The sequence below is a fragment of the Actinoplanes rectilineatus genome (assembly GCF_000962825.1).
In the GTDB taxonomy this organism is placed as follows: Bacteria; Actinomycetota; Actinomycetes; order Mycobacteriales; family Micromonosporaceae; genus Actinoplanes; species Actinoplanes rectilineatus.
This window is the reverse complement of the sequence record NZ_JZKF01000004.1, coordinates 171921-226992: the sequence shown is the minus strand read 5'-3', so window position 1 is coordinate 226992 and position 55072 is coordinate 171921. Positions and strand designations below refer to the sequence as shown.

The 55072-nt window shown below is 68.3% G+C and carries 60 protein-coding genes and 3 pseudogenes (2 of these 63 only partly in view); 27 read left to right on the top strand and 36 right to left on the bottom strand.

The annotated features are described in order from the left end of the window. The 6 genes from WH85_RS04680 to WH85_RS04655 form a co-directional block, all read left to right on the top strand. Window positions 1–990: the final stretch of an ATP-binding protein gene (locus WH85_RS04680; RefSeq protein ID WP_045740379.1), read on the top strand. Its footprint begins 1983 nt before the window's first position; 990 of the gene's 2973 nt are visible here — the last part of the coding sequence; its start codon lies beyond the left edge, outside the window; its stop codon occupies window positions 988–990. A gap of 113 nt (window positions 991–1103) precedes the next feature. Then, window positions 1104–1670, top strand: coding sequence for a hypothetical protein (locus tag WH85_RS46690; protein WP_052720154.1), 567 nt, complete (start codon window positions 1104–1106; stop codon window positions 1668–1670). Continuing rightward, complete coding sequence (locus tag WH85_RS52765; protein WP_245673815.1) at window positions 1667–2212, top strand: hypothetical protein; 546 nt, start codon at window positions 1667–1669, stop codon at window positions 2210–2212. Before WH85_RS46690 ends, WH85_RS52765 begins: the two co-directional genes overlap by 4 nt. Before the next feature lie 348 nt (window positions 2213–2560). After that, complete coding sequence (locus WH85_RS04665) at window positions 2561–2890, top strand: ArsR/SmtB family transcription factor (RefSeq protein ID WP_045740378.1); 330 nt, start codon at window positions 2561–2563, stop codon at window positions 2888–2890. Further along, window positions 2890–3597, top strand: coding sequence for a cation efflux transmembrane domain-containing protein (locus tag WH85_RS04660; RefSeq protein WP_083448792.1), 708 nt, complete (start codon window positions 2890–2892; stop codon window positions 3595–3597). The genes WH85_RS04665 and WH85_RS04660 overlap by 1 nt, the downstream gene beginning before the upstream one ends. Before the next feature lie 40 nt (window positions 3598–3637). Beyond that, window positions 3638–4492 carry a sulfite exporter TauE/SafE family protein gene (locus WH85_RS04655; RefSeq protein WP_245673814.1) on the top strand — a complete coding sequence of 285 codons (855 nt, stop codon included), beginning with the start codon at window positions 3638–3640 and terminating at the stop codon, window positions 4490–4492. Window positions 4493–4627: 135 nt separating this feature from the next. On the opposite strand, the gene WH85_RS04650 is transcribed toward WH85_RS04655, so the two are convergent. The 3 genes from WH85_RS04650 to WH85_RS04640 are packed head-to-tail and all read right to left on the bottom strand — an operon-like array spanning window position 4628 to window position 9029. Continuing rightward, window positions 4628–6154, bottom strand: coding sequence for an NAD(P)-binding domain-containing protein (locus WH85_RS04650; protein WP_211275278.1), 1527 nt, complete (start codon window positions 6152–6154; stop codon window positions 4628–4630). Then, window positions 6151–7446: an MFS transporter gene (locus WH85_RS04645; RefSeq protein ID WP_045740377.1), complete on the bottom strand. Its 1296-nt coding sequence runs from the start codon at window positions 7444–7446 to the stop codon at window positions 6151–6153. Before WH85_RS04645 ends, WH85_RS04650 begins: the two co-directional genes overlap by 4 nt. A 5-nt stretch (window positions 7447–7451) precedes the next feature. Further along, on the bottom strand, window positions 7452–9029 hold the full coding sequence (locus WH85_RS04640; RefSeq protein WP_083448791.1) for an NAD(P)-binding domain-containing protein: 1578 nt from the start codon (window positions 9027–9029) through the stop codon (window positions 7452–7454). Between the two features lie 222 nt (window positions 9030–9251). Between WH85_RS04640 and WH85_RS53965 the strand changes: the two genes are divergently transcribed. From WH85_RS53965 to WH85_RS04580, 12 genes are all read left to right on the top strand, one after another. Continuing rightward, on the top strand, window positions 9252–9977 hold the full coding sequence (locus tag WH85_RS53965; RefSeq protein ID WP_045740376.1) for a metalloregulator ArsR/SmtB family transcription factor: 726 nt from the start codon (window positions 9252–9254) through the stop codon (window positions 9975–9977). A gap of 3 nt (window positions 9978–9980) precedes the next feature. Next, window positions 9981–11087 carry an ACR3 family arsenite efflux transporter gene (gene arsB, locus WH85_RS04630; RefSeq protein ID WP_045740375.1) on the top strand — a complete coding sequence of 369 codons (1107 nt, stop codon included), beginning with the start codon at window positions 9981–9983 and terminating at the stop codon, window positions 11085–11087. Then, the gene (locus WH85_RS04625; protein WP_045740374.1) at window positions 11084–11698 is read left to right on the top strand and encodes an arsenate reductase/protein-tyrosine-phosphatase family protein; all 615 of its coding nucleotides are present in this window, start codon (window positions 11084–11086) and stop codon (window positions 11696–11698) included. Before arsB ends, WH85_RS04625 begins: the two co-directional genes overlap by 4 nt. A 14-nt stretch (window positions 11699–11712) precedes the next feature. Continuing rightward, on the top strand, window positions 11713–12198 hold the full coding sequence (locus WH85_RS04620; RefSeq protein ID WP_157410778.1) for a GNAT family N-acetyltransferase: 486 nt from the start codon (window positions 11713–11715) through the stop codon (window positions 12196–12198). A gap of 14 nt (window positions 12199–12212) precedes the next feature. Continuing rightward, on the top strand, window positions 12213–12620 hold the full coding sequence (locus WH85_RS04615; protein ID WP_045740372.1) for an arsenate reductase ArsC: 408 nt from the start codon (window positions 12213–12215) through the stop codon (window positions 12618–12620). 58 nt (window positions 12621–12678) lie between these two features. Then, window positions 12679–13638 (top strand): thioredoxin-disulfide reductase, encoded by a 960-nt coding sequence (trxB, locus tag WH85_RS04610; RefSeq protein ID WP_045740371.1) that lies wholly within the window; start codon window positions 12679–12681, stop codon window positions 13636–13638. 137 nt (window positions 13639–13775) lie between these two features. Next, window positions 13776–15257 (top strand): hypothetical protein, encoded by a 1482-nt coding sequence (locus WH85_RS04605; RefSeq protein ID WP_045740370.1) that lies wholly within the window; start codon window positions 13776–13778, stop codon window positions 15255–15257. 100 nt (window positions 15258–15357) lie between these two features. After that, the gene (locus WH85_RS04600; RefSeq protein ID WP_045740369.1) at window positions 15358–16041 is read left to right on the top strand and encodes an arsenate reductase/protein-tyrosine-phosphatase family protein; all 684 of its coding nucleotides are present in this window, start codon (window positions 15358–15360) and stop codon (window positions 16039–16041) included. Beyond that, the gene (locus WH85_RS52750) at window positions 16034–16705 is read left to right on the top strand and encodes an arsenate reductase/protein-tyrosine-phosphatase family protein (protein WP_045740368.1); all 672 of its coding nucleotides are present in this window, start codon (window positions 16034–16036) and stop codon (window positions 16703–16705) included. The genes WH85_RS04600 and WH85_RS52750 overlap by 8 nt, the downstream gene beginning before the upstream one ends. After that, window positions 16705–18087 carry an FAD-dependent oxidoreductase gene (locus WH85_RS04590; protein ID WP_045740367.1) on the top strand — a complete coding sequence of 461 codons (1383 nt, stop codon included), beginning with the start codon at window positions 16705–16707 and terminating at the stop codon, window positions 18085–18087. Before WH85_RS52750 ends, WH85_RS04590 begins: the two co-directional genes overlap by 1 nt. A 301-nt stretch (window positions 18088–18388) precedes the next feature. Further along, window positions 18389–19018, top strand: coding sequence for a hypothetical protein (locus WH85_RS50005; protein ID WP_157410768.1), 630 nt, complete (start codon window positions 18389–18391; stop codon window positions 19016–19018). A 158-nt stretch (window positions 19019–19176) separates the two neighbouring features. Continuing rightward, a complete protein-coding gene (locus tag WH85_RS04580; protein WP_045740365.1) occupies window positions 19177–19524 on the top strand; it encodes a histone-like nucleoid-structuring protein Lsr2 in 348 nt (115 codons plus the stop codon). 125 nt (window positions 19525–19649) lie between these two features. On the opposite strand, the gene WH85_RS48465 is transcribed toward WH85_RS04580, so the two are convergent. Then, window positions 19650–20069: a type II toxin-antitoxin system Phd/YefM family antitoxin gene (locus tag WH85_RS48465; protein WP_083448790.1), complete on the bottom strand. Its 420-nt coding sequence runs from the start codon at window positions 20067–20069 to the stop codon at window positions 19650–19652. A 179-nt stretch (window positions 20070–20248) separates the two neighbouring features. On the opposite strand from WH85_RS48465, the gene WH85_RS50000 reads away from it, so the two are divergent. Next, window positions 20249–20641 carry a hypothetical protein gene (locus WH85_RS50000; RefSeq protein ID WP_157410767.1) on the top strand — a complete coding sequence of 131 codons (393 nt, stop codon included), beginning with the start codon at window positions 20249–20251 and terminating at the stop codon, window positions 20639–20641. 147 nt (window positions 20642–20788) lie between these two features. Here the strand turns inward: WH85_RS50000 and WH85_RS04575 are convergent, their stop codons facing one another. From WH85_RS04575 to WH85_RS04550, 7 genes are all read right to left on the bottom strand, one after another. After that, window positions 20789–21532, bottom strand: a complete 744-nt coding sequence (locus tag WH85_RS04575) for a hypothetical protein (RefSeq protein ID WP_045740364.1) — start codon at window positions 21530–21532, stop codon at window positions 20789–20791. 249 nt (window positions 21533–21781) lie between these two features. Beyond that, complete coding sequence (locus tag WH85_RS46685; RefSeq protein WP_052720153.1) at window positions 21782–22420, bottom strand: hypothetical protein; 639 nt, start codon at window positions 22418–22420, stop codon at window positions 21782–21784. Then, a complete protein-coding gene (locus WH85_RS04565) occupies window positions 22417–23778 on the bottom strand; it encodes an MFS transporter (protein WP_052720152.1) in 1362 nt (453 codons plus the stop codon). Before WH85_RS04565 ends, WH85_RS46685 begins: the two co-directional genes overlap by 4 nt. Window positions 23779–23903: 125 nt before the next feature. Next, window positions 23904–24347 carry a hypothetical protein gene (locus tag WH85_RS04560; RefSeq protein WP_045740363.1) on the bottom strand — a complete coding sequence of 148 codons (444 nt, stop codon included), beginning with the start codon at window positions 24345–24347 and terminating at the stop codon, window positions 23904–23906. A gap of 759 nt (window positions 24348–25106) precedes the next feature. Continuing rightward, window positions 25107–25319, bottom strand: a complete 213-nt coding sequence (locus tag WH85_RS48460) for a DNA-binding protein (RefSeq protein WP_083448789.1) — start codon at window positions 25317–25319, stop codon at window positions 25107–25109. Window positions 25320–25564: 245 nt separating this feature from the next. Further along, window positions 25565–26719 carry an NsdA family TPR-like regulatory protein gene (locus WH85_RS04555; protein ID WP_169792413.1) on the bottom strand — a complete coding sequence of 385 codons (1155 nt, stop codon included), beginning with the start codon at window positions 26717–26719 and terminating at the stop codon, window positions 25565–25567. Window positions 26720–26761: 42 nt separating this feature from the next. After that, the gene (locus WH85_RS04550; protein ID WP_045740362.1) at window positions 26762–27253 is read right to left on the bottom strand and encodes a hypothetical protein; all 492 of its coding nucleotides are present in this window, start codon (window positions 27251–27253) and stop codon (window positions 26762–26764) included. 277 nt (window positions 27254–27530) lie between these two features. Here WH85_RS04550 and WH85_RS04545 point away from each other — a divergent pair, with 277 nt between their 5' ends. Beyond that, a complete protein-coding gene (locus tag WH85_RS04545) occupies window positions 27531–28172 on the top strand; it encodes a phosphotransferase family protein (protein ID WP_342669771.1) in 642 nt (213 codons plus the stop codon). A gap of 137 nt (window positions 28173–28309) precedes the next feature. On the opposite strand, the gene WH85_RS04540 is transcribed toward WH85_RS04545, so the two are convergent. The 11 genes from WH85_RS04540 to WH85_RS04485 all read right to left on the bottom strand — a co-directional run bounded on the left by WH85_RS04540 (window position 28310) and on the right by WH85_RS04485 (window position 38378). After that, the gene (locus tag WH85_RS04540; RefSeq protein WP_045740361.1) at window positions 28310–29020 is read right to left on the bottom strand and encodes a creatininase family protein; all 711 of its coding nucleotides are present in this window, start codon (window positions 29018–29020) and stop codon (window positions 28310–28312) included. Between the two features lie 136 nt (window positions 29021–29156). After that, window positions 29157–29411, bottom strand: coding sequence for a nitrilase-related carbon-nitrogen hydrolase (locus WH85_RS04535; protein WP_045740360.1), 255 nt, complete (start codon window positions 29409–29411; stop codon window positions 29157–29159). Window positions 29412–29696: 285 nt separating this feature from the next. Continuing rightward, window positions 29697–30296, bottom strand: coding sequence for a cadmium resistance transporter (locus WH85_RS04530; RefSeq protein ID WP_045740359.1), 600 nt, complete (start codon window positions 30294–30296; stop codon window positions 29697–29699). A 45-nt stretch (window positions 30297–30341) separates the two neighbouring features. Continuing rightward, window positions 30342–30986 (bottom strand): cation diffusion facilitator family transporter, encoded by a 645-nt coding sequence (locus WH85_RS04525; RefSeq protein ID WP_045740358.1) that lies wholly within the window; start codon window positions 30984–30986, stop codon window positions 30342–30344. Next, on the bottom strand, window positions 30983–31360 hold the full coding sequence (locus tag WH85_RS04520; protein WP_045740357.1) for an ArsR/SmtB family transcription factor: 378 nt from the start codon (window positions 31358–31360) through the stop codon (window positions 30983–30985). The genes WH85_RS04525 and WH85_RS04520 overlap by 4 nt, the downstream gene beginning before the upstream one ends. 210 nt (window positions 31361–31570) lie before the next feature. After that, a complete protein-coding gene (locus WH85_RS04510; RefSeq protein WP_045740355.1) occupies window positions 31571–32017 on the bottom strand; it encodes a hypothetical protein in 447 nt (148 codons plus the stop codon). Continuing rightward, window positions 32014–34161, bottom strand: coding sequence for a hypothetical protein (locus WH85_RS04505; RefSeq protein ID WP_045740354.1), 2148 nt, complete (start codon window positions 34159–34161; stop codon window positions 32014–32016). The genes WH85_RS04510 and WH85_RS04505 overlap by 4 nt, the downstream gene beginning before the upstream one ends. Then, window positions 34158–35888 carry a hypothetical protein gene (locus WH85_RS04500; protein WP_045740353.1) on the bottom strand — a complete coding sequence of 577 codons (1731 nt, stop codon included), beginning with the start codon at window positions 35886–35888 and terminating at the stop codon, window positions 34158–34160. Before WH85_RS04500 ends, WH85_RS04505 begins: the two co-directional genes overlap by 4 nt. Next, the gene (locus tag WH85_RS04495) at window positions 35885–37438 is read right to left on the bottom strand and encodes a site-specific integrase (protein WP_045740352.1); all 1554 of its coding nucleotides are present in this window, start codon (window positions 37436–37438) and stop codon (window positions 35885–35887) included. Before WH85_RS04495 ends, WH85_RS04500 begins: the two co-directional genes overlap by 4 nt. Then, the gene (locus WH85_RS04490) at window positions 37333–38007 is read right to left on the bottom strand and encodes a carbon-nitrogen hydrolase family protein (protein WP_052720150.1); all 675 of its coding nucleotides are present in this window, start codon (window positions 38005–38007) and stop codon (window positions 37333–37335) included. The genes WH85_RS04495 and WH85_RS04490 overlap by 106 nt, the downstream gene beginning before the upstream one ends. 32 nt (window positions 38008–38039) lie before the next feature. Further along, window positions 38040–38378: a hypothetical protein gene (locus WH85_RS04485; RefSeq protein WP_052720149.1), complete on the bottom strand. Its 339-nt coding sequence runs from the start codon at window positions 38376–38378 to the stop codon at window positions 38040–38042. Between the two features lie 155 nt (window positions 38379–38533). On the opposite strand from WH85_RS04485, the gene WH85_RS04480 reads away from it, so the two are divergent. The 4 genes from WH85_RS04480 to WH85_RS04465 all read left to right on the top strand — a co-directional run bounded on the left by WH85_RS04480 (window position 38534) and on the right by WH85_RS04465 (window position 44442). Beyond that, window positions 38534–39985, top strand: coding sequence for a hypothetical protein (locus tag WH85_RS04480; RefSeq protein ID WP_157410766.1), 1452 nt, complete (start codon window positions 38534–38536; stop codon window positions 39983–39985). 100 nt (window positions 39986–40085) lie between these two features. Continuing rightward, window positions 40086–41873, top strand: coding sequence for a hypothetical protein (locus WH85_RS04475; protein WP_157410765.1), 1788 nt, complete (start codon window positions 40086–40088; stop codon window positions 41871–41873). Beyond that, window positions 41870–44005 (top strand): site-specific integrase, encoded by a 2136-nt coding sequence (locus tag WH85_RS49995; RefSeq protein WP_045740349.1) that lies wholly within the window; start codon window positions 41870–41872, stop codon window positions 44003–44005. Before WH85_RS04475 ends, WH85_RS49995 begins: the two co-directional genes overlap by 4 nt. Next, window positions 44002–44442, top strand: a complete 441-nt coding sequence (locus tag WH85_RS04465) for a hypothetical protein (protein ID WP_045740348.1) — start codon at window positions 44002–44004, stop codon at window positions 44440–44442. The genes WH85_RS49995 and WH85_RS04465 overlap by 4 nt, the downstream gene beginning before the upstream one ends. A gap of 261 nt (window positions 44443–44703) precedes the next feature. On the opposite strand, the gene WH85_RS54075 is transcribed toward WH85_RS04465, so the two are convergent. The 5 genes from WH85_RS54075 to WH85_RS04445 all read right to left on the bottom strand — a co-directional run bounded on the left by WH85_RS54075 (window position 44704) and on the right by WH85_RS04445 (window position 47565). Then, complete coding sequence (locus WH85_RS54075) at window positions 44704–44925, bottom strand: hypothetical protein (RefSeq protein ID WP_052720147.1); 222 nt, start codon at window positions 44923–44925, stop codon at window positions 44704–44706. Between the two features lie 19 nt (window positions 44926–44944). Beyond that, the gene (locus tag WH85_RS54070; protein WP_425394613.1) at window positions 44945–45085 is read right to left on the bottom strand and encodes a hypothetical protein; all 141 of its coding nucleotides are present in this window, start codon (window positions 45083–45085) and stop codon (window positions 44945–44947) included. A gap of 236 nt (window positions 45086–45321) precedes the next feature. Further along, window positions 45322–46038 (bottom strand): alpha/beta fold hydrolase, encoded by a 717-nt coding sequence (locus WH85_RS46670; RefSeq protein WP_052720146.1) that lies wholly within the window; start codon window positions 46036–46038, stop codon window positions 45322–45324. A gap of 49 nt (window positions 46039–46087) precedes the next feature. After that, complete coding sequence (locus WH85_RS04450; protein ID WP_045740347.1) at window positions 46088–47032, bottom strand: sulfite exporter TauE/SafE family protein; 945 nt, start codon at window positions 47030–47032, stop codon at window positions 46088–46090. Between the two features lie 125 nt (window positions 47033–47157). Next, window positions 47158–47565: a hypothetical protein gene (locus WH85_RS04445; protein ID WP_045740346.1), complete on the bottom strand. Its 408-nt coding sequence runs from the start codon at window positions 47563–47565 to the stop codon at window positions 47158–47160. 59 nt (window positions 47566–47624) lie between these two features. On the opposite strand from WH85_RS04445, the pseudogene WH85_RS54065 reads away from it, so the two are divergent. Next, window positions 47625–47786: pseudogene (locus WH85_RS54065) on the top strand (hypothetical protein); the annotation flags it as partial. Continuing rightward, entirely contained in the window at window positions 47786–47977 is a 192-nt protein-coding gene (locus tag WH85_RS54060) for a metal-sensitive transcriptional regulator (protein WP_425394614.1), read from the top strand. The pseudogene WH85_RS54065 and the gene WH85_RS54060, both read left to right, overlap by 1 nt. Before the next feature lie 85 nt (window positions 47978–48062). On the opposite strand, the pseudogene WH85_RS04435 reads toward WH85_RS54060, so the two are convergent. The 9 genes and pseudogenes from WH85_RS04435 to WH85_RS04400 form a co-directional block, all read right to left on the bottom strand. Next, window positions 48063–49214 (bottom strand): annotated as a pseudogene (locus tag WH85_RS04435) (heavy metal translocating P-type ATPase); the annotation flags it as partial. Window positions 49215–49287: 73 nt separating this feature from the next. Continuing rightward, a pseudogene (locus tag WH85_RS54055) lies at window positions 49288–49344 on the bottom strand (cation transporter); the annotation flags it as partial. 70 nt (window positions 49345–49414) lie between these two features. Beyond that, window positions 49415–50395: a hypothetical protein gene (locus WH85_RS04425; RefSeq protein ID WP_045740344.1), complete on the bottom strand. Its 981-nt coding sequence runs from the start codon at window positions 50393–50395 to the stop codon at window positions 49415–49417. Window positions 50396–50397: 2 nt separating this feature from the next. Next, window positions 50398–50607 carry a heavy-metal-associated domain-containing protein gene (locus WH85_RS04420; RefSeq protein ID WP_045740428.1) on the bottom strand — a complete coding sequence of 70 codons (210 nt, stop codon included), beginning with the start codon at window positions 50605–50607 and terminating at the stop codon, window positions 50398–50400. A 145-nt stretch (window positions 50608–50752) separates the two neighbouring features. After that, on the bottom strand, window positions 50753–52060 hold the full coding sequence (locus WH85_RS04415; RefSeq protein ID WP_045740343.1) for an MDR family MFS transporter: 1308 nt from the start codon (window positions 52058–52060) through the stop codon (window positions 50753–50755). Beyond that, window positions 52057–53184, bottom strand: a complete 1128-nt coding sequence (locus tag WH85_RS04410) for a PLP-dependent cysteine synthase family protein (protein WP_045740342.1) — start codon at window positions 53182–53184, stop codon at window positions 52057–52059. The genes WH85_RS04415 and WH85_RS04410 overlap by 4 nt, the downstream gene beginning before the upstream one ends. Window positions 53185–53378: 194 nt before the next feature. Next, a complete protein-coding gene (locus WH85_RS49985; RefSeq protein ID WP_157410763.1) occupies window positions 53379–53768 on the bottom strand; it encodes a hypothetical protein in 390 nt (129 codons plus the stop codon). 305 nt (window positions 53769–54073) lie between these two features. Continuing rightward, window positions 54074–54598 (bottom strand): hypothetical protein, encoded by a 525-nt coding sequence (locus tag WH85_RS04405; protein WP_045740341.1) that lies wholly within the window; start codon window positions 54596–54598, stop codon window positions 54074–54076. After that, a complete protein-coding gene (locus WH85_RS04400) occupies window positions 54595–54813 on the bottom strand; it encodes a hypothetical protein (protein WP_045740340.1) in 219 nt (72 codons plus the stop codon). Before WH85_RS04400 ends, WH85_RS04405 begins: the two co-directional genes overlap by 4 nt. A 102-nt stretch (window positions 54814–54915) precedes the next feature. On the opposite strand from WH85_RS04400, the gene WH85_RS04395 reads away from it, so the two are divergent. Next, window positions 54916–55072, top strand: the beginning of a protein-coding gene (locus WH85_RS04395; protein ID WP_045740339.1) for a TetR/AcrR family transcriptional regulator. It continues 464 nt past the right edge of the window; only the first 157 of its 621 coding nucleotides appear in the window; the start codon lies at window positions 54916–54918; its stop codon lies off the right edge, out of view.

Here is a 55072-nt window from a genome sequence, read left to right as displayed (position 1 = left end):
CTGGTATCCGTCGGTATCGGCAGCGAACGCATCGCTCTGTTATTCGGCAATCTGGCAGGTGCATATCTCGTACGGGGCGAGCCTGCCGCCGCGGAAGGCCTGCTCCGGCTCGAGATCGACGTCCTGCGCCAGGCGAGCCAACCCAACGAGCTACTCATCGTGCAAGCCGAACTCACACTCGTCGAGTTCGCAGCGCACGACATCAGCAAAGCACCGATCGACCTGGCCCTTCTGACCGCATACCTGGAACATGCCGTAACTTTCGCGCAAAAGATTGTCGATCAATCTCGTGACGCCACGGTCAGGCTCCTTTATCAGGCTTCGAAACTGTTGGAAACGCCTCACCTCTCAGCGCTCGCCAACGCCCGCCTGCACCAGCTTAAGAACACCTGCGACGATCGGCTTGCCAACCTCGGATCCAGCACGTACACCGCCGCACTCGAAGCCGTCTACACCGCGAACGAAGCGTTGTCCAGCGCAGAACCCGGCCGCGCCGAACGACTGTGCCGCACCACCTTGGATCAAGGAGTTCTCACCGGCCAACCTGAGCTCTTCGCACGCCGGCTGCTCATCGAGTCCCTCGCCGCCCAGCATCGCTGGAGCAGTGCGGCAACAGAATTCAAACAGCTGAAAGCCGCTTTCGGACCCAGCGCCATGCACCACGACGTCGTCCCTGACCTCGTGCACAACGTCGGCATGCACTGCTCTGTAGCAATATTGCTAACAAAGGATGAGCTAGCCGCCGAACTGCTGACGGACGTCATCGAATGGCCAGCAGTCCGAGTCGCACACGGTTACGTGACCAACGAATACCAAGCTCGAATGCGATTGCTAACGGCAATCAAGGACCTCGCCTACGAGGACTACGCATCGGCCGAGAAATTCCTCCGCTCCTACACGCCTGCCGACCTGCGAAGCGAAGGCACTGAAAACCGCGGATGGCTCACCCTATGGCAGCAACTGCGACTCGCCACTATCCACCTCGAGTAGAGCAGCGAAATTGACGGACGCAGTGCACGCCCCGCGAGCCACCGACAAGCAGGCGGGAGCGGTACCAGCGCACCCCCATTGGAACCTATCGAGCGACAGGAGGCGAAGTTAGCATGGACGCCGATCTTGAAAGTGAGCTGCGGCAGCTGCGCGAGCAGGCGGCGACGCACGTCGCTCGATGGTCCCTGCGGACGCCGATCAAGACGATGCTGTACCACCTGACGCGCGGTCGTATTGACCGCAGGCCCCGGCCCACTCTCGGGGACCTGCCCAGGTTGAACAGCCCGTGGCAGGACACCGACTCCGGCCGATACTTCGGGTGGCGATGCCGGCAGGCGAACCTGCGAGGTGGCGAGGCGTTCGTTGTGGAATACATCGTCTGCTCGCGCTGCGCGATCGGCTGGGTCGACCGGCCATATACCGATGAGCGGTATCAGCGCAGCGGAGTGGCTGCCGCCGGCTTTCGGGCCCTTCGCGCCGAGCATCCCGAGGTGACAGCCTGGTACGCCGCGAGCGGGCTCATGCCCGACTCGAAAGCCTTCTGGGCAGCCGTCGGTACCGGTGTTCCCGGCGGCTACAGCTCGCAGGAAATGTGCGCGCACGTCGCTCATCAGGGTGGCGTGTTGCCGGGTTGGGCGCTGAAACGGCTGAGTCCGGCTGAAGGAGGCCGAGCATCATGAACGTCGATCTTGAGCGCGAACTGCGGCGGCTACGGGAGCAAGCGGCCACCGAGGTCGTTCGCTGGCCCAGCCGTGAACCGATCTGGACCGCGGTGTACAACCTGACCCGAGGGCGTATCGACCGGCGACCGCGATACACCACGGGGCAGTTGCCGGCGTTGGACAGTCCGTGGCAAGACACCGACTCCGGCAGATACTTCGGTTGGCGGTGCCGACGAGCCAACCTCAACCGCGGCCAGGCCTTCGTGATGGAGTACATCGTCTGCCCGCACTGCCGGATCGGCTGGGTCGACAAGCCGTACACCATCGAGCGTTATCAGCGCGGCGGACTCGCAGCAGCCGCTCTGCGCGCGCTGCGCGAAGAGCATTCCGGGATGGCCTGGCATACCGGTAGCGGACACGTGAGTTCGTCGAAGGCGTTCTGGGTGAGAGTCGGCGACGGCGTTGAAGGCGGCTACCTCCCTCGGAAACTGTGCGTACACGTTGCCAGGCACGGCGGGGTCCTGCCTGACTGGCTGCTGAAGCGGCGCGGCGATCTCTAAAGCCGTCCTGCCAGGCTTCAGGCGGGCGCGGGACGCCGCCTGTACCAATCGACTGGACTGGCACGGCCCGGCTGATCGAGCTGCCAGGACAGCCATTCGCGTGAGCGTCTTCGCGGAGGTGTTCAAGAGGCACATTCGTGGGCTGCACACGCTCGGCAAGATCCGAACCACGGCTGGAGGCTTGCGATACGACGTAGGCCACGTTGCCTAAAGCGTCCTAGGAATGTCGTGAGTGAACGCCAAGCCGCCTCACCCGGACCCGCACGCAGGCCGATCGCCGCTCAATCTGAGCACTCGCTAGTTGATCCATCGTTCGCTGAATACATCGATGGCTGTACTGTCGCGGATATGGAGTCGGTGACACACGGCCAGGTTCTGGCCCGCTTCGGGCACGCCCTGTCCGACCCCACCCGCGCCCGCCTGCTGCTCGCCTTGCGTGACGCGCCCGGCTACCCTGCCGAACTCGCCGACCTGATCGGCGTTACCCGGCAGAACCTGTCCAACCACCTGGCCTGCCTACGCGGCTGCGGCCTGGTCGTCGCTGTCCCCGAAGGCCGCCGGACCCGATACGAACTCACCGACACGCGAATCCGGCACGCCCTCGACGACCTGCTCGGGCTCGTGCTGGCCGTCGACCCGGCCGCCTGCCCGGAGGCCGCGGACAAGGGCTGCTGCTGATGAGCCTGCCCCTACTCCCCCTAGTTCCTACCGCGTCGGCGCCCGAGCGCCGCGCCGTGCTGGCCCACCGGATCCGCTGGTTCGTCGCCGCCACGATCGCCTACAACACCGTTGAGGCCGTCGTCGCCATCAGCGCCGGCACCGCCGCATCGTCGACCGCGCTGATCGGCTTCGGCCTCGACTCGATCATCGAGGTGTCCTCCGCCGCGGCGGTCGCGTGGCAGTTCGCCGGCGCCGACCCCGAACGACGGGAGAAGACCGCCCTGCAGGTCATCGCGATCTCGTTCTTCGCACTTGCCGCCTACGTGAGCGTCGAATCCGTGCGCGCTCTGGTCGGCGGCGCCGCGGCCGCTCACTCCACGGTCGGTATCGTCCTGGCCGCGGTGTCCTTGGCCGTGATGCCCGGCCTGTCCTACGCACAGCGCCGCGCCGGCCGTGAACTCGGCTCCCGGACCGCGGTCGCCGACTCGAAACAGACCCTGCTCTGTACCTACCTGTCCGCGGTCCTGCTCGTCGGACTGGTCGTTAACAGTCTGTTCGGGTGGAGCTGGGCTGACTCGATCGCTGCGCTGATCATCGCTGCCGTCGCGATCAAAGAAGGCCGCGAAGCCTGGCGCGGTGACACCTGCTGCGCGCCCCTGCCCACGGTTGTGGACACAGCACCGGCCGTCTCGGTTGGCTGCGCCGACGACTGCTGCAAGAAGTAACCCCGCACCGGCTGCCGACCGCGCGACCGGCCGGTGATTGTTGCAGGCCACGTCGGCAACAATCACCGGTTACGGTGTCGACCATGTCGCGCCCGCACCTGCCGGCCCGTCGGTGCTGAGCTGGCAGACCGGGATCACCGGATTCCTTGCCGGGCTGCTGATCTCCGTCATCACCTCACCCGTCGGGGTGTCCGGCGCGGTGTTCCTGCTACCGGTCCAGCTCAGCGTCCTGCACGTCCCGAACCCTGCCGTCACCGCGACGAACCTGCTGTTCAACGTGGTCTCCGGGCCCGGTGCGCTGGCCCGCTACCGCCGCAACGGCGCGCTCACCGGCCCCTTGACCCGGCTGCTGCTCGCGGGGACCCTGCCCGGCGTCGTGCTCGGCGCCTGCATCCGCGTGTTCGCCATCCCCGGTCCTCGCGTCTTCTGCCTCGTCGTCGCTGCCGTCCTGCTACCGCTGGGGATCTGGCTCTGCGCCCGCGCTTTGCGGCCTGGCAGCCCCGACCGGCCGCCGTTGTCGCGGAGCAGCACCCTCGGACTGGGTGTCGTCGTCGGCGCTGTCGGCGGGATCTACGGCATCGGTGGCGGTTCTCTGCTCGGTCCGATCCTCGCCGGCCGCGGCACCCCGATGACCCGCATCGCGCCCGCCGCGCTGGCCTGCACGTTCGTCACGTCCGTCACCGGCGCGGTCACCTACGGCCTGCTCGGCCTCACCACCACCGGCAGCATCGCCCCACACTGGACCCTCGGCTTGCTCTGCGGGGCCGGCGGACTGATCGGCGGCTACCTCGGTGCGCGGCTGCAGCCGCACCTGCCCGAACGGCTGTTACGGCTTCTGCTCGGCGGCCTGGCCACCGCTCTTGCCGCTCTCTACCTCGTCCAAGGTCTCGGCTAGCCGATCGAGGCTCGCACGCCCACTGGCGGGAACTCGCCAAAATTGATCATGCACAGCTGTGGACTCGACCGGCGACGCTGCTGGCGGATCTGCATTCGTCGGGCACTGCCGGCTTAGCGGTCGGTCGTGTCACGGTCAGCAGCACCGGCCGGCAGCTGAGGGGGTGAGGCTGATCAACCCGGCAACGCTGGGCAGGGCACCGGGTTTGTCGTCGACGGCGGCGATCTGCATGGCGAGTTCGGGGTCCACGCCGAGCTGCGCGGCGGCGGCGCGTACGGCGTCACTGGTGCTGGCGGCGGTCGGGAGCAGGGCGATGGTGGCGGCGGCCAGGGCGCCGGGCAGCTCGGGGTCGATGCCGAGGCGGGCGGCAATGTCACGGCCGGCTTGCTCAGCGCTGATGCCGGTACCGCAGAACCCGGTTTCGGGCAGGTTGAGCTGGATGTCGTCGGCGTCGTCGAAGTCTCCGACCAGGGCGGCGGCGATCGAGCGGACCTGTTCGTAGCCGGTGGCCATCAGGAACGTCGGGGCACGTCCGTAGGACTTCATCCCGGCGGTGTAGTAGTTCGGTTCGGGGTGGGCCAGTTCGGCGTAGCCGTGCGGGACGATGGCGCTGCGCGGGTTCTCGTTCGGATCGATGAGCTCGGCGAGGGTGCGGGTGCAGCCCAGGATCGCGTCGAGGTCGAGGCGCAGTTCGGCGGCGATGCTGTGGTCGGGCCGGAACCCGGTGGCGGCCACGACCCGGTCGGCGGTGACGGTGCGCCCGTCGGTGGCGGTCAACTGGATGCCGGTGCCGTGGCGGCGCGCGGTGTGGACGCCGAAACCTTCGACCACGGTGATGGCGCCGGTGTCGAGCAGGGTCCGCAGGCCGCTGCCCAGAGCGCCGCGGGCGGGTAGCTCGTCGATGTCCTCGTCACCTAAGGCGTGTTCGGCGGTGCCGCGCAGCGCCCAGGTGATGCGGGTACCGGTGGTGGTTTCAGCGAGGCGGGCGAGGTTCAGGAGGGTATTGGCGGCGGAGTGCCCGGCGCCGACCACGATGGTGTGACGGCCGGTGTGGGTGTCGCTGTCGGCGCCGAGGATGTCGGGCAGGGCGTGATCGATGAGGTCGGTCAGGTCGTGTTCGCCGTGGGCGGACAGGCCGTTGACGCCGAGCGGGTTGGGCGTGTTCCAGGTGCCGGAGGCGTCGATGACGGCGCTGGCGAGGATGTCGGTACCGTCGCTCAGGCGTACGACGAAGGGCAGGTCGGCGCGGCCGTCGGTGCGGACCTTGTCGACGGACACGCGGCTGATCGCGGCCACGCGGGCGTTGCACCGCAAGTAGGCGGCGATGGCGGGGGTTTTGGCCAGCGGCTGCAGGTAGTCCTCGATGAGTTGCCGGCCGGTGGGCACGGTGTCGTCGTCGGGAGCCGCCCAGTCGGCAGTGTCGAGCAGCCGGCGGGCGGCGGTGTCGATGTTGTAGCGCCAGGCGCTGAACAGCGACACGTGTGCCCACGCGCGTACGGAGGTGGCGATCGTGTCGCCAGCTTCGAGGATGAGGAACGGCACGTCGCGCTCGTGCAGGTGGGCTGCGGCGGCCAGTCCGACGGGGCCGGCGCCGATGATGACGACAGGCATGTCGTGCGGTGCGGGCGGCGACGTGGCCACGTCGGGACTGTAGGCGCTCATGAGGTCTTCTCCTGAAGGTCGGTGGTGCGCGCGCCTGACGGCAGGCTGACCGAACGCGGGTAGGCGCTGGTCGCCCATAGGCTCGCTGCGGCCACTGCACACAAGGCTGCGGTGGCCAGCAGAACACTGGTGTAGGTGCCGGATGCGGAGTGCAGGGCAGCGGCGGCCAGCGGCGCGCCGGCTTTCGCGATGGTCATGGGGACCACGATCGTGCCGGCGATGGTGGCGTACCGGCGGGTGTCGTACCGGTCGGCGAGCAGCACCGGCTTCGCGATGGCGGCGACGCCGAAGCCCAGCCCGAACCCGATCACCGCGGCGATCACGGCGATGGCGTTGCGGCCGATGAACGGCAGCAGGCCGACGGCGACCGCTTGGACGGCGAACAGGACGGCGACGACGGTGCTGGTGCGGTAGCGGCGTTGGAGGCCGGTGGTGGCCAGGCGCCCGGCGACCGACAGGACCCCGAACAGCCCGGCGGTGCCGGCGGCGAAGGTGGGGGTGTGTCCCCAGCTGGTCAGGGCGGCCACGAGGTGGACGGTGACGACGCTGATGGCGGCCATGTTGGCGGTGAAGCTGACCGCCAGCAGCCAGAACACCCGGTCGGTGAAGACCGTCCTCCAAGAGATCGGCGTAGAGCCCGGCACAGGGGTGGTGGTGCCGGTGGTGTGCGGGGCTGGGCGGATGACCAGTGCGTGCAGCGGCACGGTGAGCAAAGCCAGGATGGCAGCGAGGACCAGCAGAGCGGTGCGCCAGCCGTGGTGGGCGACGAGCCAACCGGTCAAGGGCAGGAAGATGGTGCTGGCGAACCCGGCGACGACCGTGAGCGCGAGCAGGGCGTTGGCGCGGGCAGCGGGGGTGTGCCAGGCGATGATGACCGCGAACGCGGCTTCGTACAGGCTGGCCGCCGAGGCGATACCGATGCCGACCTGCACTAAGTAGAGCTGCCACAGGCTGTCCACCTGCGACCAGGCAACCAGCATCAGCACACCGAGCAGTGAGCCGGCGGTCATCAGGGCGCGTCCACCACGGCGGTCGAGCCACCGCCCGACCGGTACGGCCAAGGCTGCAGACACCAGCACGGAAGCGGTGAACGTTCCCGTGACCGCGGTGGTCGTGGTGTGCAGGTCGGTGGCCAACGGGGTCAGGAACACCGCGAACGCGTAGTACAAGGTGCCGTACCCGACGGTCTGGGTGATGGCCAGGGCGGCGACGATGCGCCGGGCCCGTCCGCGGTGCACGCTGGGGTGGCCGCCGACCTCGGGGTCGGCGGCCACCGTGTGCGGTGAGGTCATCCGGTTCAGCTGCAGCAGCCGCCGGCCTGGCTGTCGTCGGCCCCGCCGCCGATGGTGACCAGGGTCAGCGGCGCCGACAGCAGACCCCCGGCGATCCCGGTCGCCAGACCACGGCCGGCCGCGACCGGCTCGGCTTCGGCGGCCGGTGCGCCGCAGCAGCCACCACCCGCGGCGATGGTGTCGTCGCCTTCGACCGGGTTGCTGTTGCACACCCCGGTCTCCGGCAGATCGAGCTGCACGTCGCGGGCGGCGGCCCAGTCCCCGGCCAGGGCGGCCACCACGGAACGGGCCTGCTCGTAGCCGGTGGCCAGCAGGAACGTCGGGGCCCGGCCGTAGGACTTCACCCCGAGGGCGTAGAAGCCGGGCTCCGGGTGGGTGAGCTCGTCGACGCCGTGCGGCGGGACGGTGCCACAGGAGTGCTCGTTCGGGTCGATCACCGGGGCCAGCAGCCGGGTGGAACCGAGGATCGGATCGAGGTCCAGGCGCAGTTCGCCGGCGATGGAGTGGTCCGGGCGGAAGCCGGTCGCGGACACGATCCGGTCCACCACGACGCTGTGCGCGCCGTCGGAGACCTCGACGCCGTCGGGTCCGGTGGCCAGGCTGCGGACGCCGAAGCCGGTGAGCAGGGTGATGGTGCCGTTGTCGACATGGGCGCGCAGCCTCGAGCCGAGGGCACCGCGGGCGGGCAGGGCGTCGGCGGATTCGCCGCCGTAGGCGCGGGCCGGGCTCGCCGCCCGGATCGCCCAGGTCACGGTGGTGCCCGGCTCCTGCTCGGCGAGTTCGGCCAGGTTGAGCAGGGTGTTGGCGGCGGAGTGACCGGCCCCGACGACCAGGGTGCGGCGGCCGGCGAACCGGTCCCGGTCGCGGCCGAGGACGTCCGGCAGCGCTGTCTCGATGTGCGTGGCGGCGTCGGTCTCGCCGTGCGCGGGGATGCCGGAGGCGCCGAGCACGTTCGGGGTGCCCCAGGTGCCGGACGCGTCGATGACCGCGGCGGCGAGGATGTCCTCGCCGTCGGCCAGGCGGACCAGGAACGGGGTGTTGTCGCGGCCGACAGTGCGGACCCGGTCGAGACCGAGCCGGGTGATGGCGACGACCCGGGCGCCGTAACGAAGGTTCGACTTGATCGCCGGCAGATCGGCCAAGGGCTGCAGGTAGTCGTCGGCGAGCTGGGCGCCGGTAGGCAGCTTGTCGTCGTCGGGGCGCACCCAGCCGGCCTCGGTGAGCAGCCGGGCCGCTGCGGCGTCGATGTTGAACCGCCACGGTGAGAACAGCCGGACGTGACCCCACTGGCGTACGGCCGCAGCCGGGTGCTCGCCGGCCTCGAGGACCACGAAGCGCAGGCCGCGTTCGGTCAGCTGCGCGGCGGCGGCCAGACCGACCGGACCCGCGCCGACGACCACCACGGGCAGCGGCTCACCGGCGTGCTCGATCGGTGATCCGGCCGGGCGGGCAACAGCCGTCACGCTTTCATCAGTTTCTGCTGATGCGTTGTCGGTGCAGCAGCCGGCACCGGCGTCGATCGCCTCGGCCTTGGCGGCCGGGGTGCAGCACTCGGTGCTGGTGGCGTCAGGGTTCTCGCTCATCGAACGGATCTCCTTGAATGGTGGACGGCAGGTGCGCGGAAGCTGTAGGTGCAGGTCAACCAGGGCTAGAGTGGAAGGCGGGCCAGGTCGGAGCGGGTCGAATTACCACCACCCCCACGCCGGGACGCTGTGGGTATCAGTTCCGCCTGATGCTTACCTAGATTTTGGTCGAACTGCTGGTTCTACCTTGCAATGCGGTTAGACCACTGTCAAGCTAAACGCATGTCTGTTCTTCCGGTCGTCGACCGTTCGGGTCCGGTCTGCTGCCCGCCGCTGCAGGTCGAAGCGCTGGCCACGCAGACCGCGGGCCAGTTGGCGCCGATGTTCAAAGCGCTCAGCGATCCGATCCGGTTGCGGCTGCTGTCACTGATCGCCTCGACGTCCGAGGTGTGTGTCTGCGATCTGACCGACGCGTTCGAGGTCACCGGGGCCACCATCTCGCATCACCTGCGGGTGTTGCGCGAGGCCGGCATGGTCGACGTCGAGCGCCGCGGCACGTGGGCCTACTACCGGGTCAAGCGCGAAGCCCTCGATCTTCTCGGGGAGCTGCTGACCGGCTCAGCGGAGCCACAGGACCGGCCGGCGGGCGGGTTCCGTGAGGCGCCGAAAAGGCAGATGCCGATCACTGCCACCCATCAGAGCCAACTGATATCAGCCAATCCTGATGTGGTGCGGTTGCTCGGCGACCCGCTGCGGGCGCAGATCGTTCGGCTCCTGGCCAACGGTCCGGCGACCACCTCGCACCTGGTGGTTGACACCGGTGCGAAGCAACCGAACGTGTCCGGGCACCTCAAGCAGCTCCGTGAGGCGGGCGTAGTCACCACCGAGCCGCGGGGCCGTTTCACGTACTACCGGCTTGTGCCGGAATCCTTGCAGGGTGCGGCCCTGCATCTTGCCGACCTGGCCGCTGACGCGGCTGCCCACTCCGAGACCTTCCGGGACTGCTGACTCATGACCAGTACCACCGCAGCCGGCGACTCCTCGCCGGCGGTCGTCGGGCGCCTGTCGCGCCTCGACCAGTTCCTGCCCCTGTGGATCGGTCTGGCCATGGTCGCCGGGCTACTGCTGGGCCGGCTCATCCCTGGCCTGAACACCGCCCTGGAGGCGGTGAAGGTCACCGGGATCTCCCTGCCGATCGCGCTGGGCCTGCTGATCATGATGTACCCGGTCCTGGCGAAGGTCCGCTACGACCGCCTGGACACCGTCACCGGCGACAAACGCCTGCTGATCTCCTCGCTGGTCATCAACTGGCTGATCGGCCCGGCCGTCATGTTCGCCCTGGCCTGGATCTTCCTGGCCGACCACGCGGAGTACCGCACCGGGCTGATCATCGTCGGGCTGGCCCGGTGCATCGCCATGGTCATCATCTGGAACGACCTGGCCTGCGGCGACCGGGAAGCCGCCGCCGTCCTGGTCGCCCTCAACTCCGTCTTCCAGGTCATCGCCTTCGGCGTGCTCGGCTGGTTCTACCTGACGGTCCTGCCCGGCTGGCTCAACCTGTCCGGCGCCGACCTTGAGGTGTCCGGCTGGGACATTGCCCGCAATGTGCTCATCTTCCTCGGCATCCCGCTGCTGGCCGGCTTCCTCACCCGCCGCTTCGGGGAAAAGGCCAAGGGCCGCACCTGGTACGAGGAGAAGTTCATCCCCCGCATCGGGCCCGTGGCCTTGTACGGGCTGCTGTTCACCATCGTGATCCTGTTCGCGCTGCAGGGCGACGCCATCACGAACAAGCCGTGGGACGTCGTGCTCATCGCGGTGCCGCTGCTGGTCTACTTCGCCGTCATGTGGGGCGGGTCCTACGCCCTGGGCAAGGCCATCGGCCTGAACTACGAACGCACCACCACCCTCGCGTTCACCGCTGCGGGCAATAACTTCGAGCTCGCCATCGCCGTCGCCATCGGCACGTTCGGCGTCACCAGCGGTCAAGCCCTCGCTGGGGTCGTCGGCCCGCTCATCGAAGTGCCGGTCCTGGTCGGCCTGGTCTACGTCAGCCTGGCCCTGCGGCGCCGGCTCTTCGGCCAGTCCCCCGCCGTCCCGGCGGCCTCGGAGCGGGTATGAGCGACCTCGACGCGTTCCTCGATCAGGTCCGCACCAGCCTGACCACGCAGTTCGCCGAGGCGGTGGGCGCGGAGACGGTCGGCCGCTACGTCAACGAGTCGTACGTGGCGCTGTACCGCACCGCGCACGCTGACCAGCAGCTGCCGGACAAGGCACGCCGGTTCACCGTCGACCGGCTCACCGCTCTGGCGCAGGCCACCGGGGCACTGGGCAAACCGGTGCCGGAAGCGCTGTTCCTGTGCATCCACAACGCCGGCCGTTCCCAGATGGCCGCCGCGTTGATGGCCCACCACGGCCGCGGCCGGGTCAATGCCCGTTCCGCCGGGTCCCAGCCCGACGCAACCGTGTCGAAGTCCGCCACGGCGGTCCTGGCGGAGATCGGCGTCGACCTGGCCGGCGCTTTCCCGAAACCGTTGACCGACGACGTCCTGCGCGCCGCCGACGTGGTCGTCATCGCCGGCGGCGGTGACGCCTGCCCCCGGGTACCCGGCCCCCGCTACGACGTGTGGGACCTGCCCCACCCGCCCGGCAGCGATCTGGACGCCGTACGGGCGGTCCGCGACGACATCGACGCCCGGGTCCAGAAGCTGCTCGCGGAGCTCACCGCGTGACGGACACACCCCGCCTGACCGTGGCGCCCATGACTTCCGCCCACGCCGAAGCGGTCCTGGCCATCTACGCGGCCGGGATCGCCACCGGCAACGCCACCTTCGAGACCACTCCCCCGGCCTGGGAGACGTTCGACGCGGCCCGGCTGCCCGGCCACCGCTACGTCGCCCTCGACGGCAACACGGTCACCGGCTGGATCGCGTGTTCCCCGGTGTCGGCCAGGCCCGTCTACGCCGGGGTCGTCGAGCACTCCGTGTACGTCGACCCTGCGCACGGCGGCCGCGGTATCGGGCGGGTCCTGCTCGAAGCCCTCATCGCCTCGACCGAGGCAGCCGGGATCTGGACGATTCAGTCCGGCATCTTCCCTGAGAACACCGCCAGTCTCGCCCTGCACCACCGGTGCGGGTTCCGCGAGATCGGCGTCCGCGAACGCGTCGGCAAGCACGATGGGGTGTGGCGCGACGTCATCCTGCTCGAACGCCGCAGCCCCACCATCACCTGAGAAGGAGCACCACCGTGTCCGACAAACCCAGCGTCCTGTTCGTCTGCGTCCACAACGCCGGCCGCTCGCAGATGGCCGCCGGCTGGCTGCGCCACCTCGCCGGCGACACCGTCGAGGTCCGGTCCGCCGGATCCGAACCCGCCGACCAGATCAACCCGGCCGCGGTCGAAGCCATGCGCGAGGTCGGCATCGACATCACCGACCAGACCCCCAAGATCCTCGAGTACGACACCGTCGAGTCCTCCGACGTCATCGTCACCATGGGCTGCGGCGACGCCTGCCCGTACTTCCCCGGCAAGCGCTACGAGGACTGGAAACTCGAAGACCCGGCCGGCAAGGGCGTCGAGTCGGTCCGCCCAATCCGCGACGACATCAAGGCCCGGATCGAGAAACTGCTCGCCGACCTCGTCCCCGCCGCCTGAAACCACCGGGCCACCGCCGGCCACCGCAGCGCGGCCGGCCCCCTCGAAAGGCTCTGACGTGGACGAGATCCGCAACCTGATCATCATCGGCTCCGGTCCGTCCGGCTACACCGCGGCGCTCTACGCGGCCCGGGCCAACCTCAAGCCCCTCGTGATCGAGGGTGTGCAGTCCGGTGGTGCGCTGATGACCACCACCGAGGTCGAGAACTTCCCGGGTCACCCGGACGGCATCATGGGCCCCGAGCTCATGGACAACATGCGCAAGCAGGCCGAGAAGTTCGGCGCCGAGTTCATCACCGACGACGTCACCCGGGTCGAGCTGGGCGACAAGCCGACCGAGGTCGGGGCCGAGGGTCTGAAGACGGTCTGGGTAGGCGAGAAGGAATACTTCGCCCGCGCCGTCATCCTCTCCACCGGTTCGGCCTGGCGCCCGCTGGGCGTCCCCGGCGAGCAGGAGCTGCTCGGCCACGGCGTCTCCTCGTGTGCCACCTGTGACGGCTTCTTCTTCCGCAAGCAGGACATCATCGTGGTCGGCGGTGGCGACTCCGCGATGGAGGAGGCCACCTTCCTGACCCGCTTCGCCGAGACCGTGACGATCGTGCACCGCCGCGACTCGTTCCGGGCCAGCAAGGTGATGGCGCTGCGCGCGAGCCACAACCCGAAGATCAAGGTCGAGTGGAACAGCGTCGTCGAGGAGATCCTCGGTGACGACGGCAAGGTGGTCGGCGCCCGGCTGCGCAACCTGCAGACGAACGAGACCAAGGTGCTCGACGTCACCGGCGTCTTCGTCGCCATCGGCCACGACCCCCGCAGCGAGCTGTTCAAGGGTCAGGTCGAGATGGACGACGAGGGCTACGTCAAGGTCGACGCACCCAGCACGCGCACCAACGTTCCAGGCGTGTTCGCCGCCGGCGACCTCGTCGACCACACCTACCGCCAGGCCATCACGGCTTCCGGCACCGGTTGCGCCGCCGCGCTCGACGCGGAACGCTTCATCGCCTCGTTCATCGAGCTCTGAGGACGCCCGGCCGGACTGGGGCGCGGCTGGCCGGTGCGGCTGGTTCCGCGCCCCAGCACCAGCTCGTCGCCGGGCACTGTCCTGTGCGGGGCCGGTTCGTCCCGGAACCCGGTTGTTGCCGATGAGACGATGGCACGGTGAACCATGAGCCGGACCGCGACTACTCCTATCGGGAGTTCAGCGACTTCGTCCGCTGCTTCAACCAGGAAGCGCTGCTGACCGCCGTCGCGCATCACGCTCTGTCGTTGCCGTCGCACCTGAACGGCTCCGACGACGCCAAGTTCATCACGACACCGCCATGGGCCCTCGCCGCAGTGGCCAAAGCGTCGATCTGCCACGGCAACGCCTACCGCACCCGGACGCCGCAGGCCTCCGACGTGGTCATGGCGTGCCACATGCACAGCCGGCTGGAGCCAGAAGAACTCGATCAGCCGGACCTGAACTCGCCCTTCGCCATCCTGGCGCGCACCCTGTACGAGCAGTTCCCGTACCAGGAGTCGATCTTCGAGGAACTGGCACGTCCAGCGGCGTTCTTCGACGACTACTCCGGTCGCAGCCCCCTGGAAGTGGTGACGCAGAAGTCGCTGCACGACCTCATCGGTGCGCCGATGACGACCGCCGCAGCCATCGCGATGATGCTGACCACCTCGGCCCGCCACAACGGCGGACTATTCGACCCGGCCTGGCTCGCCCAGCCGAACTTCACCCCGCTGCTGACGGTCCTGCCGCGTGAGGAGATCCTGGCCGTCATCGACTCCGTCTTCGCCGGCAGCATGACTGAGTTCCGCGACCAGGACGCTGTGGCGTCGGCGAAGGTCCCGCTGCCGTACCTCGACAGGTACGCGTTCAACCCGCTGACCTCGCGCCCGTTCGTGCGCCTGTCCGATCGGCGGCTGCTGGCCCCGGTGCCCCAGCTGATCGCGCGCCGGCTCTCCCCCCTGGAGCTGTACTACACCGGGCTGCAGCGATGGGGATCAGCGTTCACCCGCGACATGGGGGCCCTGTTCGAGGACTACCTGGGCCGCCAGTTCGCCACGCTGCCCGAGGCCACCGTCCACCCGGAAGTCGTGTACAAGCAACGCCGACAGGAGCTGAAGAGCATCGACTGGTTCGTCGTGTTCGACGACATGGTCATCCTCATCGAGGCAAAAGCTACCCGGTCCCCGCTCGGCGCACGGGCGGCCGACGCATCGGCGCAGCACGCCTACACCGCCACGCTCGGCGATGCGTTCAAGCAGCTCGGGCGCACCCTGGACAACATCCGGGCCGGTACGCCGGAGTTCGCTCACATTCCGACCGACCGGCCGATCATCGGCATGGTCGCGACCCTCGACCCCTGGTATATCGCCAACAGTTTCGGCCGCGCCTTCCTGCCGACGCCGTCGCTACCGACCGTCGTGGCCTCTGTCCGCGAGATCGAGCACCTGATCTCGATCGGCCAGCGCCGCCCGGCGTCGACCGTGCTGGCCGAGATCATGCGAGACGGTGACGAGCGCCAGACGTGGGAGTTGGGTGTGGCGCTCCACGACTTCTACGAGCCGGCCGACCGCAACCCGATCCTTGATGAGGCGTGGCACCGTATGCCGTTCGGCACCCGGCCACCTGCCACAGCCGGGTAGGACGGCACCGCCCCGCCCCGGGGCCACTGGTTCAACCGCGACGCCTTGTTCATCTGCCGTTCCCTTGACCACCCAAACTTACTCAGTAACCATTGAGTCAATGAATACTGATTCTTCCTCACTGCGGATGCGGGCCCGGATCCACGCCGCACTCGGTGAGCCGGCCCGGCTCGCAATCGTGGACACCCTCACGCTCGGTGACGCGTCACCCGGCGAGATCGCCCACACCTTGCAACTGCCGACGAACCTTGTCGCGCACCACGTCAAAGTCCTGCAGGACGCTGGGATACTGACCCGCAGCCGTTCCGAGGGCGACCGCAGACGCACCTACCTGAGCCTGCGACCACAGGCACTGGTCTCCCTGGCCCCGCAGCGGTTGGACGCGGTGAAGCGGGTGGTGTTCGTCTGCACCCACAACTCCGCCCGCTCGCAGATAGCCGCCGCGCTGCTGCGCCAGCGAACCGGCCAGCCGGTCGCCTCAGCCGGAACCCACCCCGCCCCGCGCGTGCATCCCCGAGCCGTGACCGTGGCCCGCCGCCACGGGCTGAGCCTGGACCCTGGTGCCACCGCGCACGTCAGCGACGTCGTCGCCGACGACGATCTGGTTATTGCGGTCTGCGACAACGCCCACGAAGACCTCACCGATCAGGCCCGGTTGCACTGGTCGGTGCCCGACCCTGCCCCGGCCGACACCGACGAGGCGTTCGAGGCTGCCTTCACCGCGATCGCATCCCGCGTCGACCGCCTCATCCCCGCCCTCACCACGGAGCCCACCCATGACTGACGTTGCGTCCTTCACCCGCCAAAATCTGTCCGTCGACCAGCAACTGGCCCTGCGCACCGCCGCGGTCAACCTCGGCCGCACCTTCGACGGAATCTACGGCCCGGAGACCATCGAACGGTTCCTGCACACCAGCTACGAGCAGTTCGCCACCATCGGCAGTGTCCCGAACTTCCTGCCGCTGCTCGCCGAACGATTCGCCCGGCAACGCCTGCAGGCCCTGGCCAAGGTGGAAGGCCGCCGCGATGACGGCAAGCCCGTCGTGTTGTTCCTGTGCACCCACAACGCCGGGCGCTCCCAGATGGCCCTCGGCTTCTTCACCGCCCTCGCCGGCGACCGGGCCACGGCCTGGTCCGGCGGTTCCGAACCCGGCAGCCAGATCAACGCCGCCGCCATCGCGGCGATGACCGAACGCGGCATCGACATCGCCGGTGAGTACCCGAAGCCGTGGACCGACGAGGTCGTCCGGGCGGCCGACATGGTCATCACCATGGGCTGCGGCGACGCCTGCCCGGTGTTTCCCGGTACCCGCTACGAGAACTGGGACCTCGACGACCCCGCCGGTCTCGACGTCGCCGACGTGCGCCCGATCCGCGACGAACTCGAGCGCCGCGTGCGGGCCCTGCTCGACCAGCTCGACGTCCCCGCGACCGGTCAGAGCGTCTGATGCGGCTGCTGGTCATCGGGGGCAGCGACGCCGGTATCAGCGCCGGCCTGGCCGCCCGCGAGTACGACCCCACCGCTGAGGTCACATTGCTGGTCGCCGACCGGTACCCGAACTTCAGCATCTGCGGCATCCCGTACCACGTCTCCGGTGACGTGCCGCAGTGGCGGCACCTGGCCCACCGCAGCGCCGACGACCTCAAAGATGCCGGCCTGCACCTGCGCCTAGAGCACCGCGCCACCACCATCGACCCGCAGGCCCACACCGTTACCGCCACCACCCCGGACGGCGGCACGGTGACCCTGGACTACGACCGGCTCGTCGTCGGCACCGGCGCGCTACCCGCGCTCCCGCCGATCACCGGCCTCGAGCACCTCGGCCCCACTGACGGCGTGCACGTACTGCATTCCATGGGCGACATGTTCGCCGTCCTCACCTCCCTGGAGAAACGGGCGGCACGGTCCGCGGTCGTGGTCGGCGCCGGCTACATCGGCCTGGAGATGGCCGAAGCCCTGACCACCCGCGGCCTGCAGGTCACCCTGCTGGAACAACTCGACCAGGTCATGCCCACCATCGACGCGGAACTCGCGGCCCCGCTCGCCGAACACCTGCGCGAGCACGGCGTGAACGTGCAGCACGGCACGAAGGTCCACACCATCCGCACCGACGGCACCTCACTGGCCGTCGACACCGACCGGGGCAGTCATCCCGGCGACATCGTCCTGGTCGTGACCGGGGTACGCCCCGACGTCGACCTCGCCGGCACAGCCGGAGCCGAGCTGGGCGTGCGCGGGGCGATCCGCGTGGACCGGCAGATGCGTGCCAGCCTGCCCGACGTCTACGCCGCCGGTGACTGCGTCCACACCTACCACCGCCTGCTCGACCAGGACGTCTACCTCCCGCTGGGTAGCACTGCCCACAAACAAGGGCGCGTAGCAGGGATCAACGCCGTCGGCGGCGACGCCACCTTCGCCGGCCCTCTGGGCACCCAGGCCGTCAAAGTCTTCGACCTCGTCGCCGCCGGCACCGGCCTGCGCGACGCCGCCGCCCGCCAAGCCGGCTTCGACCCGGTCACCGTGGCAACCACCGCCGACGACCACAAGGCCTACTACCCCGACGCCACACCCGTGCACCTTCGCATCACCGGCGACCGTCGCACCGGGCGGCTGCTCGGCGCGCAACTTCTCGGCGCCCGTGGCGCGGAGATCGCCAAACGGGTCGACACGTACGCCACCGCGATCAGCTACAACGCCACCGTCGATGACATCGCCGATCTCGACCTCTCCTACACCCCACCACTGGGCAGCCCCTGGGACGCCGTCCAGATCGCCACCACCGCCTGGCGTCGTCAGCTGCGTGCTGGCCTCACCGACAACCAATCGTAGAACGCGTCCGCCAACGAGATGCGTGCGTTGCAGCCACCAGCGACCCTGCGACGATCCTCAGCGTGTCCTTTAAGGACGTCCCGGCGAACGACCGAGCCCTTTACTCGCCTCCGGTATCTTCGTATGTCGGTGAACACCCGCATTCAGATAAGTCATTAATGCACCCATGAGAAGGCCGCCTGCACTCCTCGGTGCAAGAGGTGCTTGGCAGTTGATCTTGCAGGTCCGACATGCGTGCAGCGTCGCCCGACCTTCTCGTAAAGCGGATGTTCATCGCGACTTGTGGTTCCATACTGGAGGCATGGGCATGACGGATGCGCAGGTGCCGCAGCAACGGCGACGGCCACGTGATGCGGGCTGCTTACGGTGTCGGCGCCTTGATCAGCTGGCGAGTGTGCCGGCTGCCGTGCGTGACGGCCGCTCCACCGGCACGGTGCGCGGCAGCGTGACCGGACGATTCGGCTACGACGTGCCGGTCAGGGGTCACGTGGTTCAGGTCAGTGCGCTTGCTCGTGCGTTGGCCGCGCCGCAGCGGCCGCGTACGGTGACCGGGCCGGCTGTCGGGCTCGGTGGATCTGCTCTTCTGGCGTTGTGGAATCTGCAGCTGGCGGTGATGGATCCGGCTGACGGTACGGCGTGGTTCGGGGTGTTGTTCTTCGCCGTCGTGGCGGTCGGCGCCGGCTGGGTGCTGCGGGCGCGGCACCGTCACCTGGTGGCGGTGGGTCCGTTGATGGACGATGCGATCGGACTTTGGCGGCAGTCGTGGTATTGCCGCCGATGCGGAGTCGTCAGCGTCTACGGGTCCGGGACGCCTGCGGCTGTGGCGGTCAACGGCTTCGCGTCTGCGTTGGTGACCATGGCTCAGCAGCGGCGTCAGCAAAGTCCGCCTCTTGTGCGTCCGCGTCCGACGTCGGCTGATACCACTCGTTGACCGGCCGACACACCCGATTCGATGCGGAACCAGTGTTCGGCCTTTCACACGTAGTCATTGCTGGTGGCGCTGAACAGATTGTCTGCACGTAGTGACTATGGTGGGGGCTGATACCGCGGCGGCCGATCGGGCCGTGACGATTGGGAGTGCTGACTTTAATGGCCAAGCAGACGATCACCGTCCTGACGGACGATCTCGATGGCGGCGATGCCGATCGCACCGTGGAGTTCGGGCTGGACGGAGTGAATTACACCATCGACTTGTCGGAGCAGAACGCGGGCAAGCTTCGTAAGGCTCTCGACCCGTACCTTGAGAAATCTGTCCGAGTTGGTCGGCAGCCGGCAAGCGGACGTATCACATCTCGAGGTGCAGCGGCTCAGCCCAGCCGGTCCAACCGCGATCAGAACCAGGCGATCCGGGAGTGGGCGAAGAAGAACGGCCACGAGGTTTCCGATCGTGGCAGGATCCCCACCGGAGTGGTTGAGGCGTTCCACGCCACCCGCTGAGCCTGCATGTTGATCGTCCTCCGACCTGGCCGGGCGAGACGCCGCTGCGAATTCCTTGCTGGAGAACTCGCAGCGGCGTTTCAGCAAGTTGGCCCATACCCTGGTCCTGGATTTGCATCGCTGTTCTAGTCGCTGTCTGATGGTTGCTTCGTCAGCGTTTCGCGGTGGGCTATACGGAGCTCGTCGACGGCGCGGTCGGAACCTCGAGGCCGGAGCCGGTCCAGCAGGACCCAGGCGTTGGTCAACGCGTGTTCCAGTTCTGTGATCCGTGCAGCGTGCTGACGGCGTACCGCTTCGCGAACCTGCTCGATGCGGCGCATCCAACCGGCAGCGGCCGTTTCCGAACGTGCTGTCGATGGGGTTCGGGCTTCGCTGCATGCCACTTCTATCGGCACGATCGCGGCAACTGGCTGCCCTCGATCGGTGATCACGGTGACTTGGCCGGTAATGGGGGTTAGCCGCACAATTTGGGTCAGCCGCGTCCGGGCTTCAAGCAGCGGCAGTTCGATACGACGGCTCGGCAGCGGGACTGCGGGTTCAGCCATGAGCTCATAGTGACGCGAGGCTATGACATTTTTCGTGGCGGTCACCGATATCGTGGCGACCGAGCTCGCGACTGCGCCGAGCCGTCATACCCCTTGGCCGTCGACTGAGTTGATCACGGTGGTCGTACCGACTAGCCAACTCGCTGCTGATGGCAGCCGATCGGCCGTACCGTCGGAGGATGATCACGCCCGGCGCCAACTATCCTGGTGCGTTACCTATCGCTAACGGTAGCGAGGACCTCGCTGCGGCTGCGCTTGACGTTTTCCTCGCCGCGGTGAGTGAACGTGCGACTGAGCTGGAGCAGGTGCCGATCCGGCATCGTGTCGCGCACCTGGAGGGCGACCCGGTGCGTGCGCCCGAGGCTGATCGTGATGGCTGGTTTGCGTGGGTTCTGTCGATGTCTGATGGCACGACGGTGCAGGTCCGTATCCCCGGCGTCGAAGTCGTCCGTATGCGAGACGATCTCAGTGCCATGGCTCCGTGCCTGTACGTGAATGCCAATCCGTGGGGTTGGGACGCTGCGGTCGGGTCCGTGGCGAATGAAGGAATGAAGCTGAGGCAGTCGCCGTAGTCCGCGATGGCCTCCAGAAACCTGAGATCTGAGAACCGCGCTCCGCTGCCGCACTGGTCGTGTGGAGTACATGCCAGCCGTCGCTGGCAACACAGCAGCCCCGCACCAGGGTGCGGGGCTGCTCGAGCAGGATTACGTCGGTTCGAGTCAGGTGCCGTTGGTGCCGGCGACCTGGTCGGCCGGTGGCGCCTGCACGCTCACGAGTGTGCCGAAGTCGGAGTAGGTCAGGTCCATCGAGTAGGTACCGCCCTTGGTACGCGGCACGTCAAGGTGGTAGCGGGTGAGGCGGCCCTGGTCATCGAGGTCGGCGGTGAAGGCCCCGGTCGGTGCCGGTGCGGCGCTGGAGCTGCTGTCCGGGGTCGGCAGGCTCAGGGCCCTGGCGACGGCAGAGGTGTCGAAGGTGCCGGTGAAGTGGCGGGCGCTGGTGCGCTGCACGCTGGTGGCCTGGGTGAGCGGGTTGGCCATCTTGGCGCCGTCGAAACCTTCGGCGAGGCTGGCTGATTCGGATTGGTTGATGCGCCGCCACGGCTTGTCCTTGGTGCCGGGCAGGCCCGGGGTGTTGCTCTTGAGGTAGACGACGTTACCCAGGATGCGCCATTCGATGACCGAGGTGCCGCCGCCGCGTTTGGTGGTGGCGGTGAAGGCGCCGATCTTCTTGGTCGGGTCCATGGCTCCGTCGAGCCGGGCGTCGGTGGTGTCGATCTTGACGGTCATGGTCATCTTGAAGGTGTCGGTCTTGAGTCGGCCGGCGGCGTTGGCGAGCTGGGCCGCGGGCGTCGTCGTCGGTGGGGTGCTCGTGCGGGATTCAGGCTGCTTGGTGTCGGTGCAAGCGGTCAGGGCGAAGGCGGCGGTTGCCGCGAGGATGCCGGTGGTGAGGGTGCGTCGTCGCATGGTGGCGGGTGCCTCCCGAGAGTGGTTCTGCCGATGGGTGTGCGATCGGGGTAAGGCGGCGTCGTGGCCCGACTGCGCCGTTGGGCTCGGTGGGTGCGCGGCGGCGAGCTGGTCGAGCTGGTCGGCGTCGGAGATGTTGGGCCCGTTACTCCGGGCCGTGTGGCCGCCATTTCGCGGGACGGAAGGGTGTCGCTGCGAACCGCAACGACACCCTTCCGCCGATCCGGGGACTTCTGTCAGCGCTCGGGCTCAGAAGTCGGCGTAGCCGGTCGCGCCACCTGCGTAGCCGGGGGTGTTGACCAGGATCCCGAGCCGCATCCGGAAGTAGGTGCCGTCCTTAACGTTGGTAGCCGCGTTCGCCCAGGCGCCGGCCGCGATGGTGGTTCGGTAGTTGCAGGTTCGACCGGTCTTGCCGAACATCACGCACACGACGATCTTGCCCTTGGTCGTGTTCTTGACATTGATGTCCCGGCACTCCGTGGTGGTCTTCAGCACCGGTGTGGTTGTGGCGTTCCACTGACCAGTCGGGTCTTCCGGGAAGGCAATACTGCCGTAGCCCTCGAAGTGGAACCGGTACGGGGCCGCCCTGCACCCGGACGCGGCCAGCGTCGAGATCGAGCCGGCGCCGGGGGTCGGATCGCGGTAGGTGGCGGCCTGCGTCGAGATCGAGCCGGCGCCCGGGGTCGGATCGCGGTAGGTGGCGGCCTGTGCGGGGGTGGCGCCCATCAGCGGTAGGGCCGCGGCGATGGCGGCGGCGATGATCAGCAGCAGCGGGGTGCGGCGCCGGGTTCGAGCGACGACCCGGGTCGCGCTGATCGCCTTGTTGTGACGGGGGCTTGCCGCAGCAGCTTCGGCGATCGTGCTGGTGCGGGTGAGGGTGGTGTTCATAGGAGGGCTCCTTCGAGCTCGAGGACCTTGCGGTCGCTGTGGTTGGTGGTGACTTCGGGCGTACGGGTCGGATGGTCAGGCGTTGTCATGTCGTCGCCGTCAACGGGCACGGGCGTGTGGTGGCTGCGAGGGTTTGTCCTCTTGCGGTGGTGGCGGCCGCGACTGCTGTGCACGACCGGGGCGGCGATGACCAGCAGCGTTGCGAGGGCGGGGAGGATCAGCAGGGCGTTGCCGAGGCCGATGTGCATGGCGGCGCCGCCGATGATGGCGGGTCCGGTGACGTAGCCGAGGTAGCCCAGCGCGGCGACCCGTGACAGCGCCGCGCCGGGGCGGGCCGGGTCGAGGCTGCCGGCGGTGGAGTAGAGCAGCGGGACTACGCAGGACAGTCCGGCGCCGAGGCAGGCGAACCCGGCGATCGCGGTGGCCGGGGTGCCGCCGATCAGGCCCAGGGCGAGACCCCCGCCGCCGATCAGGCCGCAGCCACGCAGGAGCGCGGCGGGTGCGACGGCGGCGGTGAGGCGGTCGCCGACGAGCCGGCCGAGGGTCATGCTCGCCGCAAAGGCGGCGTAGGCGGTGGCGGCCATGGCGGGTGTCGCGCCGAGGCGGGTGAGATAGGTGCTCGCCCAGTCGGCCGCGGCGCCTTCGCTGATCAGGGCGCTGAAGGCGAGCAGACCGAGCAGCAGGATTCTCGTTCGGGGTCGGTGTTGCGCCGGTTCGGCCGTGGCGGTCGGTTCCTGGATGGTGGGGTTCGAGGCGGGTGCGGGGATGAGGTGGTGGATTGCCCAGCCGGCCGCGGCGGTAGACATCACCGCGGCGGCGGCGAAGGCGTCGGCGACGCTGAGGCCGATGTGGGCGCAGGCGGCCGACAGCAGAGCCCCGACGACACCGCCGATGCTGAATAGCGCGTGGAACGAGGTCATGATCGGCCGGCCGTACGCGGTCTGGCACGAGACCGCAGCGGCGTTCATCGCCACGTTGAGGGTGCCGTGCAGGATGCCGAAGACCAGCAGGGCCGCGGCCAGCGTCGTCCACGTCGGGGCGTGCCCGGCGAGTAGCAGCGCCGCGCCGAGGCCCAGCGACGGCAGGACCATCACGGTGGTGCTGCCGTGCCGGTCAATGAGCCGGCCGGCGGCGCGCATGCCGACCAGCCCGCCAGCAGCCAGGAGGAGCAGGCAGATGCTCAGCTTGGCGTCGGCCATTTTGATGTTGTGCTGGATGGTGGGGATTCGCGCGGTCCAGGTGCCGATGGTCATGCCGGCGATGGCGAACATCAGGCTGATCGCGAGTCGGTAGCGGCGCAGCACCTCGGGGACGACGCCGGTGATCGTGCTGGACTCCGGGCTTAGGGCGATGGTCATGGAAGATCTCCACGGAGGGGATAGTGGGCGTCACGGCAGCAGCGGAGAAGGTCTCGCGTGCGGCGCCGGCTTCTGGGGCCGGTGATGCCGGCGGAATCACCGCCCCATGCGGTCAGCCGTACGGATCAGCCGATGGTGGCGCAGGCGGTGCCATAGCTCGAGTAGCCGTTGGACGTGCCGGGCCCGGTCTCGCCGGTGTAGCGCCAGAACTTGGAGCAGATCTTGGTGCCCTTGGCGTAGTTGCGGTTGACGTTCCAGGTGCCGGTGGTGACCTCGTCACCGAAGACCGACTTGGAGCAATATTCCTTGTCGCTGCCGCCGTTGGAGTCGGCGTAGTGCTTGCCGTTGATCAGCACCTGGCTGTGGCCGTACCGGCACGTCTTGGCGTAGAGCGCGACGCGGCTCTTGATCGAGTTGACGTGCAGCTTGGTGCCGTTGACCGCCACGCAGGAGGCGTAGGCGTCGCCCTTGCACTTGTCCGCGCTGGCCAGGGCCGGCGTGGCCGCGGTGAGCGTGAGGCCGAGCGCGGCGGTGACGATGGCGCCGGTACGAGCGATGGTCTTGTTCATGGTTGCCTCTCCGGGAAGGTTGGTGGGCCCGGTCCGGCGGCGGGATGGTGATGAGCCGGCCGCGGGCGCGCCGACCGGTGTCCGCCGTCTCGGTTGACACCCCGCCGTTGGATGCGGTGCGGGATGTTGGAGGCTCGGCGTCGGTCGCTTCCCTGACGACCCTGCCTGCTCGGCTGACCGCGATATAGCTGTCCGCAGCTGTCCTGGGCTGTCCTTGGTGACGCGGCGGGACGCGCTCGCTTCGACGTCGTGGGTTTGTGAACGAGAGGCCGAAACAGCGGCCCTCGATCAGGCGCACTGAGAGATCAGCGGCCTCTATGACCGGTGAGGTGAGCCAGCCCGATCACCGTTCCGTCCGCGGGAGCTCGCGTTGGATTGCCCCCAGCGCGGGTCGCCGGGTAGTCGACGTGGGTGGGGCCGGTCAGCAGGATGAGCATGTGGAAGAAGGGGCCGGCACGCCCGGCGGTTCCTGGAGACGTCGACACCCTTGATGGCCGATCCTCATCCCCGCCGCCCTGTTCGACCGGCTGACGGCTCCCATCACCGCTGAACACCCCGAGCCGAAGCCTGGGTAGCCGGGCCTGCCAATATGGTCCAGCGCGACCCCTGACGCATTGGACGCCTTCGCGGCCGCGCTCGCCAAGGTCTCCCGACGGCTGCGCGACAACAAGGCCAATGCCCTGCACCTCGCAGAGATGGCTGAGGCAAGCGACGTCTGGTGCCAACATCGCCTTGATCACCAAGGTTGAGAGTGGGCGGTTACGGTTCGTCAGTAGCCGGTTGATCCTGTCGGTGCGTTCCGATCCAGGTTTCGACTTCTTTCTCGTACCAGACTTTTCCTTGCGCCAGTTCAGCAGCGGGTCGAGGGAAATCATCGCGGCAGGTGATCTGGTAAGTCCGCTGCCGGCTCACTCCGCCGAGTCGGATGCGAATCTCGTGGGCGCCCATCAGTCGAATCCGCTGGCCTGTCATGAGACAAGTCTAGTCGTTAAGCTAGTTGTTTCACAGCAAGTGGGGATGCGGCTACTCGGCCGGCGGCGGCAGGGATCAGCGTCCGCTGTCGTAGCCGGTTCGCGCAGTCTGCGGAGTGGCTCAGCTCGACCACTTCGACCGAAGTGTCCTCGGACTGGGGGCTAGGGTGGCGGTCGGATCTCCATCTCGATGGTTTCGGGCGTGCGTCGGCGATGGCTCGTGCCCGGCATGAGCAGTCCGGTCGGTTACGTGCTGGTCTGGAGCAAATCGGTGGCGTCGTTGCAGAAGCGGCGGACCACGGGGATTCGGCGGTATGGGGTCAGGTCGGCGACGAGTCGGCGGACTTGTCGGATGCACCGGGTGGAGCTGACCTGACCGCTGAGCAGGTGCACTGCTTCGTCGCCGTGTTCGATCGCCCGGTCGAGGTTGGGCCTGTCTTGGCGGACGTAGGTAGTGGCGAGCAGGACGTTGTGCAGCGCGCCTTCGCGCGCGGACTGCTGGGTGTGTTCGGGCAGCGAGCGGCCGAGGTGGGTGCGTGCCTGCGACCAGTTGCCGAGTTTCAGGTAGCAGTAGCCGGCCTGGGCGTCGGCGTGGGCCGGGGTGATCCAGTAGGCCCAGGGCGGGTTGCCGGTGCTGGCGGGTGTGTCGGTGAAGCGAGCGAGCGCGCTGTCGATGGCTTCGCGGCAGCGGTCGGTTTCCTCGGCGTTGGCATAGGCTTCAGCGGCCCGCAGATCGAGGATCGTGGCGACTTGCGGTGAGCTGGCGTGGTATCCGGTACGGGCGGTCTCGGCGAGGGTAACGGCTTCGCGGATCTGCCCGATGTCTTTGGCTTGGCAGCTCATGAAGCCGAGGATGTTCGCGCCGAGGGCGCGATCGCCGGCGGCGTGGGCGGCACAGAGGCCAGCGATCCAGAAGCGTTGCGCTTGGGCGTGCAGGCCCGAGTCGAAGCTGAGCCAGCCGGCCAGGCGCAGAAGTTCACCGGCGCTAGCGTGCAGGCGCAGCCCGACGAGGCTGGTGTAGCGGCGCTGTTCGATGAGGTCGATGACGGTGCGCAGGTGTTGGCGGACCAGGCCGATCGCCGAGGCGCCGCCGAGGTGGTCGTCCATGCGGCGCAGGCTGTCGGTGATGGTGTCGAGGTGGTCGACGACGTCCATCGGCAGGTGGTGACCCGCCGTCTTTGTGACGTCGCCGACCGGGTGGGCGATCAGCCATTCCAGCGCAGGGGAGGTCATGGACGAGCCGAGAACGGTCAGGAACATCCGCCGGTACATGCCTCCAGCCTCCGTGACGATCTGGGTTGCCCGCAAGGATCCGGTCGCGGACCAGGGCAGCACGAGCGCTGAGGCGGAGGGGACCAGGACCAGCGATTTCCGTCCTGTCGCCAAGTGCTGATCGAGCACCCTCCTCGCCGCCTCCAGTCAGGGCTGGCATGAAGGGTCAACTCACAGGCCGTCGCGCAGCAGCGCGAACATCCGGTCAGGTTCGGTGAGTAGACCCCCGCCGTCGTGCGGCCACGTCGCCGGATCTCGCAAGACGATCCCGAAATAGGCCGTGTCCGGGCGAAAGTCCCAGGTGGGATCGACCACGAGCCCGTCCCCGGTGACGCACCAGCCATGCGGCAATGGCACCACCTGCCCGCTGGCGGCCACCGCGGCGAAGCCCTCGGCATACAGCAGTCCCTCGCCGGCGTAGGTGGACGCGGTCGCTGCGGCGTTGCCGTAACACCACCGGTCGGGCAACTTCGGCACCTCCACCGGCCGGGGCGCCGCGGTGAAGAACACCCCGTGCGCCTCGAGCAGGTGGTAGACGGAGCCGAACACCCATTCCGGTGGCCGGGCGTTGAGTTCTGCGACTGCCGCGCAGCTACGCAGGTACGACAGCAAAGTCTGCTGCACCGGGGTCAGGCTGGTGTCGCGTAGTTGTTCCAGCGTCATCGCCGTGGTGTCTCCTCCCCAGGTGCTGCAGTGCATGGTAGAACGCAGCAACAGGTGCTGTGCCCCTGCGCTGAGCGCTAGGCCACCTCGACAGCCTGGGATCGGGATCGGGGTGTCGATTCACACGAAGGAGTGGCGGATGGCTCATGGCTGGACCGCGGTACCGCCTGTCGTGGCACGGGAAATTCTGCAGCGAGCCGGTGGATCCGACATCACCCCGGCCGCTACCGGCGATCATGCCGAGCTCGCCGTGAGCGTCGGCGGGCCGAATGGGTCAGTGTTCGTCAAAGGTGCCTCGTCGCCGCTGGGCGTGCGGTCGCTGCGCTACGAGGTGCAGGTGAACCGGAACGTCGACCGGCGATACGCTCCGGCGGTGCTCTGGGACTTCGAAGCACACGGCTGGCTGGTAGCAGGGTTCGAGCACTGCAACGGCCGTCCCGGCGACCTGTCACCGGGCAGCTGTGATCTGACCTTGCTCAGCACGGCCCTGCCCGAGCTGGCCGGCCCGCCCGCGCCGGACGGGCCGTGGTTGAGCCCGCACGCCCGACTCGGGTTCGACCACCCGGCGCTGCACGGCGACACCCTTGTGCATACCGACCTGAACCCGGCCAACCTGATCGTGACCGCCGACGGCCTGCGCATCGTGGACTGGGCGTTCACCACCCAGGCCGCACCATGGCTGGAACTCGCCATGCTCGCCCCCTGGCTCATCGGTAGTGGTCACACCCCGCTGCAGGCCGAACAGTGGCTGGCACAGCACCCGACCTGGGCTGACACAGACCCCGAGGTCGTAGACCTGTTCGTAACGGGCAACGCCGCGAAATGGGCGCGCAAATCACAGCAGAGCAACGCCGCTTGGATACGCGATCTTGCCTCCTGGTTCGCCGCGTGGTCGGCTCACCGCGGCCAGACCACGTAACGGGCGTTCTGGCTGCCGGCATTGGACAGGCCACTTCACGGCGGCCGCAGTAGTCGGTTGCCCGAATCGGCATCTCCGATGGTCTTGCACGGCGTCGGCCGGCGCGCTTGTCACGGCACCCGGCCCGGCGGCGATCGTTACTGGTCAAGAGCCAGCAGGTGAGTGCCGAAGCTTACGGTCAGACTGTCCAGCAGAGCTTCGCCCTTGGCCGCAGTCGCCGCTGAGGGCATGCCGATGACGCCGCTCCGCGTGTAGGCGCTCATGCCGCCGACCAACAACATCGATCGCTCGTTGGCGGCATGGTCATCGTCCGGCCCCCCGTCCCCTAGGACCTCGGGGTAAGCCGCGGCCAAGATGGAAGCTTCCAGTTCACCGGCGTGCATGTCGTCGTGAGCGGAGGTTTTCAGCTTCGCGTCACGGCGGGCGGTGTCCCAGTCGGTCCGGGTCGGGAACAGCGTCATCGAGCGGGGCGTGTGCGCGTTGGCGGTCTGGACCACGTTGCCCAGAACGTAGTTGCCGCCGTGAGCGTTGACGAGCGCGAGCCGGGTGACACCTTGCGCGGCGAGCGAGGCGGCCACGTCGGTGACGATGGCGGCCAGTGTCTGATGGCTGATGCTGACCGTGCCGGGCCATGCCGCGTGTTCGTGGGAGCAGGACATTGTCACCGCTGGCAGGAGCAGCACGTTGTACGTGGCGGCGAGACGGGTGGCGATGGCCGTCGCGATGAGCGTGTCGGTCGCCAGCGGCATGAGGTCGCCGTGTTGCTCGAAACTACCGACCGGCAGGACCGCGGTTGCCGCACGGCGCGCCCGTACGTCAGCGGTCGTCGTGCGCGGTATCAGATCCATCGGCTCATCCTGGCACCCAGTACGGACAGTGGTCCTCGACGAGGATGACCTAACCCCCAAAGCGTGGCGAACCAACGGGCAATCACCGGCTCAGCGAACAACCATGATCATGACGAGCAGCGGGCCGCAGCGGGTGTCAGCTGATCTCCGCGACGATCATGCCTGTTGTCATCAGTGGTACCTGCTTCACGACCTCGCCGCGTGGTGAGAGGAGGCTGGTAGGGCCGTAGGCGATCCGCAAGTCGCCGCGCACCCCGGTGACATCGGAGGACACCAGCCACATGCCTGTCTCGCGGGCCCGGTCGGCTCGCATGCTGTGGTGCAGATCCTTGAACTGGTCCGCGACCGGGCGGCGCAGCATGTTCTGTGCGGCGACCAGCTTCCCTGTCAAGTGTTTCTGTTCAAGGTTTCTGGACTGTATGAGATCCGCGCCGTGGACGGGTGACTATGTCCGCGAGAACCAGCCAGAACCGGTTGAGGCGAGTCTCTGAGACCGGTAATTCTGACGGTGTTCCGTGGCTCCGCCAGGCCTGTGATGGCCCCATTGGGCGACGTTTTTGCTCGGCGTGACGGCCTGATTTGGCCCGGCAGCGAAGATCAGATAGTGGTCGCGGGTGATGCTGTGTTGTGGTCACGGGGTCGTCTATCCGTTCGGCGCGGATGTCCGGCCGTAGGCTCAGAGACCGAATGCGCCGCCTTCGACGAGGATTGTCAGGCCGATGCCGATCAGGACTATGGGCAGGATGACGTGGCCCCAGCGGGAAAGACTTCTCGCGATCAAGGGTCGGGTCGCGAGGAACCAGCTGGCGGCGCACCAGATCGCGACGCCGACGAGGAAGACGATCGCGTAGACGGTCATGCCGCTGGTGCCGGCGACGGTGAAGACCGGGACGTAGACGCCGATGTTGTCGCCGCCGTTGGCGAACGTCACGGCAGCGACTTGTAGTGCTGACGGACCGGCGTCGTGTTCCTGCTCAGCGTCGTCATCGGGGTCGTTGCGGTGCCGCCAGGCGTTCACGCCTGCGCGGATGCCGAGCGCGAGTGGGAGCAATCCGAGGTAGGGGATCGCTGCTTCGGGGAGTAGCCCGGCGCCGAGGGCGCCGACGATCGCGGCGGCCAGGATCGCAAGGAAGCCGAGGTATTGCCCGGCGACGACGCGCCAGGCTCCGGCTTTGTGGCCGCGGGTTTGGCCGAAGAAGACGGCGAGCACGAGCAGGTCGTCGATGTTGGTCACGGCGAACATGCCGGCGGCCTGGCCGAGCAGTGACAGGCTCACCGGTCTCCTTCGTCGCGTGCAGTTGTTCAGTGCGGGTGTGGGCGGTCAGTCGTCATCGTCGTCGTCGCAGACGAGTTCGCCTTCCCAGGCTTCTTTGCCTTCCATGATCGCAAACCCGGCGATGACGAACCCGGCGACCGGATCCAGCCAGGTCCAGCCGAGCAGGGCGTAGGCGAGCAGGCCGGCGAAGGTGGACACCGACAGCCAGGCGCACAGCTTCGTCTCGGCGGCGTCGGCGATGACCAGCCGCGAGTTCATGGCCAGGCCGGCTTTGCGTTTGGCGTGGGCCAGCCACGGCATGATGATGATCGACGCACCGGTCAGGATGATGCCGACCAGGCTGGTCTCGGGCTTTTCGCCGATGAACAGGTCGCGGATGCCTTCGACGATCACGTAGGCGGCGAGAGCGAAGAACGTGAACGCGATGAACTTCAGCGCCCGGCGTTCCTTGGCTTCGTCGGCGTGCCCGCCGCGTAGTTCGGCGGTAAGCCGGGTCAGGACCACCGCGGCGGCGGCAACCTCGATGCCGGAGTCGATGCCGAACCCGATCAGCGAGACGGCGGAGGCGGCCAGGCCGGCGGTGACGGCGATGACGCCTTCGATGAGGTTGTAGCCGATGGTGAACCAGCCGTAGCGGATCGCCCGGCGGGCGGCGGGGCCGGTGACATCGGGTAGCGGGTTGGCACTCATCGGCAGGTGTCCTCACAGGTGTCGGTGCCGTAGGTAGGGCAGAGAGCGACGGCGTGCCCGGTGGCCGCGAGCAGTCCTTCGGCGGCGGTGAGCAGATCGAGCAGCTGCGGCTGGGCCAGGGCGTAGAACATCTGCCGGCCCTGCGGGCGGCCGGTGATAAGGGCGCAGTCACGCAAGCAGGCCAAGTGCGCCGAGACGGTCGACTGGGCCATGCCCAACTGGGCGGTCAGGTCGACCACCCGGGCCTCTCCTTCCGCGAGCCGGCGCAGGATAGCCAGGCGGGTGGGGTCAGCCAGGCTGCGGAACAACGCCGCGGCCGGGGCCAGCTCCAGTCCTGGATGTGCTGTGACCGCACCTTCACCTATCATCGCCATCAGGCGATGATAGCGGACTCGACGGATGAATGGCGGTGCGGACGTCAGCCGTTTATGCGGTGCAGGCGCAGCACCGGTCAGGCGGCGGTTTGCTGCCGCAGGCGGGCGTGGGCGAGACGGTAGGAGTCAGTGCCGGTCTCGATGATGTTGCCGACGAAGGTGAGCCGGCCACGATGGCGGCACACTCGGACAACGGTTCCTGCCGTCGCCTCAGTCGGTGATCACCGGAAAGTGGATGAGGTTGTCGGGGACCTCGGCCAGGATGTCCGCGCCAGTTGCGTCGCGGGCAGGTGCGGGATTTTCGGAGCGGTCTGCCGTTGCGCGGAGAACGGTGTTGGCGAGGGTCAGGTTCGTGACGAGCTGCCGAAGTTTGTTGATCTCGGCGGCCTGGTCCGCGACGGTCTTCGTGAGCCTTTTGACGGCTTCCTGGAGTCGTTTCTCCGTGTCCGGAATCTGGTGGGTTTCGGTGCGGACCCGCGCGTAGAACTCGGTCTTGAGGTCGGCGTGCCGCTTGATGAGGGCCATGCGGTGGACGCCGGCCTCGAGAGCGAGGGAGACGACGGTGAGGCTGCCGTTGGAGGTGGTGGCCTGTCCGGTCAGGAGCCGGTGGATGGCGGCGCGGATGCGGGCGCGTTCGTTGTCGTGCTGCTCGGTCACTCCAGCTCTCCTGCCGTGCGGGCGGAGGCGTCGTGGGTGTCGGCGAAAGCGCGGAGCCGGGCGGCGTCCCGGCGGAAGCGGGCGCCGAGGGGTCCTGGGGAACAGGCGGCGAGCGTGTCTCGCTCGTTCGCTCGTTCGCGAAGACTTCGGGCGTGGGTGTCGCTGCGGATCGCGTTGCCGCAGCCCTGCTCACAGGCGTCCTGGCGGGGCGCGGTCGCGTCGGGGTCCGGGTCGCAGAGCGCGTTGGCGTGCTTGAAGACACAGATGAGCATCGCGTCGGGGTTGTCGAACAGGACCAGACCGTCACGGGCGAGGTACTTGGCCGCCTTCTTCGCATACTGGGCAGAGACGATGCGGCCTTCGAAGCGGGGTGCGGTGGTCGCGGCGGTCAGAGCGCGACGCGAGGCAGGTCCGGAGATCTTCTCGCCGGCGGCGAGGCGGTCGCGGAGCTGGGCGGCGGTGTCGGCGGCAGCGAGGGCGGTTTCGACGTCGAGGACGCTGTGCAGGCCGCCGTTGCTGCGGCTGGCGTAGCCGCTGGAGGTGCGTGCGTCCAGGACAGTGCGCATGTGCCCGTATTGGATCGCGAGGGCGATCAGGCCGCCGGGACGGCGTGCGATGTGCCAGGCCAGCGTTCTTCTGAGGCGGGACATCGCAACGGCGCCGTGCGGATCGTCGGGGACGACTTGCTCGGACAGTCCTTGCCTGTGGGCTTCACGGTTGGCCCACTGGATGAAGTCCCTGATGCGATAGCGCAGGCCGACGTTCTTCAACGCGCCGTGGTTGCCGCGCTGGTGGGTGAAGTCGTGGTGGGCGGCGCTGAACAGCAGTTCACCGGCCGGGACGATGCGTTCCAGGACGCGGATGGCGTGGACGACGGGGGTGATCGCGACCCACGGGACCCCGCGCTCCTCACCGGCGGAGATGTGGTTGCCGTCGTCGTCGGTGACGCTCTTATAGTGATGCCCGCGGATGAGGTGCCGGCCGAGGGTGCCGTCGGCGGCCGGTTCAGGGTCGGGACAGCAGCCCGACCGCAGCCCTTGCACCTCTTGGGGTCTCATGCCAGTGAGATAGAGACAGATGATCATGGCGGCGGTGCCGAGGTGTCGCATCAGTTCACTGGCCTCGCCGAAGTCCAGATGTTCCCGCCATGGCCTCCCGTCGATCATGCCGGTGACCGGGACCCGCATGGGGCATCCGCCGGGTCGCTGGGCGGCCAGCGCGGACAGACCGTGCGCCTGGTTGAACCAGTCGACCTGCCGCAGGCTGGCGCCGGTGGTCGCGGCGACAAACGTGCGGGCCAGGGCGTCGACGCTGTGGTGTTTGATCGTCGGGAGCGGTGCTCCACTGGCGATCAGAGGCAGCAGGGTTGCCGTGAGCGCGGTTCGCCCGGCGGAGCCATCGGAGGGTTTGTCGGCGAGGTCGGTAAGACGGCGGTTCTCGGACCAGGCTGCCAGGACGTCGTCGGCGAAGTCGTCGACCATGCGGATCGCCCAGACCAGGAGTGGCCCGATGACCTTCGGGTCGAGGGGTTGGGTGGAGTTCTCGCCGCTGCCGGCGCCGTCGGCTGCTGGGAGGTAGTTGTCGACGCCCTCGGTCTCCCACGGGGGCTGGATGACGCCGATGCTGCTGCCGGCGAGTTGGTCAAACGCCCACAGGCTCGTCAGCTGGCCGAGTACCCGCGCGATGCGCTTGCGGGGGCTGCCGCCGGCGCGGCGATCGGCGACGTACTCGCTCCAGTCGTCGTGGGTGCAGGCGGCGAGGTCGGTGATGCCGCGCCGATGCAGCCACCGAGCCAGCAGTATCCACTCGGCGACGCTCCCTCCCATGGAGACAGCCGACCTCCGGGCACGGGCATGTGCCCCGCGAGTCCGCAGGTAAGTGGCCCTCAGCTCCCCGTTGATCATGACCCAGGCGAGCACCTTGACCTGCTCGCGCAGTTCCGCGGGGCACCGCGCCCAGCGGATCTGGGTGAGTTTCGTGCTGGGGTTGTCGATCAGCGGAGCGAGCGACCAGATGAGGTCGCGGAAGCAGGAGTTGGGATGCCGGTTTCCGGCGCTGATCCGGTGCGGCAGCACGACCGGGTCGCGCGGGGTGGGTGTGGGCAGCGCATACCGGTCGTCCTCGACGGCGAGGGCGGTCGTCACGGGGCGAGGTGTCCTTCCAACAGGAGTCTGATCAGGGTGCGGTCGTCTGCGGTGACCTGGGCCAGCGCGGCCTTCCAGACGGCAGCGCCGACCTTGCCGCGCAGGTCTTCCAGCCGCAGCAGGTGATCACGCCAGCGCGGGTTCCAGTGCCTGTCCGGGAGAGCGGAGCGCAGGCTGTGCAGGTGCTGGTGCAAGTGCGCCAGGCGAGGGTAGTGGCCCGGATGAACATGAGCGTTGGGGCAGGCCAGGCAGAGCAGGAAGTCCGCCCCGCAGCCCCCACCGAGGGCAGGCCAAGGGCTGTTGTTCTCGTCCGCGCAGTCCGCCGTCGCGGTCGGCTGATGCCGCGCGTCCGGCTCCGCGTCGAGGTGGCCCTTGAACACGATGTCGCGGGCCTGTTCCAGTGCCTCCTGGGCGCCAGCCTCGATGACCTCGAAAGAGGCGCGCTGGACCCGCTTGTCAGGCAGGACATAGACGCTCTCGTGGGTGCCCCGAGTGTGCTGCAGCGGACCCTCACGGACCACCGTTGTGCGGCGGGTGCGCTGAAACGGCGAGCCGTCCAAACTGTGGTGCCGGACCCATCTCATCGCGTCGTCGCTGGAGACTCCGAAGCTCAGCGGCCCGACCGGCCGTGGGCGGTCAAGCTCCAGGTGGTCATTGCCGACCCGGCCGGTGCGGGCGGTCATCAACAGGTCGACGCCGGGTGCCAACGTGGCGGCCAAGCGGCGGGCGTGCGCGGTCGCCTCCAGCGCCTCGGTGATCAACCGTCCCGCCGAGCCGCTGCCGGAGTCGGTGATGTTCTCCGTGTCGAACCAGTGGCCACCGCCCCTGCGGCGTTTCTCCACCTGAACGTGGTAGGTCACCGAGCGCTTCTCGCCTGCCGACGGCGTGGCGGCCGGGGTCGGCATCCGGTCGAAGACCGATAGATTCCAGCCGAACCGGTCGGTGAGCAGGACCGCCAACGCGGTCAGTTCCGGGCGGGTGAGAAACAGCCTTCCCCAGGTGAGTTCCACGGCATGTCCGCCCAGCAGCCTGCGGTTGCGGGCGTAGACGATGCCGCTGTGCCCGACCCCGCGGGGAACGTCGCCGGTGCGGGCGAGGTAGTCGAGGATCTGGCCGATGCGTTCCTCCCGGCTGCCGGCCGGCAGTTCCCCGCCCCGCCAGCGTTGCAGCAGGCCGGTGTTCGTCCGGATGCGCACCAGCGCGGTCCGGAACTGCCACCTGGCCGCCAGCCGCACCCGGTCACGTTCCGCGTCCTCATACGACTGCTTGCTGGGTTCGGGTGCGGGGACGCGACGGGCAAGCTCCTCTGCCACCGCACCGACCTGGAGCCTCGGGTCTCGTCGCAGCAACGCTCGAACCGCGGTCAACGTGATCCTGCCGGCGTTGTTGCCGACGTTCCTGGCCCGCCAGCGTTTGAACATCGCCGCGGTCACCTCGTCCAGATCCTGAGGTGGCCGCTCGAACTCGGCCAGGAACCGCGTGAAGATCACGAGCCTGATCCAGTAGCTCTCAGCGGTCCTGATGCTGGTCCAGCCACGTGACTGCGCGGCGAATGCCGCAGCCAGGGAACCCCGCATCGGCTCTGGGGCCGGCAAGTTGGTGAAGTCGAACGTTGCGGCGTGTCCCTCGTGGTTGATCACGGTCACCATCAGGCCCTGCGCGGCCAGAGCGGGTTCGACCCGGTAGCCCGCCGGCGGCCGTGCTGCCCGATGGCCCTGCCCGGTCACCGGCTTTCCTGCGGCAGTTCGTCGACCAGCGTGTCCACGTCCTGAATCCCAGAGGTCTCCCGGGCCAGCCGGGAGAACACCTCGTCCAGATCCTCGACCCGCTCCGGCGGGGCGTCGGCGCCGTCCGAGCTGTCGTCGGCCGCGGCGAGGATCGACTCGAGCTGCAGGTGCGTGACCGGCGAAAGGTAATGCCGTTTGGTTGTCTCCACGTCCGAATGCCCGAGCAACGTCTTGACCAGGAACCACGGGTCGCCGAACAGCAACGCGAAGTCCCGTCGGTCCGCCGCGGTCAGCCCGAACCGGGCCTCCATCAGCTGGTTCAACACGATCAGCATGTAGAGCGCGAACGAGTGTCGGCAGGCGTGCGGCGTCGCGTATGGCGTCTTGCCTCGCGCCTCCGCCGTCCGGAAACCCCGCCCCACCTCGCGTTCCTCGGCCGTCAGCAGCTCCCGCTCGCAGCGCAGGTTTGCCTCGCGGAACACGCCGTTCCACTGCTCCGGCGGCATCGGCGTGCCCTGCTCCGTCAACCACAACCAGGCCGGCTCCAGTCCGTCAGGGCCCTCAATGAACAGCCACTGTCGTTCCCTCCAGCCCAGCCCACCCAGCCGCTGCCGGCCAACCGTGCCGTCCAGCTCCCGCCAGCGCACCACCGGATCCTGGCCGCGCGACACGTTCGTGACCCGCCGCACCAGCGGCAACCGGTCGTAGCGGCCCTGTTCCTGCGCCCGCTGCACCGCCCACGCCCGCTCCGACTGGACATACGCTTCAACCTGGCCCACCGCGTCCACGCCCGCGTAGAACGTGCGGTCCCTCTTCGACCGGGTCACCGCGCCGGCCACCCGGCCGTGCAAGTACCGGCCGGACCGTAACCGCTGCGTCGGCACCTCGAACGTCAATAGCGAGGCGCCCTCTTGACGGCGCAGGCCCGAGCTCAGCAGCAGTTGCACGAACGACGTGTTCCGCAGCTCGGCCCGCGACGCCCAGTCCAACGCCGCCACCCCGCCACGAATATGGCCCCGCAGCCCGATGTTCGACCAAAGCCCCCAAGTCCGCGGCGTCAGCCACGACACCCGCGAGCTCACCGCATGCGCCGCCCGGTCCTCGCGCCGCGACACGTCCACCGGCAGCGGCGACACCCGAGCCCACCGGAACAACTTGGTAAAAGCCGCCGCCTCCCGATTCCACTTCGCACCGCTGATCCGCCGCGGATTCTCCGGTGCCCGGCACCGCCACGCCCGATAATCCGCAAGGTCCCGCACAGACGCTTTTCGCCACGGCACCCCACGCGACCATAAAAAGTCCAGCAACAGCCGAATGTCCGTCGCGTAGTTCCGCTTCGTTTCCCGCTCCAACCATCGGAAGTCGTTCGAGCGCACGAACTCCAAAAGGTCCAAGTCCACCGTGAAATCCGGCGCTAGAAACACCGGATCACCCGCCTGCAAACTCAGCCCCGCGACCGCCCGCGGCAGGTCCCGAACCCCCAGCACGTCCTCCGACAGCGGGCCCCAGCCACCCGGATCCGGCACCCGCACCACACGCCACTCGCCCACTCCACGCCTCCCCTGACCTCTTGAACACAAAAGATCATCAGGGAAACCAGCAACACCTGCGCACCCTGCGCGGCGACCTGTGCGGCGGGTTCCGGGAACTGCGTGTCGGAGCAGATGTTGATGCCGTACCGAACGCCGCCCTGCACGAAGGTCGGGTAGGTGTCGCCGGGGTCGAAGATGGTCTCGCCGGGCATCAGACGGGTTTTTCGATAGCGGCCGATGAGCCGGCCGCCGGTGACGACGGCCGCGGTGTTGAAGTACCTGCCGTGCTCGGTTTCGATGACGCCGACGACCACGGTGGCCTCGATGGGGGCGAGGCGCCGCAGCACAGCGGTGAAGGCCGGCGAGGTGAAGTCCATCGCGTGCCGGCTGACGTGGTCGGGGTCGAAGAGGTAGCCCTGCAGGAAGCATTCCGGGAAGAGCAGCAGGTCAACATTTTTGTCGGCGCCTTGCCGGGCGAAGTCCTCGATCCACGCCAGGGCGGCTTCGGTGTCGGCCATGATCTCCGGGGGCTGGCAGGCACCGATTCGCAGTCCGCCGGCCGGGCTCGGGTCGGTGCTGTCAGCCATAGATGATGTTCCCATCGTTTGTGTGCTCGAGGTCATTTCCCGCAGTGGTGGGTTGCGGTGAAGGTGTCGTAGACCGAAGCCAGCGGCGAGTCGTCGTCGATGACGGTGTGCCCGCGCGGGTGCGGGAAGTCCGGGATCTGCTCCCGCAGGACGTGCAGCGGATGGGCCGGGTATTCCCGTACGCGGGTGATGGGCATGGCGTAGCCGTGGGGCTGGTCTTGCAGGTAGGCGTAGACCGTGGCGCCGTTGCCCGGCCGGGTTCGTTCGGCAAGGTCGGCCAGACGGCGGGGTTCGTCCATGATCGCCGGGGCGAGGCTGATGACGGCAGTCAGGGCCGAGGTCGGCGCGTTGAGGAACACCAGCCAGCTCACTGGTGTGCCGGTGAGGAAGCGGCGCCGGAATTCGTGGCGCTTGTCCCGTTCTCTCCATAGTCCGGAGATGTCTCACCCCCAGGGCATGTGCTCCCAGCCTCCTGTTATCAGTTCTACCGGAGGTATGAGTGGAAATCTTTTGCGTGGACCGGCGGATGCTTGGTCTCTGGCCGGTGCCGCCGGGGTTCGATGTCGGTTCGACGCTGGACCACCGGTCTCTGCCGGACGGCATGCCGATCCTGTTTGATGAGGCGATGCAGCCGGTCGAGCCCGCCTGCGGCTGGTTCCGGGCGTTGGCGTACGACGGCAAGGACGCAAAGACGTTGCGTGCGTACGCGTACATCGTCCGCCGGCTCATTGCGTTCCTCAACGGCCGCGGCGCGGACTTGCTGTCCGCGACGGAGGGCGACTTGGTCGCCTACCGCCGAGCGCGAACGGAGTTGCAGGACAAGCCCATCGAGGGGGTGACGTGGGACCGCGAAGCGACGGTGATCAACGCCCTGTACGGGTACCTGCTCGATCAACGGTTGGTCCGACGACGGCCGTTCCGGATGACGCGCCGGGGTGGTCAACGTGAAGCTACAAACTCGCTGCAGACCGGCAAACGGCGAGAGATGAAGGTCCGCCACATGACGGTCGAGCAGTACCTGTACTTCCGTGATGTGGGGTTCGGCGGTCAGCGCGCTGATGGCGAGGTGAGCGAATCCTTCCGCGGCCGGGCTCCACATCGCAGCCGGGCCGGCTTGGAGTTGGCGCTGCTGACGGGGATGCGGCTCCAGGAGTGGTCCACGCTGTTACTCCCTGAGCTGCAGCAGGGGCAGGGCCGGGGTGAGCCGGTGGAGTTCGAGTTGCAGAAGTGCGCAAAGTACGGGCTACGCCGCGATGTCTATGTGCCCGTGGCCGCTCTCGAGATGGTGGCGCACTACCTGCTGCTGGAACGTGAGGAGTTCACGGCTGCCTCGGCCCAGTCGCTGGCCCGGCGCCGCGAGGATCTGTTCGTCGTGACCGCGATCAACGCCGAACAGCGTCGACTCTCGGGAAACCTGGGGGGACGTCGCCGGTCATTTGTGATGTCCACGATGAGCCCGCAGCTGCGACGGATCACCGTGCGGGAGACTGAACGCGGGTTGGAGCCGCTGGCGGTCTTCATCGGCCACGGCGGACTGATGCTGGGACCGTCGTCGTGGGATCGGATCCGGAAGGACGCCTGGAGCCGGATGCTGCTCCACGCAGACGATCCGAGAACTCCTGTGCTCCCGGCCCAGCCGTGGCGATTCCACGACGCTCGCCACACGTTCGCGCTCCAACTCCTGCGGTTCCTGCAGCGTCGGCGTGTGCAGCAAGAGATCGACCACAATCAAGCACGCGGACTGCCGACACCGGCGGAGCACATCTCGCTTCATCCGGTGCTGACCGTTCAACGCCGGTTGGGGCACAAACGGCCGGCCAGCACCTATTCGTACCTGCGGTATCTGGAGGATCCCCGGACCTACATCGACGCCGCGTTCGCCGACTGGGCGGAGCACGACGGCGCGACGTACGCCGCCATCGGCCTGCACGCGTTGACCACGGACCGGAAGGCGGCGAGCGTTGCCTCGGCGGGGTGAATACACAGAGCCGACCCCCGCGCCCCGGGAATCCGGCCAGCAGCTTGCCCATATCGGCTTGCGCCAGGTGGTCCCCGAGAGCGGAAGGCGCTCGCCGGTAGTGTTCGATCCGAGCCGGTATCGATGCGCCGCGTTGGCGACGGAGCTCGCCGATGAGTGGGTGGCGTACTCGGAGTTGAGCAGCGTCTCGCAGGGCCAGGTTGTGGCCTACCGGCGTTCCATCCGCCGCTTCGCCGCATATGCGGACCTGCACAGCGACGATCCCTCGGCGCTGTCGCTGGCCAGGGACATTCCCGACCTGGCCCTCTTGATTCACGAATGGTCTCGGGCGCTGACCACCGAGTTCAGTGAGGGGTCAACGAGCCCTTGGTCCTACGCCAGCGATCTTCGGACCCTGATCCGCTTCCGGGCCGCACGCGACGACGTCACTGTTGCCGCCTCCGTACGTCGGCTACTGTCCACGCCCGTCCCCGTCGCCCACGGCCGTTGCAACGAACTCGACGAGTTCACCAGGCAGGAGAAACAGGCCCTGATCCGAGCGGCGTGGGATCAGGTTCGCGCCGTTGAGAAGCGACTCGGGCGTGGCCGTGACCTGCTTGCGTCTGCTCTCGGACACCCTGAGCAGCACGGGTGGCACAGCCCGGCCAATCTCCTGTGGGCGTTGGACAACGGCACGGCCACCTTCGCGCAGATCCGTCCGCGGGTGCCCAAGTTGAGTAGTGCCCCGGCCCAGCTCGTCGAGATTGTCGAGCAGGGTGGTGTGCAGCCGACCGATCGGCTGTTCTCCCACCAGCTCATGGTCGCATTAGTGGCTCTGCTCTACCCGCGGCACGAGGATCTGCAGGCGTTCCGGCTGCTGCTGGTCGCGGCAACGGGTCATGCGCCCGAAGAGCTCACCGGGCTGCGTGTCAAGGATGTGGAGTTCACCCCTTCGGGCGTGCGCCTCGCGATGGACAAGCAGCGAGCCGGATGGACTCGGCACCGTCAGTTCGACGCCCCTGCGCCGACGCCGCACCCCGAGGCGGGGGCTTTGAACGCTCCGGAAGTGTTGCGACGCCTGCTGGCAGTCACCGAGAAGGCCCGGCTCGCCGTCGGCGAGGCTGGCAGGGAGCGGATCTTCCAGTGGGGAGCGGTCACTTTCGGCGGCACACTGACGGTCAGGCCGTTCGCGTCCAACGGCGCGTCTGCCTCGACCTTTGGTCGGTGGGTCGCTGCGCGGGGGCTCACCGTCTCCAAACCCGTCGACATCCGCCGCATGCGCAAGTCGGTCAAGGTGGAGAAGGCGATAGCCCGACGAGGCGTCGTCGCTGACATCGCCGATGACCACACTTTCCAGACCTTCATGGGCCACTACGCGCACGGAACAACGTTGCATGTCATCTCCGGCAATGTGGTCAACCGCGCCCAACGCCGGTGGCTGGACACCGCGTTGCACGGCCCTGTGATCGTGAACGATGAGGCCGCCGCAAAGCTGGATGAGCCTGATGTTCGGGCGGCGCTGGGGATTTCGGGCGAGCAAGCGCAGCAGATCATCACGGGTCAGTTGGACATGGGAGTGACCAGTTGCCGCGATCCCTTCGCCTCGCCGTACAGCAAGGCCGGCGAGTTGTGCGCGGTCGCGCCGTTGCGGTGCCTGGAGTGCACCAACGCCTTCATTCTGCCTTCCAACCTGCCGCAGCTGCTGCTGTTCGCCCGGCACTTGCAGCGCCTGCGCCTGCAGCTGACGCCGCAGCACTTCCACGCGTTGTGGGGGCAGAGCTACGCCAACCTCAAGGCTGTAATCGACGAACGGACGCCGAACGAGATCACGCTCGCCCGACGCCAGATCGAGGAGCAGGGACTGACACTGCAACTCCCCCTCGCCACCCACGCGGAGTTTGATCAATGAGCCAACACCGCGCCTGGCTGGAATCGGCAAGCAGCTCCGTGTTCGTGGCTGACGAACCGGTCCTGCGGTCCCACTCCTTGATCAACGGAGTGGCGATCCCGCGCTTCGGCGATACCGCCGAGTGGCCGATGCACGCCATCGTGAGGCCGGCGAACAAGGCTCGGTCCAGCTGGCGGATGACCTTCTTTGGGATGCAGGACCCCGTCTGGAACTTGCGGGCCCGCGAAATCGCGATGGCGATGCTCAACCCACAGCACCCTGCCGTTCTACGTGCCGGGGTCTTCCTCGGCGTTCAACCGGTTGAAGTCTCCACCATGTCTGCCCATACGTACCGCCTTGCGCGGCTCGCCCGGTGGGCGAAGCAACGAGAGCTGCCCGCGAGGCTGGAGGATTGGCAGACCAGCGACCTCACCGCGTTCCTCGACGACCGCGCCGCAGAGATCACGTCCGGCAGCCTGGCCGCCTATGTGTCCACGATCCGCCTGCTGCACCAACTCGACCCGCTGCTGGCAGGCGGCGGCCTCGTCGGTGACCCGTGGCCTGGCAAGACCGCCGGTCAGGTGGCCAAGAATCCCAGCAGTGATGACCTCGCGACCCCGAACATCGCGCCGGAGACATGGTTCGCCATGGTCCGCGCCTCGTGGACGTACATCCACGAGTTCGCCCCGGACATCCTCGCCGCCCGCGAACGCTACCGCCGGCTCCTGGCCGAGGGAACCCGCACCTGGGTGGCGATAGACGAGCGGTTGGAGAGCTACCTAGCTGAGTCTGCGAATCGGATACCCGTGCATTCCTCCCGATCACCGGCCGGCACGCCGGGGACGATCAACTGGAGCCTGCTGTCCGCGCTGATCGGCGTTCACCCCGACTACGGGGTCAATAAGCTGCGTTGTTCGTCGGTCATCCGGCAGAAGTTCGAGGCTACGGCTCATGCTGCGGTCGATGCCGGCCGAGGTATCAGCGGAGGGCTGATCGCCGAGCACGCGGCCGTCGCCGGGCCCGACGGCAGCCCGCGTCCCTGGCATCCGGGCTTGTGCCCGCGCACCACCGACAGCGAGTGCATCGCACTGCGGGGCGCGACCTATGTGTTCGTCGCGGCGATGAGCATGATGCGCGACTCCGAGATCCGAGACATCGTCCGGGGGTCCGTCGGCGAGCACTACGGAGCCCCAGCGCTGATGTCGACCAAGCGCAAACACGATCCCAGCCGGCCGCGCGAAGCATGGTGGATCATCGAGCCGGTCGCCGAAGCGATAACCGTCGCCGAAGCCCTGTCCAGCCACCCGAGCCTCATCTTCACCTCGAGCGATTCCAAACGCGGCCTCGAGTTCAAAAGTCCCGATGTCGTGCGCAGCTTCATCCGGCACGTCAACGCCGCGACGGCCGACCACGGTCTGCGCATCCCCGGCGGGTCGGTCCGGCCACACATGATGCGCAAGACGATGGCGATGCTGACCGCGACCGAACCCGGCGCGGAGATCGCCCTGGGCATTCAGCTCAAACACGTGGCGACCCGTCTGCTCGCCAACCGTGTCACCGAGGGCTACGCAGCATCCGATCCCCAGTGGGACAAGCTGTTAGGCACCGCTGTGGATCAGGCCCGTTTCGCCACGCTCAGGGAGTTCTACGACGAGCACCACGCTGGCAAGGTCATCGGGTTCGGCCCGGCCGCCGACAAGATCACGGCTACGTTCGACGCGATCCGGGAAACCGCGCAACAGATGGTCGCCAACGGCCAGGCACGTCAAGGCGACGCCAGAGTCGAACATGACCTGCTCCGCAAGGCACGGATTCCCATCCGCTTCGGCAAGCTCAACCACTGCGCCGCAGACCCGAGCAACCCGGTCGGTGCCAGGTGCCTCGACGCCGTTGAAGAGTTACCGCTGGGGCACCGCGGCCCGTTGATCGACCGCTGTCAACCCGGACGCTGCGCGAACAGCATCATCGGCGTTGAGCACGTGCCCATCTGGACCGCCGAGAAGCGCAGCCTGCTCAAACTTGTCGATGACGGTAAGTTCCCGCCCGCCCGGAGCGCACTTATTCAACGGCAACTCGACGACGTCCAAGCAGTAATCGACCGAGCCGTCAGCGACGGCGCCGAAGCAGACCAAGAGCAAGGTGAACGGCGATGACGGTGTCTGACAATGCGCGCACGGCGCTGCGTACGGCGATGGATCGGCTCAAAGCGGGCCGGCCGTTGCACACCGACGGGGCATTCACCAAACAAAACCTCTACAAGGAGGCCGGCGTCAGCCGGGCCACCATGAACCGGGCCACCGACATCACGGCCGAGTGGGATCGCTACGTCGCCGAGCACGGCCGGCGCACTCAGGGCGAGACCCGCCGCGACGCGGATCTGGACGACCTTCGCAGCAAGCTGCGGAAGAAGGCCGAGGAATGCACCGCGCTGCGCAGCAAACTCGACGCCGCCGCCACAGTCATCGCAGCGCTGCACCACGACAATCAGGCGCTGCGGGAGCACCTAGACAGCCGTTCCGGGAGCGTCACCGACCTGGCCAGCCGTCGAGGACAAAGCCAATTGCCGGCCACGCTGATCGGCCCGTGTTGATCTGTCGGCCGGTGAGCGCAGCTCGGATGAGTCCCCTGATCCGGTAAGGCACAGAGCGTGGTGTGTCAGCCAGGGGCGCCGGCGGTTGTGGTGGTACCGGCCGGTCGCGACGTTGGATGCGCGGGGTTGCGCGAATGAAGGTGGTGGTAGTCCTCGCCTGCCTCGTGGTGATCTCTCGATCATGGTCTAGCGCATGCCACCTCCGCCTGGCCCGCGCCGCTGAGCTGATGCGGGAACGGAGGTGGCAGGCGCAGAGTCGCGTCAGAGCTCGATGAAGGAAGCGATGAAGCGCTCGGCGTCGAGCGCGGCGGCACAGCCGGTTTCGAAAGCGGTGATGGCCTGCCGGTATGTGTGGTCGACCAGGTCACCGGCGGCGAACACGCCCGCGAGGTTGGTGCGGAAGAAGAACCCGTCACAGGTGGCACATGACGACGCGCCATGCCCGAGCAACTCCTGCTCACCGGGCACCCGATCGGGCGCCACGCGGAACCGGTCGCCAGGATCACCGCCCGGGCGAAGAATTGCTGGTCACCGACCCATACGGTCTGAGGCCCTCGGTCCCCGGCCCGGTCGGGTTGTCGGACAGCTCGACCCGGCTCACGTCGTCGGTGATGAAATCGGCGCCGAACTTCTCGGCCTGCACCTGCATATTGTCTGGTCGTCATCAGCGCGTCACCTGACTGCGCGCCCTCGATCATCAGAGGCTTGAGGTTCGCGCGGGCCGCGTACAGGGCCGCGGTGTCCCCGGACGGTTCCGAACCGATGATGATTAGATCGCGGACGGTCTCCCCCATCAGGCGGCGGGGATGAGGTGAAGGTGCTCCTGTTCATGGTCGAATCCTCGGACCGTCGTGAAGGGCGGCGCAGGCTGCCGGCGGGTCAGAGCAAAGCTCGCAGATGGCTGGCGAAGCGGCTTGCGGCGCTCAGATGCGCGAAACGGCCGGCGACGCCGTAAACCTCGTGATGCCACTGTTGGGCAGCTTCCGCATCGGTGACGGGTAGGTCGGGGCTACTGCTGTGGACGGCGAGCCGGGCCGGGGTGACCCCTGTGGTCGTTGTGGCTAGGCGCCGGTTGCCCAGGCCGCGGGCGTAGGCGCGTAGCAGGTCGCGGTCGCCGGCCGGCTCGATCATGCAGCGATACTGCTCGGGAATCGCGTGGGTGCCCATCGTGTGCAGGTAGGCGTCGAGGTCGGTCGTCAGTGCCGAGGGCGGGCAGGGGTCGACGGCGACCACGGCGTGGGTGGCGTAACGGGCGGCGAATAGGGTGGCCAACGTCGCCGATGGCCCGTGTCCGACTACCACGGGTGCCCGCCGCAACTGTAGGCCGGCGATGAGCTCGGCGAGGTCGTCGACGAGTTCATCGGCGTCGTAGCGCTCGCGGCGGCTGGAGCTGCCATGTCCGGGCAGGTCGACGGCGATCATGGTGGCGTACGGGCGCAGGTCGGCAGCGGCGGTCCACCAGGTGGCCCGGTCGAACAGTACGGCGGGGATCAGTACGACCGGTCGGCCGTTGGCTCCCCACGTGTCGTAGCTCCACGACCCGGCCCGAGCCGCAAACTGGTGGGTGGCGCGCACCGGCGGCAGGCTGCTCGCCATCACTGCCCACCTGCCCTCGACCGGCGAAGGACGGCGGCGGACGGCGGCGTCATGCGGATTCCTTGGCGGGGACGGTGAGCCGGCCGGTGTACATGCCCATGCTGCACGAGTAGTGCTGCTTGCCGAGTTCCAGAACGCCAAGGTCGATGACGATGGTGGCGGGCTGGCAGGCGCCGGTGATCGCGGTGACGATGACCTGCTGCGTCCCGTCGGCGGTCAGCGTCAGCGGTGGGGCGTCATCCGGTACGGCTCGGGTGGTCACCGGGGCGGGTCCGCCGCCGATGGCTTCGGCGATGCGGGAGGCTGCGAGCGGGGAGCCGAGCAGTTCCTGGCCGCCGTCGGCGGTGTAGAGGCCCATGGCGAGCACGACCAGGCCGGTGACAATGGCGAGCCCGCTACGCCAGGCCCCGGCGGCTTTGCGGGCCACACAGCCCAGGACGGTGATCAGGGGGGCGGTGGCGGCCACGAACACGGCCATGATGACGGCGCCGTCGCGCGGGGAGCCGGACGCCAATGCCATGGCTTGCACCGACAGCATGACGCCACACGCGATGAGCACAGTGCGCAGGCCAAGCAACGCTGGTGCGGCGGTACCGGTGCGGCCGCGCACCAGCCGGGACCAGGCGGCGGGTGGTTCGATGATCAGGCCGCGAAAGCCGGGGACGCCGAGTTGGGCGGCGGCGAACACGACGACCAGCACGCCGGCGGTCGGTGGGGTCAGGGTGCGGACCGTGACGGACAGCTGCATGGTGGTACCGAGCAGCGCACCGAGCACAGTGTGGGAGAGGAGTTCGCCGGTGAGGGACCCGGCCACCGGGGTCAGGTCGTCGGCCAGTCCCGTAACCGGGTCGGCAGCGGCGACTCCGGTCGCGGTGGGTGCTGGGGTGGGGCGGCGCTGCCGCATCACGATGGCGGTGAGCAGGCCGCCTCGTACGGCGGCGCAGGACACGCCACCGGCGACCAGCCCGGTGAGCAGGATGGCGTAAGGATTCATGTGTGGATCGGCTTTCAGCGCAGGAGTATGCGGACACCACCGAGCACGGGGCGCGGTGTGACAGCCGGCGTGGTGGCCGGCCGAGGGCGGACCGCGCCTGCCAGGGGCGCGGTGGGGCCGATGTCCTAGATGCGGCTGATACCTATTTCTGTCAGTGCCATCGCGACGGGTAGCCGCGGCCTTCTCACCGGGACAGGCACCTCGACCGCAGGAATGCGGATCGCGGTCGACGGCGAGGCCAGCGTGCTGCTGGTGATCGTCGCCGCCGTACTCGGCGCCGGCTCGAGGTGACACTCGTCGGCGGTGGTGTGCGTATGCGGCGCGACGCTGCTGTCCGCGTGGAGGTGGTCGTGTCCGCCGGACTCTGTGGTGCTCAGGTGTGCCGCCGGCGCGGCCATCATCATGGTGGTGGCCGCCCGGGCGGTGTGGGTGAGGCAGTGGCCGCTTTGCAGAACTCCGGCACCGACCAGAACGATTAGGACCAGCAGCCAGCGCAGCACCCAGGTGTGGATGTCGGGCCGGCGGCGGTTCATACCGGTCAGGCTACGACATGACCGGCTGGTGTCCGGCAGCTGCGTCCGGGTGATCTATTGTGGGCCTTGCCGCGGAGGTCACCCATACGGGTGTGGGGTATTTTGACGGGCATGAGCGAGGCGACGCCGACCGGGCCGCACGGGTACTCCGCGGAGAAGCAGGCGCTGTTGGCGCGGCCGAAAACGCGTCGAAGGTCAGGTCCGCGGGATCGCGCGGATGGTGGACGAGGACACGTACTGCATCGACGTCCTCACCCAGATCTCGGCGGCGAACAAGGCGTTGCAGGCGGTCGCGGTGGGCCTGTTGGAGGACCACCTGCGGCACTGTGTGATGCAGGCGGCCGCCGACGGCAACGCCGACGCGAAGATCAAGGAAGCGACCGCTGCGATCGCGCGCCTCGTCAAGTCCTGATCCGTAGCGCAGTGCCGGTTCTCCCCGGTGACGGCGTTGCCCTGCCGACGGGCAAGGCAACGCAGGGCAACGCACAGCCGCCAGATTACTGGGCGGTGATGCTGGTGAAGCGGCGCAGCCGCAGGCTGTTGCCGACGACGAACACCGAACTGAACGCCATCGCCGCACCGGCGATCATCGGGTTCAGCAGCCCGGCCGCGGCCAGGGGCAGGGCGGCGACGTTGTAGGCGAACGCCCAGAACAGGTTGCTCTTGATGATGCGCAGCGTGCGCCGCGACAACCGGATCGCGTCGACGGCGGCGAGCAGATCACCGCGCACCAGCGTCAGGTCGGATGCCTCGATGGCGACGTCGGTACCGGTGCCCATGGCCAGGCCCAGATCGGCCTGAGCGAGAGCGACGGCGTCGTTGACGCCGTCCCCGGCCATCGCGACGACCTTGCCCTGATCTTGCAGCCGTTTGACGACGTCGACCTTGCCGGCCGGCAACACGTCGGCGATCACCTCGTCGATGCCGACGTCGGCGGCGACCGCCCGGGCGACGGTCTCGTTGTCACCGGTGAGCAACACCGGAGTCAGGCCCAACCGGCGCAGCCCGGTGATCGCCTCCCGGCTGGTCGGCTTGATCGCGTCCGCGACGGCGAGGATCCCGCGGGCCTGGCCGTCCCAGCCGGCGACCACCGCGGTCTGCCCCGATTGCTGTGCGGCCTTGAGTGCCTGCTCGAGGTCGGCGGGCAGCGTGTACCCGTGTTCGCGCAGCAGCTGCGGCCGGCCGACGAGCACCTGCCGGCCGTCGACGGTGCCGGTGACACCGAGCCCTTCCAGGTTCTTGAACCCGGTCACCGGTGGCAGCGGCGCCCGGTCGGCTCCGGCTTTGGCGATGGCCTGCGCGATCGGGTGCTCGGAGGCGGCCTCGACGGCAGCGGTCAGCGTGAGCAGCTCGTTGTCGTCTTCACCGGCGGCGGCCAGGGTGGCCGCGAGGGTCATCCGGCCGGTGGTGACGGTGCCGGTCTTGTCCAGCACGATGGTATCCACCCGGCGGGTCGACTCCAGCACCTCGGGGCCTTTGATGAGGATGCCGAGCTGGGCGCCGCGGCCGGTGCCGACCAGCAGGGCAGTCGGCGTGGCCAGGCCGAGGGCGCACGGGCAGGCGATGATCAGCACGGCGACAGCGGCGGTGAACGCGGCGGTCCACCCGTTGCCGGTGCCGACCCACCAGCCCAGCGTCGCGATGGCCAGGGTCGTGTGCGTTGACCTCGCCGTCGACGGTGACGGACGCCTTCTCGGTGGCGTAGTTGACGGTGGCGGTGACGCCGTCCATGCGGTTGAGCTTCTTTTCGATCCGCGACGCGCAGGAGGCGCAGGTCATGCCGCCGATCGACAATTCGATCTGGTTCGGGGCCACCGGGAGCGGCCGCGTGATCGCCATGATGCTTCTCCTAACCGTGGGTGTGACCGTCGGCGCCGTGCCCGGACGCGGCTGCTGACGGGGCGGCCGGGGCCGGACTGTCGGCGGGTGTACTCGCCCGCGGCAGAGCAGTGCCGGCGGTTGCGGTGAACTCGGCGGTGCGGACCTTGTCGCCGTGCTGGAAGTCCAGGTAGAGGCGGTAGGCGCCGGTCGACGGGACGTCGGCGTGGAAGACGATGTCGGGTCCGGCAGCGGTCTTGCCGTCGCCGGGTTCCCCGTCGGGGTGCACGTGAAGGTAGGCCAGGTCCGCGTCGCGCAGGGCCACGAGGTGACCGTAGGCGCCGAGGTAGGGCTGCAGGTCGGTGACCGGTGCGCCGTGCTTGCGCACCGACAGCGTCAGCTGCGATGAGCCGCGCGGGACGAGGTCACCGGTGAGGGTGACGGTGTAGCCGTCGACGGTGGTGCTGCGTTCGGCCGGCGGCAGAGGGCGGGGCTGGTAGTCGCCCGGCGCCGGGACGTCGGCGCCGAGGGTGAGCCCGTCGGTACGCGTGGCGGGCTGGAAGTCGACGAAGACCCGGTATTGCCCCGGTGCGGCGACGGCGAGCGGGATCGACCAGGTGCCGTCGCCCGCCAACTCGGGGTGCACGTGCTGGAAGCCGGACAGGTCGCGGCGGACCACGATCAGGTGCAGTTCCTTGTCGTGGCTGCGGGTGTAGTCGGTGACCGGTTTGTCATCGGGGCCGAGAATGCGGAACTGGAACGGCTGCGGCGCACCGACGGCGAGAGCGGCGCTGATGGTCTGGAGCCGGTAGCCGTCCTGGGTGACCTGCAGCCCGGCCGGCACCGCTGTCGTGGTGTTGCCGGCCGAAGCTGCGGGCTTGTTGTGCTGGTTGTGGGCGGCGGTGGCGGCGGGCGCCGGGGTGGGGCCGATGGTGCGGCCGAGGCCGAGCGCGGCGGTGAAGACGACCGCCAGCCCCAGACCGAAGGCTCCCAGCTTGACAGGGGTGTTCATGACTACCTCGTCAGTTCGTATCCGGCCTCGTCGACGGCCGCGGCGACCGCGGTCTCGTCGAGGGGCGCATCGCTGGTGACGGTGACCGCGCCGGAGGTCAGGTCGACCTTCACCTCGGTCACGCCGGGAATCTGCCTGAGCTCGGCGTCGACGGAGTTGACGCAGTGCGAGCAGGTCATGCCGGTCACGGTGTAGATCTTCTCGGTCGCCATGACGGTCTCCTCCACAACAAGCGAGCGGCCCTGTGCCGCCCTCACCACGAAGACTATACCCATACCCCCCTGGGGTACCAAGCGGGGTGGCGGCGGCCGCACCCGAAGGACTTCTCGGGGCGGCCGTCTCTCCGCTACCGGCGGCTCAGCGAGACTGCTCCGCCTCGGCCCGCACACCTCGCCGCTGCCGTGCGGGGTGGTCGGCCGTCGAGGCAGGGGCGAGGTGACCGCCCCGGGCGAGGAGCCCGACGGCGAGCGCGCAGGCGGCACCGGTTGCCGTCAGCGCGACCCAGGTCAGCGCGGCCAGACCGGGCCGGGTACTGACGTCTAGAGCCACGCCGGTGAGCAGGTTCCCGGCGGCGATGCCGAACCCCGCGATGGTGTTGTACAGGCCGTAGGACGTGCCGACCAGGCGATCGCCGGCCAACGCGACGATAGTCGTCATCTCGAACGGGTAGACGATCATCGTGGCGAGCGTCAGCAGCACGGTGCTGAGCAGAATCGGCAGCAGAGCCACCACCACGCCGGAACCCCCGGAGCCCGGCGGCCCGATACCGGCGCTGGCAGCCAAGGGCAGAAACGCGGCCGCCATCAGCCACAGCCCGCGCACGATCGCGACCTCCGGCCGCCAGCGGGCTTTGATCCAGGCGGTGAGCCGGACCTGCCCGGCGACGGTCAGCAGACCGGACACCGCGAACAGCACCGCCACCCCGGCCTCGCCGCCGCCGGCGTGACGGACCTGCATCGGCAGGGCAAGGTAAACCTGGAAGTTCAGAATGTAGGAGCCGACCATCGCCACGCTGAACAGCAGGAACGGCCGGTTGCCGAGCACGTGCCGCCAGTCGCCGAACATACTGCGCCCCGGCTCGCTACGCGGTGTCCGCCGAGCCGGTAGCGCCCGCGCCTGCAGGACGAGCAGGAGCAGAAACAGCAGCGCCGCAGTGACACACACCCACCGAAAGTCCAGAGCGATCAACGCCAGGCCTACCAGCGGCCCGGCGAGGATCCCGGCCTGGTAGAACACGTTGAACACCGCGAACGCCTCGGTCTTGCGATCGCCGGCCTCGGCGGCCAGGTAGGCGCGCACGGCGGGGTTGAACAGTGCCCCGGCCAGGCCGATCAGCACGGACGCGACGATCAGCGCGGGCAGCGATTCGACGAAGCCGAGCAGAGCGAAGCCGGCGACGCGCAGCGCCAGCCCGGTCAGAATCATGGGTTTGTAGCCAATCCGGTCGGCGAGGCTACCGCCGAGCAGGAACATCCCCTGCTGGCTGAGGTTACGCACCCCCAGGATCAGGCCCACTGTCCACGCGGCCATAGCCAAGGTGCCGGACAGGTAGCCGGACAGATACGGCATGAGCATGTAGAAGCCGATGTTGATGCTCAGCTGGTTGATCAGCAGTAGTCGCACCGGCCGGTTGAAGGAGCGCACCTGCGCCAGGGTGGCGTTCATGCTGTGGCCTGATCGGCGGTGGCGTGGGACGGGTCGATGACGCGGGTGCAGCGCGTCCAGCGGGTCACTTCCCGCTCGCGCGGGTCGCCGATCTCGTCCGGCTGGTGGGCCGGGCGGCGCTGGAGCAGGTCGTGGCGGCGGCAGTAGTCGTCGTTATAGATGGTCTCGGCGTAGCGGTGCGGGCCGTCGGGGAAGACCGCGGCGATGCGCATGTCGTCGGGCAGGGTGCGCGCCAGCCAAGAGGCGGCCAGGGTCACGGCGCCGACGCTCCACCCGCCGGTGATGTACCGCGATGCGGCCAGCTGCCGGCAGGTCCAGACCGCTTCACCTGGTGCTACCCAGTGGATTTCGTCGAAGGCGGCGTAGTCGACGTTGCGGGGATGGATGCTGCTGCCCAGCCCGCGCATCAGCCGGGTTCGTGCCGGCTGGCCGAAGATGGTCGATCCGGTGGCGTCCACACCGACCAGGCGCAGGTGCGGGTAGAACTCGCGGATGACCCGGGCGATGCCGGCGCTGTGCCCGCCGGTGCCCACACTGCAGACCAACACGTCGATGCGCCCGAGCTGAGCCACCAGTTCCAGGGCCAGTTGCTGGTAGGCGTCGACGTTGTCGGGGTTGTTGTACTGATCAGGGCAGAAACTGCGGTGATCTTCAGCGAGCAGCTGCGCGACGCGGTCACGGCGGGCCTGCTGCCAGCCGCCGACCGGGTGCGGCCGGTCGACAATCTCGACGCGGGCACCGTAGGCGGACAGCAGGTAGCGCATCGACGGTTCCATGCCGGGGTCGGTCACCAGGGTCACCGGGTGCTCATAAACGTTGCCGGCCAGGGCCAGCCCGAGCCCGAGGGTGCCGGAGGTCGATTCGACCACCAGCGCGCCCGGGGTCAGGTCGCCGCGTTCGCGGGCGCATTTGATCAAGTGCATTCCGGGGCGGTCTTTGATCCCGCCGGGGTTGTGGCCTTCGAGTTTGGCCCAGAACCCGCGCCCGGGCGTGCCGGTGATCTCCGGTGTCCACAGCACCGGGGTGTTACCGACGAGTTGCTCGAGGGAGTTGCAGGCCACGCCGGAGATCAGCCGGCTCGGGGTGGGCAGGTGTGACGGGCGCGTAGAAACGATGTCGATCATGGGGTCCGCTTTCTGGACGTGTTTTTGCTACCTGAGGCACGGCCGGTTACGGGCACGGCGGCATCAGGTCAGCGAAGACAGGGAACGCGGGCATGCGTCGGCACCCCGCCGGCCGCGACAGCGGCAACAGCGGTGCAGAAGTCAGGTGGTCCGTTACGAACTCAGACGGCCCGTGTGACGCCGACGCCCGGCGATCACGTCCGGCAGACGCTGGTCTCCATCAACACATGGCGCTGCCGTGGAACTCTGCACCGGGCGGTGCGCACGCGGGAGGCAACGCTGGTCAACGCGCCCGGCAAGGCCAGCAGCACGAAGTCCGCCACTGCCCAACCCGGCTGGGGCGGTGTTGCCGATACCAGGCAAAGATGCGCGGCATGCGGCGCTTCGTCCGCCAGCGCTTCGCCGCCGCCGGGAGTTCGGACGACGGGGACGTCCACCGCCGGTTGCGTGACAGCGGTGACCAGGCGCGTCGACGACGACGCGTGGGCATGCTGTGCCCGAGAACCCGCCGCGTCATGATCGACTGCGGCTGCGCAGAGCAGCACCAAGGCTGCTGTGACGACACGCATGATCAGGCGGAACATGAGGACTCTCGGGCCGGCGCAGCTGGTCATTGCGCCGGAATTGTACCAACTGTAGGTGATCTGCTGGACCCGTCGAAGCAACGGCCGCCACCTTCGAGGGGCGAAGTGGACCCCACGTCCGTCACGCTCGGGACTGGTGCGCCGCCTGGAGGGCCGCCGGCCGGCGATGTGTCGGGATAAGCCTGGCGTAGTGACCACGGACACCTGCCACAGCTCAGCGCTAAGGGGACACGCACGGATGAGCGCCTGCCCGCACGAAGGTGGCGGTACCGCCGTAACTACCCGAGCCACCAGGCCAGTCGGCTCTACGGAGTTGCAGCGCGGCCCGACGCTCGTCGCTCCCGATAGCCCCAGGGCGTCAGCCCGCGCGGTTTGAACACCGACAGCACCAGCGCGAGCATTAGCAGCACGATGGCGGCGCCGGCGTGCAGCACCGGCGAGGGCGTGGGTGACACCGCCGCGCCTACCTCGGTGGCGCGGCGGGCGAGGCCGGCGAGTACCTCCAAGGTCTGCATGTAGAGCAGCAGCACACCGGTGGCGAACACGTTCATAACCAACTTGATCAGCACCCAGTAGTGGCGCACCAGACCCCACGTCGAGATCAGCGACTGGATCACACCGGTGACCAGGCTGGCGAGGCTGAACGGGACCAGCGCCGCCCAGCCCAGCGGCTCCAGCACCAGATAGGCCGCGCACGCCACCGCCGGGTCGGCCACGGTCAGCGCGAGCACGGCCAGGACCAGCGACGCGGCGATAGCCCCCAGCCAGCCGACCGACGCGCCGACGTGAGCCACCAGCATCAGCTTCCGCAGCCGGGGCCGGACGGTCATCGCCGGTGGTCGATCATCGGCACGCTCGGCGCCTGCAGGCTGTGTTGCATGTGTCGACCCGGGCCGTGCCCGCTGAGCAGCATGACGACGACCAGCGCGACCACCACGACGCCGATGACACCGGCAATCTTCACCCACCGCGGTACGCCCTCGTGGCCGGCGTCGGGCCCGCCGCCGGCAGACGAATCAGGCTCACCGGATTGTTTCTGGCTCATCTTGACTCCTCGACTCGGCAACTCCACATCCGCATTTTGCAATACACTCTGTCTCGATGCAAGACATTCTGACGCCCCGGTGTCGGTGCGTACGCTAGGTGTGTGCCGAGATTGTGGAACGACACCGTCGACGAGCATCGCCGCAGCGTGCGGGCGGCGATCCTGGACAACACCGCCGCCCTGGTGAACGAGCACGGCATGGGCGTGACGATGTCCCAGATCGCTGGGCAGGTCGGTATCGGCCGCGCCACGCTGTACA

Bases quoted from the DNA above. Each gene is read 5' to 3' on its own strand.
- WH85_RS46690 (WP_052720154.1), top strand. From the start codon at position 1,104: ATGGACGCCGATCTTGAAAGTGAGCTGCGGCAGCTGCGCGAGCAGGCG.
- WH85_RS52765 (WP_245673815.1), top strand. From the start codon at position 1,667: ATGAACGTCGATCTTGAGCGCGAACTGCGGCGGCTACGGGAGCAAGCG.
- WH85_RS04665 (WP_045740378.1), top strand. From the start codon at position 2,561: ATGGAGTCGGTGACACACGGCCAGGTTCTGGCCCGCTTCGGGCACGCC.
- WH85_RS04660 (WP_083448792.1), top strand. From the start codon at position 2,890: ATGAGCCTGCCCCTACTCCCCCTAGTTCCTACCGCGTCGGCGCCCGAG.
- WH85_RS04650 (WP_211275278.1), bottom strand. From the start codon at position 6,154: ATGAGCGCCTACAGTCCCGACGTGGCCACGTCGCCGCCCGCACCGCAC.
- WH85_RS04645 (WP_045740377.1), bottom strand. From the start codon at position 7,446: ATGACCTCACCGCACACGGTGGCCGCCGACCCCGAGGTCGGCGGCCAC.
- WH85_RS04640 (WP_083448791.1), bottom strand. From the start codon at position 9,029: ATGAGCGAGAACCCTGACGCCACCAGCACCGAGTGCTGCACCCCGGCC.
- WH85_RS53965 (WP_045740376.1), top strand. From the start codon at position 9,252: ATGTCTGTTCTTCCGGTCGTCGACCGTTCGGGTCCGGTCTGCTGCCCG.
- arsB (WP_045740375.1), top strand. From the start codon at position 9,981: ATGACCAGTACCACCGCAGCCGGCGACTCCTCGCCGGCGGTCGTCGGG.
- WH85_RS04625 (WP_045740374.1), top strand. From the start codon at position 11,084: ATGAGCGACCTCGACGCGTTCCTCGATCAGGTCCGCACCAGCCTGACC.
- WH85_RS04600 (WP_045740369.1), top strand. From the start codon at position 15,358: ATGAATACTGATTCTTCCTCACTGCGGATGCGGGCCCGGATCCACGCC.
- WH85_RS52750 (WP_045740368.1), top strand. From the start codon at position 16,034: ATGACTGACGTTGCGTCCTTCACCCGCCAAAATCTGTCCGTCGACCAG.
- WH85_RS04590 (WP_045740367.1), top strand. From the start codon at position 16,705: ATGCGGCTGCTGGTCATCGGGGGCAGCGACGCCGGTATCAGCGCCGGC.
- WH85_RS50005 (WP_157410768.1), top strand. From the start codon at position 18,389: ATGGGCATGACGGATGCGCAGGTGCCGCAGCAACGGCGACGGCCACGT.
- WH85_RS04580 (WP_045740365.1), top strand. From the start codon at position 19,177: ATGGCCAAGCAGACGATCACCGTCCTGACGGACGATCTCGATGGCGGC.
- WH85_RS48465 (WP_083448790.1), bottom strand. From the start codon at position 20,069: ATGGCTGAACCCGCAGTCCCGCTGCCGAGCCGTCGTATCGAACTGCCG.
- WH85_RS50000 (WP_157410767.1), top strand. From the start codon at position 20,249: ATGATCACGCCCGGCGCCAACTATCCTGGTGCGTTACCTATCGCTAAC.
- WH85_RS04575 (WP_045740364.1), bottom strand. From the start codon at position 21,532: ATGCGACGACGCACCCTCACCACCGGCATCCTCGCGGCAACCGCCGCC.
- WH85_RS46685 (WP_052720153.1), bottom strand. From the start codon at position 22,420: ATGAACACCACCCTCACCCGCACCAGCACGATCGCCGAAGCTGCTGCG.
- WH85_RS04565 (WP_052720152.1), bottom strand. From the start codon at position 23,778: ATGACCATCGCCCTAAGCCCGGAGTCCAGCACGATCACCGGCGTCGTC.
- WH85_RS04560 (WP_045740363.1), bottom strand. From the start codon at position 24,347: ATGAACAAGACCATCGCTCGTACCGGCGCCATCGTCACCGCCGCGCTC.
- WH85_RS48460 (WP_083448789.1), bottom strand. From the start codon at position 25,319: ATGACAGGCCAGCGGATTCGACTGATGGGCGCCCACGAGATTCGCATC.
- WH85_RS04550 (WP_045740362.1), bottom strand. From the start codon at position 27,253: ATGACGCTGGAACAACTACGCGACACCAGCCTGACCCCGGTGCAGCAG.
- WH85_RS04540 (WP_045740361.1), bottom strand. From the start codon at position 29,020: ATGGATCTGATACCGCGCACGACGACCGCTGACGTACGGGCGCGCCGT.
- WH85_RS04525 (WP_045740358.1), bottom strand. From the start codon at position 30,986: ATGAGTGCCAACCCGCTACCCGATGTCACCGGCCCCGCCGCCCGCCGG.
- WH85_RS04520 (WP_045740357.1), bottom strand. From the start codon at position 31,360: ATGGCGATGATAGGTGAAGGTGCGGTCACAGCACATCCAGGACTGGAG.
- WH85_RS04490 (WP_052720150.1), bottom strand. From the start codon at position 38,007: ATGGCTGACAGCACCGACCCGAGCCCGGCCGGCGGACTGCGAATCGGT.
- WH85_RS04480 (WP_157410766.1), top strand. From the start codon at position 38,534: ATGCTTGGTCTCTGGCCGGTGCCGCCGGGGTTCGATGTCGGTTCGACG.
- WH85_RS49995 (WP_045740349.1), top strand. From the start codon at position 41,870: ATGAGCCAACACCGCGCCTGGCTGGAATCGGCAAGCAGCTCCGTGTTC.
- WH85_RS04465 (WP_045740348.1), top strand. From the start codon at position 44,002: ATGACGGTGTCTGACAATGCGCGCACGGCGCTGCGTACGGCGATGGAT.
- WH85_RS46670 (WP_052720146.1), bottom strand. From the start codon at position 46,038: ATGGCGAGCAGCCTGCCGCCGGTGCGCGCCACCCACCAGTTTGCGGCT.
- WH85_RS04450 (WP_045740347.1), bottom strand. From the start codon at position 47,032: ATGAATCCTTACGCCATCCTGCTCACCGGGCTGGTCGCCGGTGGCGTG.
- WH85_RS04445 (WP_045740346.1), bottom strand. From the start codon at position 47,565: ATGAACCGCCGCCGGCCCGACATCCACACCTGGGTGCTGCGCTGGCTG.
- WH85_RS04425 (WP_045740344.1), bottom strand. From the start codon at position 50,395: ATGAACACCCCTGTCAAGCTGGGAGCCTTCGGTCTGGGGCTGGCGGTC.
- WH85_RS04420 (WP_045740428.1), bottom strand. From the start codon at position 50,607: ATGGCGACCGAGAAGATCTACACCGTGACCGGCATGACCTGCTCGCAC.
- WH85_RS04415 (WP_045740343.1), bottom strand. From the start codon at position 52,060: ATGAACGCCACCCTGGCGCAGGTGCGCTCCTTCAACCGGCCGGTGCGA.
- WH85_RS04410 (WP_045740342.1), bottom strand. From the start codon at position 53,184: ATGATCGACATCGTTTCTACGCGCCCGTCACACCTGCCCACCCCGAGC.
- WH85_RS49985 (WP_157410763.1), bottom strand. From the start codon at position 53,768: ATGTTCCGCCTGATCATGCGTGTCGTCACAGCAGCCTTGGTGCTGCTC.
- WH85_RS04405 (WP_045740341.1), bottom strand. From the start codon at position 54,598: ATGACCGTCCGGCCCCGGCTGCGGAAGCTGATGCTGGTGGCTCACGTC.
- WH85_RS04400 (WP_045740340.1), bottom strand. From the start codon at position 54,813: ATGAGCCAGAAACAATCCGGTGAGCCTGATTCGTCTGCCGGCGGCGGG.